Consider the following 55,717-nt stretch of genomic DNA (forward strand, 5'->3'; position numbering starts at 1 on the left):
CCAACACCGACAAGGACGGCAAGACCGCCAAGGACCAAGCCGGTCAGCAGCCGCTAATCGTGCTATCGGCCCCGGCCGGCATCGCCAGCCTGAGCCAGCAAAGCCAGACCGTGGCGGCGGGCACCAACCTGGACTTGGTGGCACAGCGCGACAGCAACCAGACCTCCGGCCGGCGCTGGATTCACAATGTGGGCCAGCACATCAGCCTGTTCGTCGCCGGGGTCAAGGATCAGATCGCGCTGAAGCTGATCGCGGCCAAGGGCAAGGTGCAGGTTCAAGCGCAGAGAGACAGCATCGAGGTCACCGCGGACAAGGATGTGACCGTCACCGCTTGCAAGGAAAGAATCACGGTGGCGGCCAAGCAGGAAATCCTGCTCAACGTCAGCGGCGGCGCTTACATCCGCATCGCCGGCGGCAATATCGAACTGCATTGCCCCGGCAAGGTGTCGGTGAAGGGCGCCAGCCATCAGATGAGTGGGCCCACTAGCTTAGCAAAAGAATTAAATAAAATGCCCTCGTCTAAATTTGATGAGGAGTTCGTTATGAAGTGGCCCTACGATGGAAAGCCGGTTAAGGGGCGAGCATTTAAGCTAATCAGGGAAGATGGAACCGTGATACATGGCATTACAGATGCCGAGGGGAAAACAGGCTTGCAGAGGAGCCTGTTTACTGAAAATATCAAGTTGCACTTGTTGCCGGAGAAGTAAAGTGACCGATGATCGAAAAATTTCTCCGCAGTATGATCGTGATGGAAAGCCCTATTGGTCTTCAATAACCAGTAAACCTAACGATTCCTTTGCAATCTGTACAATTGATCCAGATAGGGTTATTCCTGTGATCTTTGTGCCAGGAGTTATGGGCAGTAACCTCATCTGTACGCAAGGGAAAGGGAAAGGGATTAAATGGTTGCTTAATGATACTGGAAGTATGCTGCCATGGTTGGGGCGTGGGGCCCAAATAAGACGAGAGAGCCTTGACCCTGCCGTAATGCAGGTTTTTCAGGGTGGGAAAGTTTCTTCGCGTACTCCATTAAATAATAAATTGCTTAAAGAGAGAGGCTGGGGAGAGGTCGGCTATATGAGCTATGGAGAATATCTTGCCGATCTTCATTTGGCTCTGAATGATTTTCATTGTGGAGGTTGGAACTATTCCCCGCGTAAAATGCTTATTGGAAAAGATCTAAAGGCGGAGAAGGGTGAGGTATCTTTAAAAGAGGATGAAGTTGCCTTGTCTTATCGCTATGCATTTCCGATATATGCGTGTGGCTATAATTGGCTTGATGATAATGCTAGTTCGGCCAAATTGTTGAAAAATAGAATTCAAAAAGCTATTTCTGATCAGAAAAAACTTGGCCATAAGTGCGAGAAGGTAATCGTGGTAACTCACTCAATGGGGGGGTTAGTAGCACGCTATTGTTCGGAAGTGCTTGGTATGCGAGATCAGATACTTGGCGTTGTTCATGGTGTTATGCCTGCGATAGGGGCTGCTGCAGTATATCGCCGAATGAAGGCCGGTACTGAAAATGGGGGAAAAGGGCAAGGAACAACGAAGCGCATAGAAGGTGCTGTGGCTAGTGAAATTCTTGGTGGGAATGGATTGGAAATGACTTCTGTACTTTCTCAATCCCCAGGCCCATTGCAATTATTGCCAACGCCAGAGTATGGAAATAACTGGCTTAAAATAGAGGTTAACGAAGACCGTTTTTCCTTCCCAAAGTCGGGTGACCCATATCGAGAGATATACACTGTTCGTGGAAAGTGGTGGAGTCTATGCGAAGATCACTTAATTGATCCATCTAATATAAAAAATGACCCTGCAGCAAAAGAGAGGAATTGGGAGAGATTTAAAACTGTTATACAGATAGTGAAAGGTTTTCATACTTCTATCTCAAAGCAATATCATGCAAATACTCATGCATTTTATGGAAGTAGTGAAGAGCATCTTTCTTTTGGTAATGTAACATGGAATGGAGAGAGTGCATGGGGTGAAGAACTGCTTTCGGGTAAGAGAAAAGGAGATGTTCTTAATGCTCGGGCCCTAGACCCAACAGAGATTGGGGAAACTAGAACGGTTGCTACACCTGTGAGTGGTGGATGGAAGACAGGAAAGCACCAAGCATACACATTTGCAAATCAGGACGAACCTGGAGATGGCACTGTTCCTCATCGATCAGGCTATGCTCCTTATTCAAGTGCAAAAACAATGATGAGAGTTTCGACTGAGCATGAACCCGCCTATCGAGATTGTCAGCCTGCTCAGCAATTTACTTTGCGCGCCATTGTACATATCACCCAAGCAATTAAGCAGACAGCGTTGGCATATTCAGAATGAGAAAAACATTAATATTATTTGCCAATTTGACAATGGTGTGTATGTTAGCCGCTTGCAAGGATTCACCAAAAATGATGACCGCTACCGAAAAACAGCAATTAGAGCCATTTCTGTCCAATATGCAAACTTATTGCGTTGGAAGATTCTTAGTAGATTTGCCCATCTCTTTGGTTTCCGATCAATCATCATTTAGAGTAGCAAGTGTTTATACTGGGCATCTTGATACTGAAATAGTAGTCGAAGTACAGCCGATGAGCCTTGTTCAGTTCAGAATGGCTCTTGCTAAGCGTAAAAATGAGTTAGTCACAACGCTTATTGCTAATAGTAAGCAATCAATGCTTTTTGATGTGATTCCTTTGCAAGGAAAAGAAGGAATAATATTTGATAGGGTCAGAAGTGATGTTTCTGAGCTTGCCCAGCGTACATATGAGCTATGGAGTTTTGAAAATGGGTATGCCAAAAGAATGCTGGCAAATCATTGGGATGCAACTAAGCTTAAGGATAATTCGTTAGATACAAAAACAACTAGTCAGAATGTAATGCAGGAGCTACTTGGTTTCTCTAATAAAATTAGCGGTCGAAATAATACAGAAATTCCCAAAGAAGCCGGATCTTGTTTTATGAATGGTTTCATGGCTGGTCCATCCGTAGCCCACGAATCACCTGAATTGTCATTTCACTTAGGGGGGCTAGAGGATGTAACTCTGTCAATTGTTACGGATAATCGTTACAGTCCAGAGGTTACAACCTATGATGCAATCGATGAGGAAGTTAAATCGGGTGAAAGTATTGCAAAAGAGAAAAATGGAAAATTTCGCATCATTCGTGCCACTGAATTAAAAGCTAAGAGCGGTGTTGAATTGAAAGAAGTTCTAATGGAACTTCCGACGGATGAGTCTTATCTGGATGACGGAAATAATGAGCATTTTGTTCAGGGACATTCGTTTGTTGCCGAAAGTTCGCATGCCGGTCAGATTAATATGCCTTACGTCAAGCTGATTCTTTCGAATGGTCAGCGCTTATATAATCGTGATATACGAGATGGCGATCCGATTCCTCTGTTGAAAATTGTCTCAAAGATGGATTCGAAAAAGACAGGTAATGAGTTAAAAAAAGCATCTTTTAGCGAGGTGCAAACAATTGCTTTGTGGGATGCTATCTTGGCAACTTTGCGGGTACGATCTAATGAATTCTAGTTTTTGATTCGGTAGTGTTTTTCAAAGTGATGAGCGATTGTGCATGGGAGACTTTAAGTTTAGAAAATGTTTCTGTTATTTTGCTTATGGGGTCTAACCTCAATTGGGGCGTTTTAAGGAAGCCGTGGCAACCCTTCATCCACAAGAGTGTTTTTTATTAGAACGTTTTGTGTCGCTGGAATACATAGGCGAGCTTCGCGACACCTGGAGACAGGTTGTTTATTCGCATGAGCAGGCGCTGGAGCGGTATATGAATACCGCACCGGCCACTTTGCGTTCAAAACATTTATCTGAACAACCAGATGTGACCTGGGGAACTGTTCTACTGCCTAACTATCGAGCAATGTTGCAAAACTTGATAAACACCTATATTGAGCGGACCCATGATGATGCCAATGTGTTTCGTGGGGGCGGTGGTGTTCGTGGAGCTTTACGTGGTGGCAACGAGTACTGGCACGGTTGGATGGGGCAGGATGAGTTAGAGCGCATCGGCGGCTTTGAGAGTAGAGCTAGCAGGCTGGATATAAATTTCAACAGAACTTGCGAGGGCCGTTGGGAGGAGGGAGATTTGTCCTTTCGCTACGATGAGCTGAACTGGGGGCCATTGGACCTGCCTCCAGCCATTCCCGCTTATGAACTGGATGGCAGTGTGGTGGTGAGGCCTGGCGATAAGGTGGAAATCCCCGGTGTTTACCTGCCGGATGTGGATCATGCTTGCGCTCAGTTTCTGCATCCCTATCGCACCAATCAGTTGAAACTTGACTTACTGAATGTGCGGGGTATGGGGGAGATATCGGTACATCAAGGTCTGCAACGGGATCAATTCGGCGATTGGCAGCTGGAGAGGCAGGTGGTGCCGACTTGGACCTTGGTGCGGCGTGTAGAAAGCCAATTTTTCCAAGTTCCTCCTAACGGTTTTTATCCCTAACATGCTTGGCGGTAGCCTGTCTCGCAGAGGGGAATAGATTAGAATGCTTGGCTCTTCTCTGCTGCGCCTGGCTGTGTTCCGTTCTCGAGGTGTAAAGGATCTTGGTCATGCCCCCGTTGCAGCCACAGGAAGTTTATTTGCTTGAATACCTCGTTTCATTCGAGCACTTCTGCAATGCACGTGACGCAATGCGCGAGGCCGTGCGATTTGGCGAGCAATGTCTGGACGAGTTCATGCAAAATCTGCCTGCCGATTTACGGCGGCGCCATACTAGCGAGCAGCCCGATGTCGTGTGGGGAGGTCTCGTGTTACCCAACCTACGTTCCAGCCTGGATGGTCTGATCGAAGGTTGCATTTTACGAAGCCATGGCGATCCTCAAGCCTTTCGTGGCTTAGTTGGAACTCATGGTCGTAGCATCAACAAGAATATCAGTGAGTTTGATGCCAGTTGGATGCCTGAGCCACTGGGAACAATGTTTTGGGATGCTCTGTTCAAGGCGATTGCATTAGATAAGGTTATCGGTGCAACTATTGGTGGGGAATGGCAGGAAGGAAGCTTAAGCAGGCATTGTGATTTTAGTGATCCCAGTGGAGTCTTAGGTGGAACGAATATCCGCCTTCCTAAACAGATTCCAGTTTATGAATTGGACCATTCAGTCGTGATTGGTCCTGGCGATCAGGTCAAGGAGTGCGGTGTTTATTTGCCGGACTCCGAAAATACGGCTGCGCAGTTTCTGCACCCAGGGCGATGGTGGCCAGAAGAGCCGGGCATTTCGGTGCGTCAGGGCCTAAGCAAGGATGAAGAGGGCTGGTGGGATGATGAGCAGGATGTGTATCCATCCCGCTGGACGCTGGTTCGGCGTATCCCCAAGCAATTCCTTGAGGTTCCTCCTGAAGGTTTCTACCCTAAAAACCAGCCAAGCAGTGGGCGGGTTGAGGGTGGATAAGCGTGCCCTCATGCCGGTGTCTGGTGGACGCCAGCTAGGCCTGATGCGTGTCGCAGCTTTACGGCAGGTGAGGCCATGCCGGTGTTTCCTGATTCTCAATATGGGGAAACGGTCTGGTATCGGCAGGCGGAATAAATAGGACTCCATTGAGCAGTGACATGGCTATTGGCTCGGGATAGTAGAGAAATGACAAGTTGCCTATCTATTAACGGGCGTGGAGTGAAAAAATTTATTTTGGCTTCAGCGTTGATTAGCTGCACAGCGATTGCCATCTACTTCGCGATAGGCAGACAGCCTGATCAATCGACGTATCCGGATAGAGTAGTGCTTGCGCTGGGGGAAACTGGAGAGCAGTGGCAAAAGAAATACAGCGCTATTGTTCATGTTGCTGAGCAGCCTGCTGGTCTTAGGTTTTATAAAATGCAGCCCCTCAGATCCAAGGTGTCCGTTACGGTGAGATTGGAGCATCAGGGGCATAGTTTGGAAATTGCCCATGTGCTTAGTGTGACGGGCACGCAAGATAGAGGGCGAAAAGAGGGTATTGACAGCATACAGCTCAGTGCCGGTTTGTCTTCTCAGCCGCTGATAGAGCATGACGCGGCAAGGCGTTATGTATGGAGTTTGGTCAAATCAATTCGCGCCGCAGGCTGGCAGAAGTATATCGAAGAGACGGACCCACGTTTGAACGGCAAAGCGGCTTATGAGTACGCTGTACAGAAGCATGGGGCATTAGACCCTGACTATGATTTGTCATTGACGGAATGGATGGCGATGCCGGCTAGAACCCGTTGGAGCTTCTATGCAGAGGATGCTTTTCTGAGTCTGGAGTTCGATCGGAATGTGCAACGCATGGACCCTGCCAAGCCTGGCGCTTATTTGTTGAACGTCAGCATAAGCAGTGCTGAGCAGCAATTTAGCTCAAATTTTGAATTTGAAGAGCGTGATCATTGGCGTAATCTATGGGATGCGGCTGCACGGAAATGGAAGCAGGAACGCAATATAAAAGAAGCTAAATTGCGTGCGCAGGGTGTGGTTATTGATGAAGATTATCAGGGTCCACCTTTGCCAGCTGGGTCTGCTGGGAAGTAGAACTTATATCTGTTGGCTTGTTGGTTAGGTCATTGTTTAATGGTTTGCCTATGCCACCGCTATGCTTAAGTGGCGGGGTTTTGAAAGAGCCGACCACGGTGTGAGGCGCGAGTGATGCATCTCCGTGTCGCCGTCATCGTAATCTAGGCGATGGCTAGTATGGTTTGGTTGTGGCGGGTATTCCACCGAAAATATCAGGTTCATGCGCCGTCTTGGCGGGGGTGACGCCCGTCACCCCCGCCGAACCCCTGCGGCCGGGGGGACTCAGACTCTATGTGCCGGCTGTCTGGCCGGCCACATCCCTTCCCATTCCCCTCCTGGAGATTCTTCATGACGCCCATCCTGTTCAATACCTATCGCTCGGTCCAAGGCTTCAACAAACGCGTCCGTTTCCTGATCCTGCATTACACCGCGCTGGACTTCGCCGGCTCCATCAAGGCGCTGACCGGCTCCGGCCAGGTGAGCGCGCATTATCTGGCGCCGGACCCTTGCGACCCCAGCTATCAGCAGGCCGGCTTCAAGCAGATGAATCTGTTCAATCTGGTGGACGAGAACGACCGCGCCTGGCATGCCGGCGCCAGTGCCTGGGATGGCCGCAGCAATCTGAACGATTCGTCCATCGGCGTGGAAATCGTCAATCTGGCGCGGGAGGAGAAGGGCGGCATGGTGTTTCCGCCCTATCACCCGCAGCAGGTGGAGGCAGTGACGGAATTGGCGCGAAACATCCTGGCGCGCTATCCGGACATCAGTCCGGTGAACGTGCTGGGCCATTCCGACATCGCCGTGGGCCGCAAGAGCGATCCGGGGCCGATGTTCCCGTGGCGGGAACTGCACCAGGCCGGGGTGGGCGCGTGGCCGGAGGTGGAGACGCAGCGTAAATACGCGCAGCGGTTCCAGCAACAGGGCTTGCCTGGCCGGGAGAAGATGCTGGAGGCGTTCAAGCATTACGGCTACGAGGTGGCGGCGGCGGGCGGCGATGCCGGTTTCGCCACCCTGGTGCGCGCCTTCCAGATGCATTTCCGCGCTGGCGATTACAGCGGGGCGTTGGACGTGGAGACCGCTGCCATCCTGTTCGCCCTGCTGGAGCGTTATTGGCCTAAGCGTTTGGCCCTGATCAAGCTTTGACGCGTCTTGTACTCCGAGCGGCTAACAAACCCCACGCAGGATCAGGGGTTTTGTTAGCGGGTCTTATTTGGCGGCGGCCGGGATGAAGGAGAACTCCTGGATCACGATTTCCACTTCCTTGCCGTCCTTGGGCGGCCGTCCCTGGAACAGCCATAGATTGATGTGCGGCGGCAGCGGCTGCTGCGGCACCAGGCGCGTGGGGTCCGCCGGGGCGAAGTTCCAGCGCGCCATTTCGTACTGGTCGCCGTCCTGATGGCCGTGCAGCGATTGGTAGAGCACACGGCTGGCGCTCCAGTTGAAGCGGTGGGTGCTGTAGTCGCCGTTGAGGTGCGGTTCAAAGGCGTAGGAGGTGGGCTTGGGGCCGGGCACGGCCGGGTAGACGGTGTAGTTGCCCATCGGGTTTTGCCGATTGCCCCAGCGGGCGAATTCGATGTCGATTTCATTGCTGGCGTCCGGGCCCACATCCGGCGTCGGGTAGTTGAACAGGCCCAGCACGATGTTGTCGTCGAAGAGGTCCGGCCGGCCTATCAGCTTGAACTGGTAGCGGCCAAAGCCCAGCCGCTGAGGCAGGTAGACCTCGGCGCTGCTCCACTTGCCGCCGCGTTGGGCGATCTTCAGGTGGAGCCGGCCCTGGGCGTCCACCCAGGCGTTGTTCTCGTCCCAGTCATTGGGGCCGGGGCCGCTTTGGATCTGGTTGCGGACTTCCCAGGCGTAGCCGGAGAAATTCAGGGTCTTGGCCTGGGCCAGGCCGGAGGCGGCCAGGGCGGCGGCGATGAGCAGGCAGTAAAGTCGGGGCATGGTTTTCCTTTATCGGTGGCCTGGCCGTGACCAGGCGCTTGCGCTGGCGGGACAGTCTGCTTGGAATATAATGCCAAATGATTTTCCGGTGGGTAAATACAAGGAACAGGCCGCGCGCGCGTCTGAACCATTGACCCGCCGGCGCGGTCAAGCTTTAGGTAGCGTCAAGCCAAGGCTCTGCGGGGCAGGTCTTGCAGCGGCGGCGTTCATCATGCGAGGAGTGCGATTGTGTTGACCATGGGGTTTCTGAGCTGGTTGTTTGGCGATGAGAATCTGATGTCGCTGCTGGCGCAGAACTGGGTGCTGGGGGTGTGGATAGTGGCCGCCATCGTGTTTTGCGAAACCGGCCTGGTGGTATTGCCCTTCCTGCCCGGCGACGGCCTGCTGTTCGCCACCGGCGCCTTGCTGGGCGCGCAGGGGGTGTCGCCGTGGTGGCCGATGGGCGTGATCACGCTGGCGGCCATTCTGGGCGATCTGCTGAATTACAGCATAGGCCGCTCCGCGCTGGGGCAGACGCTGATCCGGCGCGGCTGGGTCAAGCCGCAGCATTTGGCCAAGACCCAGGCCTTTTTCGATCGTTACGGCGCGCCCACCATCACCATCGGCCGCTTCGTGCCCATCGTGCGCACGGTGGCGCCGTTTCTGGCCGGGCTGTCCGGCATGTGCCCGCGCCGCTTCGCCTGCTACAACGTGCTGGGCGCGGTGATCTGGTGCGGCGGGCTGGTGTCCATGGGGTATTGGCTGGGCGGCATTCCCTGGGTGCAGGACAATATGCTGTGGCTGGTGCTGGGCATGGTGGCCTTGCTATTGCTGCCACCCTTGTGGCAGTGGCGGCGCAGCCGCCGTCTGGCGGGCTGACGCTGTTTGCAAGCGGTTCAGGATCAGGCGAGCAAGAGCGGGGCGTTGTTAATGCGCTGTGTTTGGCGATCTCGCTTTTGCTCGCGAGACTTGGACAGGCTCTTAGATGAGCGATGCGCGCGGTGCAACACGCCTTGCCGCCTGCTCCAGGCTAGCCCGCGCGATCACGCGGTGGAACGGTGTGATGGCCGCGAGGTATGTCCGTCCCAGTAAGTTATGGCAATGCACGACGGATACCACGACGAGTTCCCTGCTGCCTGCCGCGCCAGCGCGCTGCTGGATCGCGAGCCGGAAGTCGAGATGACGATCATCCGCGCCCATTACCAGTTCCTCCAAACTCTTGGACTGCAGTGGAAAGAAGCCGATCACCGTCCCCTGCGCCGCCGCGGCAATACCCACCGCACGAGACGATTTGACGCCGACTGGCGCCATGATCATGTCGCGCGCCCGCGTCAGCGCGCGAATCCACCACGCCTGCTGCTCGAAGCCCGCGCGGGCCAATACTTCGATATCGTCGCTGGCCCCCGCCGGTAACTGAATCGCATACGCGTCTACCAGATCCGCGCCCTTGTAAAGCGGCGCCAGGGTACTGTCGGATGGCACGGGTATCGCATGCGCCTTATGGATATGGTTCATCAACTCATCTCCCTACGGTTTGGGTTTGGCGTGAGTCTGCGCTAGACCTTGCTTTTCCGCGCCATCAACACGCCGCGAGCCGTCCGCCCCGGGAACGATGGATGCGTCTGCCACGCAGTCGCAATCGACAGGACGTCGCGGTCTAGCCTGAAGAACCTCCGTTGCTCGGTGCCGACCCAGGCGGGATGCCAAGCGGTGTCGACCTGGATGATGAGTTTGTCCTCACCCTCAACACGGCACAGACCGGAATAAGCGATCATCGCCTCGAAAAGGGCTGCCGGATCATGATTCGGACGTTCTTGGGAGGTGAGTATCGACATGATCCTGTCGCGTTCTATGACGATATGGCCGAGCGGCGCGCGGCCGTAAGTGTCCACGCACTCGCCTGTGTCCTGGAACTCAAGCTGAAAAGACACAATCCGCCACCATCCGGACAAGGGCTGGGCTTGGATATCAGGCATGGCATCTCCTTTCTCGCTCTTGCTCGCGAGACTTTGGACAGGCTGTTAGTGCGTCAGCATCACCGCCACATACACGCCGATGGCCAGCAGGCTGACGCAGGTGCCGCAGGCGATGGGCCCGGCCGAGCGGCCGCTTTTCAGGTAATGGGTTTCCAGCACGATGATGTTGGCCGCCGGCGGCAGCAGGCACAGCAGATAGAGGGTGGGCCGGTTTTCCGTCACCAGCGCGATGTCGAAGCGGCCGCACAGCAGGATGAACAGGCTGAGCAGCAGGGCCAGCGCCACGGCGCGCGCGGCGAAGTTGCGCAGCGCCAGTTTGAAGTCCGCCAGCCGGAGCCGGGCGCCGGAGAGCCAGATGCCCAGAATCGCCATTCCCAGGAAACTCATCAGCCATTTCAGCGCTTCGTAGCCAGGCCGCGCGTAGTGTTCCAGCGCCGGCCCCAAGGGCAGGCAGGCGAGGCCGACCAGCAGCGCCCACACCGGCGGCGCCTGCAGCGTCTGGCGCAGCCGCGCGCGCCAGTGCTGGCCCTGGGCCAGCAGGCCCACGCCGATGGCGTTGCCAAACAAGGAACTGCCGACATAGGCGGCGATGATGACCATGGCGGCGCCGTCGCCAAACAGCGCGCTGGCCACCGGCAGCCCCAGCCAGCCGATATTCAGATAGCAGAAACACAGATTGTGCACCGGGTCGCGGCTGATGCGGCGTCCCAGCAGCAAGAGCAGCGCCATGATGGCGGCGATGCCGGCCATGACCGTGAACACGCCGGGGCGATGGGTGGCGATGTTGTAGATGATGACCAGCGGGATCACCCACTTGCTCAACAGCGCCGAGGCCCGCGCCTTGACGTCGAAGGGCGCGCGTCCCAGCCCCAGGCCGATCAGCAGATAGGCGAGCGGGGCGAAGATGGACAGCGGCATGGTGCATTCCTGTGACGAGCCGGACGGCGGAAGACGCACTCTAGGCCCGCTTCACTGGAAATGTCAATGGAATGAAAGTGTCAGCGCGGACCGAGCAGCCGTTGCAGCGTGGCCGCGGTGGGCACGCCCTGGACTTTCTGCAAGCGGCCCTGGGCATCGCGGTAGAAGGAGGCCGGGGTGGCGAACACGCCCAGCCGTTCCATCAATTGCTGATTGGCCGCCAATTTGGCGCTGACGGCGGCCGGCGGCTTGGCCAGCGGCTGCACCGGCGTGCCGGATTCGTGGCGCGCCAGCGCGGCGGCCGGATCCGGCGCGGCCAAGAGGGCGGCGGCCTTGGCCGGGCTGTCCGCCGCCAGCAGGCCCACCGGAATGTGGCGCAGCTGAACCTGGCCGGCATTGACCCAGGGCCGGGCGTCGCGCCAGAACTGGCGGCAGTACGGGCAGTTGGGATCGGTGAAGGTGTAAACCACCCTGGCGGCGTCGGCCTTGCCGTCGGCTATCCAGTGGCTGGCTTCCAGCTGCCGCCACAGCGCGGCGCCGAACTGCCGGTCCAGCAGCTCCGGCTGCCATTTTTCGCCGTGGGCGTCGGTGATGTTGCCGACGATGGCTTGCTGGCCGTCCGGCGTCAGGTAAAGGGTTTGCGGCCGGCCCAGATAGAGCGCGGCGTAGCCGGTCAGCCCGGCGGGGCCGGGAAAGCTGCTCAGGACTTCATAGCCCTGGGCCTCCAGCGCCTGGATGGGCGCCGGCCAGGCCTGGGGCGCAGCGGCGTGGGCGTTCAGGCTCAGCCATAGCGCCAGCGGCGCCAGGCCGCGGATCAGCGATGCGGTCATGGTCATTCCTTGGAGGCGCTGTCCAACTGTTGCAGTTTGCTGGCCAGGGTGGCCTCGGACAGTTCGCCCAGGTGTACGGTTTGCAAGCGGCCGCGGGCGTCGAAGAACAGCGTGGTGGGCAGCGCCACCGAGCCATATTCGCGGCCCAGCGCGCCGCCAGGGTCCAGCAACACGTGTTGCAGCCGCAGCGGTTGGCTACGGAAAAACTGGCGCACCAGCACTTCGTCCTCGCCCTGGTTGGCGAACAGGAAGCGCACGCCGGCGTATTGTTGCTGCGCTTGTTGCAGCAGCGGCATTTCCCGCAGGCAGGGCGGGCACCAGCTGGCCCACAGATTGAGCACCACGGGCTTGCCGGCGGCCAGCGCCGGCAAGGCGGCCGGTGCGCCGTCCAATTGCGGCAGCACGCGCGCGGACAAGGCGGCCTTGGTCTGCTCCTGTTGCAGCGCCTGGCCTGCGGCCCAGGCCAGCGCGCCGCTCAGGATAGCGATGGCCAGCGGTCGGCGCAAGGCGGCGCGGCGCCAACCGCGCCATAGCGCCAGGGCCAGCGCGGCGGCGATGCCGGCCCAGGGCAGGAAGCCGCCGTCGCGCAGGTCCAGCATCGCCAGCGGCCGGTGGGCGTACAGCGAGAACCAGTAGAGCACGAAGGCCGCCCGCGAGGCGACGAAGCCCCACAGCAGCATGTCGTTGAGGTCAGACGCCACGCTGACGCGCCAGCGGCGCGCGGCGAGAAAGCCGGCGGCGTGTGCGGCCAGCCAGGCGGCGGCCGTGATGGCGAAGCTGACGGGAATGGCCAGCGGGCCAAGGTTGAAAGCAAGCATGGTTTAGTCCTGTGCCGCGCGGACGGCGCGCGGCGGGGAGGCCGTCCGTGGCCCGGGCGCCCGGTGGGCGCTGGCAGGGGGCGGCTGTCTGGCGGTGCCCGCGGCATGGCCGCGGGGTTCTGCCGCGCAAGCGGCTGGAACTGGCGTTTTAAACGTCAGAATAGACTGGGCTTTCTCAAAAAGATTCACCGCTTGCGCTGGGAGGGGGGCGGCGACGGCAGGGGGGAGTATAGACGACAAACGGCCCGCCTCAGCGCGGGCGCCGGGCGGGCCGTGGTTCGGAGCGCGGTTCAGCTGGCCTGGTGCACGCGCATGAATGGCGGCGCGGCCACCACGTCCGGCGTGCTGGTGCCAACGGGGTGCTGCATCACTTTCTGCGCCACCAGCTTCAGCTCGTACATGATGCCGATGGCGGCGTCCAGCTGCTGTGGCTGGCCGTTGAAGGTGCGGTCCAGCGCGGCCAGCAGGTTTTGATAAGACTGGTAGAACTGGGCGCCGCTGACCGCCGCGCCGCTGCCGGCCGGATAATCGGAGAGCGCGGCATTGGGCAGCAGATTGAACACGCCGGTTTCGTCCAGCGGCACCGGCTCGCCGGTGTAGGACCAGCCGGAGGGGCTGCAGTCGTCACGCACCAGGCGCTTGCCGTAGTAGATTTCGCCAAACTTGAAATAGTGGGCGTAGCCGCCGCCGGCGTCTTCCTTGGGGTTGATCCAGTCGTCTTCCACCTGCACGCCTTCGCCCTGGCGCACGATGGTGTTTATCACCGCGCGGGCGCTGGCCATGTCGTGCACCTTGCCGTCCGGACAGCCTTCCACCTCGTGCGGAAACCACTGGCTGACATCCACCTGTTCGTCCAAGCGCGGCTGGGCGAAGCAGTCATGGCCGTGGTTTTCCAGGTGCTGCAGCCGCTCCAGTATTGCTTGGTAGAAGCGGCCGATGGAGTCGAAGCCGGGCTGGTTGTCGACATAGGCCTGGGTTTCGCCGGGCAGGATGGCCTGGGTGTCCGGGCGCTCTATCTCCATGAACACCTCCTGCGCCTGTTGCCGGCTCAGCGCCTTGAGCGTGACGGTGAGGCTGGTGTCCACGCACATCGGCAGCGGCCCGGGATAGTTGAGCGCTTGGCCATCCTCGATGATGCGCGGATTGCCGCCGATGGCGATCAGGGTGTTGGCGGCCAGCGTCATGTGCAGCATTTCCTCCACCACCACCGACTGCACCAGCGCGCGCGCCTCCTGGTTCTGGCCGGGCTTGATGGAGAACAGCGCGGTCAGATAAGTGGGGATGGTGGACAGCTCCAGCCGCACCGCGCCGGCCAGCATGGTTCGCACATGATGGATGTGCTCGGCCTGGCGCAGCTCGGTCATGAGTTCTTGACGTATCTTCAGCATGGCTTGGTTTCCTTGGAAGGTCGAATGACGGGGCCGGGGTCAGCCGCGGGGCTTGCGCAGCTTGCTGGCGGATGGGGAGGCGAGCGTGGCGGCGATGTCGGCTTCGCTGGGCGGCGCGCTTTGACGCAGCGGGCAGCGCTTGCCGTACATCAACTGGCGGTCGAAGGTCTTGCCGGTGCGGTCTATCACGTTTTGGAAGTAGTTGATCAGCATGCGCCGCTTGCTGGCGGACAGATCGCGCGTCACCGGCATCTGGTCCGGGTCTTCCATCGGTTTGTCGAAGACGAAGCGCATGATGAAGGCGCTGGCGTCGGCCACCGCCTGCTTGGAAAAGTCGAACAGGCCCTGGCTCATCACCGGGTAGAGGTTGGCGTATTGCTGCAGGATGGGTTGCACGTCTTCCCAGCTCGGATTGTCCAGATCGATGTTCTGGCCCGGCTGCGGGAAGCTGCTGAAAACCACCACCGCCAGGTTGTCGTAATGCTGCTGCAGCGCCGGGTCGGGGCCGGCCAGATTGTAGGAAATGGTGAATAGCTGGCCGTCCATGTATTCGCGCGGGGTGCCGAAGGTTTCCGGCCCGTGCAGGGTGATGGCGGCCCGGCCGGCCTGGTCGGTGACCGGTTCCGCCGGGCTGATGCGGATGGCGGCGTTGGGCACGTTGTTGACCGGCAGCAGCGCGCGCGGCGTGGTGCCCACGGTGGCGTCGGCGGGGGTATTGCCGTAGTCCAGCATCGGCGCGCCGGCCCAGAAGGCCAGCGCAGCGCCGGCCAGCGGCTGGCCATAGCGCGCGGCGTAGACATGGGTGTGCAGATGGTTCTTGTCCGGGTGGTTGGGGTCCAGGCGGATGGCGAAATCCTCGGCGCGCACCTCGTTGCCCAGCAGCACTTCGCGCACGCAGACGGTGGCGCGGCCTTGCGCGTCCACCGGCTGGACGATGGCCAGCGGCAGGGGCCGGGTGGCCAGCCGCAGCTGTTCCTCGGTCAGCGGCACCGACTGGATGCCGGCCTGCTGGTCTTGCAGCGTTTGCGAGGTGTCCACGCTAGCGATGACGGTGTAGTCGCCCGGGCCGATCTCCGTGTCCTGGGCGGTCAATTCCTGATGCAGGATCGCGTATTGCAGCGGCGGCAGCGCGACGACCTGGTTATTGCCATCCACGGGCAACGCATTGCTCAGGTCCACTTGCAGGCTGGCGGTTTCCTGGTCCAGCCAGGAAGAGAAACAGCCGATGCCATTGCCGGACACCGAGTCCTGCAGGCTGTTCTGAGTGGTGGGCATGAAGCGGCGGCCCAGGATGAAAGAGCGCGGCTGGTCGGCATAGGCCGGGCCGATGGCGCCGAGCACGGTGCCGTAGCCGAACAAGGGCGAGCCGGCGTTCATATCGTAGCCGTAGGTGGATAGCCGGATGGACAGCCGGTCCTGCTCGCTCAGCTCGATCAGGCGCGCCAGCAGCGGGCTGTCGAAGCCGTCCAGATGCCAATGGATATTGGTGAGCACGGATTGGAAGATCGCCGAGGCGCCCATATCGCTGCCATTGCCCTGACCGCGGCCAAACCACAGATCGCGGAAGGGGTTGCTCTGGTAATCCGCGGTCATCAGCGGCGTGCCGTCCGGCTTGAGCAGCGACACCGCCAGGCCGTAGACATTGGAGGCCAGCTGCCAGTCCGGGTCCAGGTCCACCATCTTGGCGGACGGCTTGCCAATGGCGTTGCCCACGCTACAGGACAGCAGCGGGTCCTGCGCCGGATTGGTGATCTGGATGCCGCTGGGCCCGCGCAAGCTGGTCACCTGGCAGTTGGCGAAGCGCATGATGGCGGTGCCGGTTGGGTGCCACCAGCCGTTGTAAGTCTTGGTGTTGCCGGCGGCGTCCGCTTGCTGGAACTCCTGGAAGTGGGCCTCGAAGGTGGCGTTGTCGAAGTGGCGCGGGTCGTTGTTGACGGTGGAGACGTCGGCCTGGAACTGGCCGGCAAAGGCCAGCCGGGGAAACTGCAAATAGCTCATATGGGCTCCTAGCGGTGAGGAAAATCCGCGGACGACTATGCTTGGCGTTTTAATTCCATACGCATAGCGCGGGTATAGGCAGCGCTGACCATTAGGGCAATGTTCTTTAGGTCAGGTGGATAGGCGGGGCAGGTGGAGAAAGGCCGGCGCCTTGCGCGCGCCGGCCAGGGGCGGGCGCTTACTCCGCGCCCAGCGACATCGCGTGCTTGAACACATTGCCCGGGTCGTACTTGCGCTTGATCGCCACCAGTTCCGGGTACAGCGCGCCGTAATACAGCTCGCCCCAGCTATAACCGGGCGTGCCCGGCCGCGCGCCATTCAGCATGTCCACGTCCGGGTAGTTGATGTAGCAGCCTTCGTAGGGCGAGTCCGGCAAGACCGCCGAGGCCGGGTAGGGCGTGCCGTTGAAGCCGTCGGCGGCGTAGACGGCGTCGAAGAACTCGCGCATCCAGTTCAAGTGCTTGGCGTCGTTGGCCGGGTCGGTCCAGTAGCTCTGGTATTGCAGCTTCATCACCGAGGCGCGCTGCGGCACCGCGGTCTGGTTGTCGGCGGGATCGAAACCGTTGTTGCCGGTGCCGCGGCGGTTGATCGCGCCGCCGTAGGAGTCCACTTGCAGCAGCGATTGGGCAAAGTCCTGGTCGTGGGGATGGGTGTTCAGATGCTGGTGGATCGCCTTGCACTCGGCTTGGCTGAAGTTCTGTTTCATATAGGCGGATTTGTACTTGCCGCGCTGATTGTTGCCGGAGCCGTTCAGCGTCTGGGTGGCGTACAGCCAGTCCATCGCCTGCGCGTGTTCCGGCAAGGGCGCGCTGTTCCTGGGCGGCGAGCGGTGCGGGATGTGGGGCAGATGGCCGCCGCCGGGCAGATAGGTGTTCAGCAATTGCGGCGAGGCCACTTGCGCGATGCGCCGATAGAAGTCGTTGAACGGCGTGGTATCGTTCAGCTTGCCGTCCCGGTCGGTGTACTGCACCACCAGCCCCAGTTTTTTGGCGCTGACATGGGTGAGCTTGAGCAGGCTGAACAGGCCGTAGCCATCGGGCTCGCTGTCCGCCTCCCGCCAGTATTGGCCGTAGGTTTGCAACAAGGCGGTGAAGCGGCCCAGATCCTTGAAATCGTTCCAGTCGAATTGCAGGAATTGCACGCCCACCTGCTGTGGCGCCAGCGGCAAATCGTCGAAGTAATAGCTGGTGATCAGGCCAACATTGCCGCCGCCGGCGCCCTTGCACAGCTTGAGCAGATCGGAGAATTCATTGTCGGCGCGAGCGTGGACCTTGCGCGCCTTGCCGCCGTCCGCCAGCAGAATATCCACCGCGCTCAGCCAATCCACGGTCAGGCCTTGTAGCCGCGACAGCAGGCCGTAGCCGCCGCCGCTGATATGGCCGCCGGCGCCCACCGAGTAGCAAGAGCCGCCCGGCACCGTCTTGCCGGTGAGCTTGTACAGGCCGACATAGCCGTCCCAGTTCTGATTGCCGGCCAGGAGTTGGAAGCCGTAGCTGTGGCCGTCCGCCACAACGTCGCGGTGCAAACCGGAAAGCTGGCCGATGTCTATGATCAGGCCGCCGGGATTGTTGCTGACGAAGCCCTCGTAGCAATGGCCGCCGCTGCGGATGGTGGGCTTGAGCTTATGATCCAGCGCGTATTGCAGCGCGGAGACGACTTCGGCCTCATCGCTGCAGATGACAATGCCGCTGGCGGCCTGGCCGGCTTCCGGCCAGCGCAGGTTGAAGCCTTTTTTCAGTGTCTCGTAACGATGATCGTCCGGGGTGATGGCATTCAAGCCCATGTGCTCTTCTCCTTGTGAGGCCGCGACGGCGGCTGTGCGTTTTGAATGACATTGTTTTATAGACGAGGGGTGAGAGGGCGAGGCTGGCAAATGCTGAGCTTGGTGGCATTGCTTGTTTTAACGTTTCATTTCTCGGGGACCAAGCTTGAATCCGCTGGATTTTGTTCTGGCATGAAATGACATTTGGATGTTGTTTTGCTACGCTCCCTGCCAAAATCAGGAGCGAGCGGACATGATCAAGCAATGGATGGGCCTGGCCCTGCTGCTGGGCGGCCTGGGCGGCGCGGCGCAGGCCGGCGAGGCGTTTGGCGCGCCGGGACTGACGGCGGTGCGCGGCCCGGCGGCCAAGTCTTTCGTCGGCGTGGCAACGGAGGGGTCGTCGCGGGTGTATTTCACCGGCTATCGCGGCGTGGTGTCCGAGGTGTTCTACCCGGCGGTGGACAGCCAGGCGGCGGTGGATCTGCAATTCCTGGTGGGCGACGCCGGCCGCGGTTTCGTCGACGAGGAAAAGCAGCAGGACTACCACGTGCAGCGGCTGCATCCGCGCAGCATGAGTTGGCAGGCGCAGACCGGCAACGCGGCCCATCACTGGCGCATCAGCAAGCGCATCTTCACCGATCCGGCGCGCGACGCGCTGATCCAGCGCGTCACCTTCAGCGCGCTGGACGGCCGCCGCGTCGGCGATTTCCGGCTTTATCTGCTGTTCAAGCCCTATCTGGACAATGCCGGCGCCGGCAATAGCGCCGCCACCCTGGCGCGCGCCGGCGGCGGCGCGGCCTTGGCCGCCAGCCGCAATCAGCGCGCCTCGGCGCTGCTGAGCAGCCTGCCGTGGAAGACGCAGAACGGCCGCCGCATGCTGTCCAACGGCTTTGTCGGCCTCAGCGACGGCTGGACCGATCTGCTGGGGGGCGGCGCCGACAAGCGCATGGATTGGACTTTCGATTCCGCCGGCAACGGCAATGTGGCGCAGATGGGCTGGCTGGAGCTGGGCGACCCGCGCGCCACCAGCGTGTCCTTCGACGTGGTGCTGGGCTTCGGCGCCAGCCAGGGGCAGGCGCTGGACGCGGCCGAGGCGGCGCTGGGCGGCGATCTGGACGCGGCGCAGCGGCGCTACGACGTCGGCTGGCAGGCTTACGCCGCCGGTCTGTCCGATCAGGGCGGCAGCGCCGACGACGGCTACTACCTGGCGGCGATGACGCTGAAAACCATGCAGGACAAGGCCAGCGGCGCGATGGTGGCCGGCCTGGGCACGCCGTGGGGCGCCAGCCAGGGCGACGCCAACGCCGGCGGCTATCACCTGGTGTGGCCGCGCGATCTGTTCAAGTTCGCCAACGCCCTGCTCACCGCCGGCGACCGCGCCACCGCCGCGCGGGTGACGGATTATCTGTTCAACACCCTGCAGCAGCGCCGCGACTGCGGCGTGGCGGAATACGACGCCGCCGGCTGCCCGGACGGCTTCAGCCGCAACGGCCGCTTTCCGCAAAACGCCTGGGTCAGCGGCGCGCAGTATTGGCAGGGCACCCAGATGGACGAGCAGGCCATGCCCATCCTGCTGGCCTGGCGCCAGGGGCCGGCGGTGTATTCGCCGCTGTGGCCGCGCATCAAGCTGGCCGCCGACTACATCCTGAGCGCCGGGCCGTGGACCTATCAGGAGCGCTGGGAGGAAAACAGCGGCTATTCGCCGTCCACGCTGGCGGCGCAGATCGCCGGCCTGGCCGCCGCCGCCGACATCGCCCGCGCCAACGGCGACGATGCCAGCGCCGCGCGCTATCTGTCCGCCGCCGATTACTGGCAGCAAAACGTGGACGCCTGGACCTTCACCCGCAGCGGCGGCTTTGGCGACGGCCGTTATTATCTGCGCCTCAATCCGTCCGCGCGCGCCGGCGGGGCCAGCCGCGCCGGCCAGGCGCCGGCGCTGGGCCCGGACACGCCGCAGACGCTGGAAGTGAAGAACGGCGGCGGCGGCCGCGATGCTCGCCGGGTGGTGGACGGCGGCTTCCTGGAATTGGTGCGCATGGGCGTGAAGCGCGCCGATGATCCGGCGGTGCGCGCCACCTTGGGCATTTACGACGCGGTGCTGGGCCAGCGGCTGGAGCTGCCCGGCGTGCCGGCGCTGCCGGTCAACGCCTGGTTCCGCTACAACTTCGACGGCTACGGCGAACGCAATGACGGCGGCGATTTCGCCGGCAGCGGCGTGGGCCGGTTGTGGCCCATCTTCACCGCCGAGCGCGGCATCTACGAGATTGCGCGCCAGGGCGGCGGCGCGGCCGGCCAGCCCTATCTGGCCGCCTTGAAGCAGCTGGCCACGCCGGAGGGCATGCTGCCGGAACAGGTGTGGCCGCACAGCGCGGTACTGCCGGACGGCTGGGCGGTGGAGACGCCGGCCGGCAACCGCGCCGGCACGCCCACCCGCTCGATCGCGCCGCTGAGCTGGGCGATGGGCGAGTACATCAGCCTGTTGGCCTCCATCCGCGCCGGCCGCGTCGTCGATCTGCCGGAAGCCGCCTGCGCGCGTTATTACGCCTGCCGGGTGGAACCCAAGGCCGGGGAGGCGACGGTGGAGATCCAGGCCGCCGCCACGACCAGCTGGGGGCAGCAGCTGTATGTGACCGGCGCGGCGCGTGCCTTGGGCAACTGGAACACCGATCTGGGCCTGCCGGCGGACGCGGCGGCCTACCCGCTGTGGAAGACTCGGGTCAATCTGCCGGCCGGCCAGCGCATCGAGTACAAGTACTACCGCAAGAACGCCGATGGCAGCGTGAGCTGGGAGCAGCGCGCCGGCAACCGGGTGCTGCAGGCGCCGGCCGGCGGGCTGACGTTGAATGATCAGGTGAACTGGTAAGAGCCTGTTCAAAGCCCGCTGCGCTTCGTGAAGCCTTGCACGGTGAGTACAAGCTCAAAATGCTCATGTACCACTTGTACATTCCGCTTTTTCGCTCGCTCTTGCTCGCGAGACTTTGGACAGGCTCCAATACGCTATTGATTTATTTGGAATATTGAAAGCAAATTTAATTACTTTTTGATATTAAACATGGCTTTTATAGTGTGCTGAGTCCCCCTTGTTCAGGAACTCGCCATGTCCATGTTCATCTCCCGCCGTTCCCTGCTGGCGCTCAGCCTCGCCAGCCTGTCCTTCTTCGCCTTGGCGGCACACGCCGCCGAGGCGCCCATCGTCATCGGCTACCAGACCGGGGTCGATCCCTCCAAAGTGGCCCAGGCCGACGGCTTGTATGAAAAAGCCATCGGCCGGCCGCTGCAATGGCGCAAGTTCGAGAGCGGCGCGGAAGTGCTGGCCGCGCTGGCTTCCGGCGACGTGCATATCGCCGATCTGGGCTCCAGCCCGCTCAGCGCCGCCGCCACCCGCCAACTGCCGATCCAGACCTTTCTGATCGTCGCCGAGATCGGCAACTCCGAGGCCTTGGTGGCGCGCAAGGGTAGCGGCATCAAGACCCCGCGGGACCTGATCGGCAAAAAGGTGGCGGTGCCCTATGTCTCCACCACCCATTACAGCCTGCTGGCCGCGCTCAAGCACTGGAAGCTGGACCCGGCCAAGCTGTCCATCGTCAATCTGCGCCCGTCCGAGATCAGCGCCGCCTGGCAGCGCGGCGACATCGACGCCGCCTATGTCTGGGACCCGGCCTTGAGCCAGGCGCTGAAAACCGGTTCGGTGCTGGTCAATTCCGAACAAGTGGGGCAGTGGGGCGCGCCCACTTTCGAAGCCTGGGTGGCGCGCAAGGATTTCGCCGCGGCCCAGCCGCAGGCGTTGGCAGCCTTCGCCAAGGTGACCTTGCAGGCCTTCGCCGGTTACCGCGCCAAGCCGGCGGCCTGGAGCGCCGGCTCGCCGCAGGTGGCCAAGATCGCGCGGCTGACCGGGGCCGATCCGGCGCAGATTCCCGGCCTGCTGGCCGGCAGCCGCTTCCCGCTGGCGCAGGAGCAGCTGTCGCCGCGCTTGCTGGGCGGCGGCACCGCCAAGGCGCTGCGCGACACCGCCTTGTTCCTGAAGGAACAGAAGAAGGTGGAAGCGGTGCTGCCGGATTATCAAGCCTATGTCGAGCCGCGCTTCGTGCGGCTGGCGCAGCCGCGCTGAGCGCGAGGAGGCCGCGATGGCGAGCTTGATCGTGGAAAACGCCGGCGTCAGCTACGCCGGCCCGTCCGGCCCGGTGCAGGCGCTGGACCGGGTGTCGCTGGAGCTGCGTTCCGGCGAGATCGTGGTGGCCCTGGGGCCGTCCGGCTGCGGCAAGTCCACCTTGCTGGGGCTGATGGCCGGCTTCCAGACGCCCAGCCAGGGCCGGGTGCTGGCCAATGGCGGGCCGGTGCGCGGGCCGGGCGCGGATCGCGGCGTGGTGTTCCAGGACGACGCGCTGATGCCCTGGCTCAACGCCGAGGACAATGTCGCCTTCGGCCTGCGCCTGCGCGGGATGCCGCGCGAGCAGCGGCGAAGCGAGGCGCGCCGCATGCTGGGCTGGGTGGGGCTGGAAGCCTTCGCCGGCCACGCGCTCAGCCAGATGTCCGGCGGCATGCGCCAGCGCCTGGGCCTGGCGCGCGCGCTGGCGGCCGATCCCGACTTCCTGCTGCTGGACGAGCCCTTGGGCGCGCTGGACGCGCTGACCCGGGAAAAGATGCAGTCGCTGATCCTCAGCCTGTGGCAGCGCAGCGGCAAGGGCATCTTCCTGATCACCCACAGCATCGAGGAAGCGCTGTTCCTCGGCACCGAGCTCTTGGTGCTGACGCCGCGCCCCGGCCGCATCGCGCTGCGGCAGAAACTGGGCTTCGCCCACCGCTACGCCGCCGGCGAATCGGCGCGCTCGATCAAGGCCGATCCCGCCTTCATCGCCATGCGCGAGCATTTGCTGGACTGGATTTTCCGCGCCGAGGAGGCCGACCATGCCGCCGCTTGAACTGACTGAATTGGGCCCGGCCGCGCAGGCCGAGCTGAGCGCGCCGGCGCCGGTCCATCCTTCTAGCCCTAATCCTGGTCGCTTCGCCGCCTGGCGCCGGCGCTGGCCCAGCGCGCTGTCGGTGGGCGGCCTGCTGCTGCTGTGGTGGGCGGCCAGCGCCGGCGGGCTGGTGTCGCCGCTATTCCTGCCCGGCCCGGCCCAGGTGGCGGCGCGGCTGGCGGACCTGGCCGTCAACGGCTTCATGGACGCCAGCCTGTGGCGTCACGCCGCCGCCAGTCTGGGCCGGGTGGGCCTGGCGCTATTGCTGGCCGCGGCGACCGCGGTGCCGCTGGGCATGCTGATGGGCCTGAGCCGGCGCGCGCACGCGGCGCTGGACCCGCTGATCGAGTTCTACCGGCCGGTGCCGCCCTTGGCCTATCTGCCCTTGATCGTGATCTGGTTCGGCATTGGCGAGGCCAGCAAGGTGCTGCTGATCTATCTCGCCATCTTCGCGCCGCTGGCCATCGCCACCGCCGCCGGCGTGCGCCGCGCGGACCCGGCGCGGCTGCAGGCGGCGCGCTCGCTGGGCGCCAGCCGCGGCCAGCTGCTGCGGCTGGTGGTGCTGCCCAGCGCGCTGCCGGAGATCCTGACCGGGCTGCGCATCGGCCTGGGCGTGGGCTGGTCCACCCTGGTGGCGGCGGAGCTGGTGGCCGCCACCCGAGGCCTGGGTTTCATGGTGCAGTCCGCCGCCCAGTTCCTGGTCACCGACGCGGTGATCGCCGGCATCCTGATCATCGCCTGGATCGCGCTGGCGCTGGAATTGGGGCTGCGCTGGATGGAGCGGCGCTTCGCCGGCTGGGCCGCGCCGGAACGTTTTTGAGCGAGTTTTCGATTTCTTGGATTTGGTTTCCGCCGCGCGGATAAGGAGCACATTCATGAGCCTGCAACTGCAAGCCATCAGCCCGGCCCTGGGGGCCATTGTTTCCGGCGTCGATCTGAGCGCGCCGCTGTCCGGCGCCGAGCGCGACGCGATCGAGGCGGCGCTGCTGCGCCACCAGGTATTGTTCTTCGAGAACCAGCCGCTGACGCCGCGCCAGCAGCGCGATTTCGCCGCCCGCTTTGGCGATCTGCACCTGCATCCGGTCTACCCGACGGTGGCGGAGCAGCCGGAAATCATCGTGCTGGACACCCATGTCGACAATCTGCCGGACAACGACAACTGGCATACCGACGTCACCTTCATCGCCACCCCGCCGCTGGGCGCGGTGCTATCGGCGCGGCAGTTGCCGGAGGTGGGCGGCGACACGCTGTGGAGCAGCAACAGCGCCGCTTACGACGCCTTGTCGCCGGCCTTGCGCTCGCTGCTGGACGGACTCAGCGCCGAGCATAGCTTTGTCCACTCCTTCCCGGAAAGCCGCTTCAAGGACACGCCGCAATACGCGCGCTGGCAACAGGCCAGCCGCGACCATCCGCCGGTGGTGCACCCGGTGGTGCGCACTCACCCGGTCACCGGCCGCAAGGGCCTGTTCGTCAACGAGGGCTTCACCACCCGCATCCTGGAACTGGCGCCGCGCGAGAGCGATGCCCTGCTGGCGCTGCTGTTCGCCTATGCCGCGCGGCCGGAATTCACCGTGCGCTGGCGCTGGAAGGAACACGACCTGGCGTTCTGGGACAACCGCGTGACCCAGCATTACGCGGTGGCGGACTACCTGCCGCAGCGGCGGGTGATGCACCGCGCCACCATCCTGGGGGATCGGCCTTATTGAGCCGGTATCCGCCCTCCAGCTCCACCCGGCCATGGCCGGGTTTTTTCATGCCCTTGGTCTGGCGGTGTGCCGCAGCGGCGCTGGGGGCCGCTTACAAGCACTGGCTACACTTGGCTCAGCGCACATAAGCCATTGCTGTTTTGGCATAAATTGCGTCGACCCCGAGCGAGACGATAAGTATGATATTTGACTTTCTGTGTTGGATGTATTGAGAGAATAACAATGAAGATCGCAAAGAAATGCCTGGTACTCGCCATGGCGGCGGCCGCGGGGCTGAGCGGCTGCGCGACCGAAAGCTCGCGCGCGCTGACGGTGGCCCAAGTGGAAACCGCCGGCAAACCTTATGCCGGCCCGCGCTCCCCCATCGCGGTGGGCAAGTTCGACAACCGTTCCAGCTATATGCGCGGCATATTCTCCGACGGCGTGGATCGTCTGGGCGGCCAAGCCAAGACCATTCTGATCACCCATCTGCAGCAGACCAACCGCTTCAATGTGTTGGACCGCGACAATCTGGAAGAGATGAAGCAGGAAGCCGCGTTCAGCAAGCAGGCGCAGGCGCTCAAGGGCGCCACCTATGTGGTGACCGGCGACGTGACCGAATTCGGCCGCAAGGAAGTGGGTGACCACCAGTTGTTCGGCATCCTCGGCCGCGGCAAGCAGCAGATCGCTTACGCCAAGGTCAACCTCAACATCGTCAAGGTGGCCACCTCGGAAGTGGTGTACTCCACCCAGGGCGCCGGCGAATACAGCCTGTCCAACCGCGAGATCATCGGCTTCGGCGGCACCGCCAGCTATGACTCCACGCTGAACGGCAAGGTGCTGGACCTGGCGATGCGCGAGGCGGTGAACAAGCTGACCGCGGCGATAGATTCCGGCGCCTGGCAGCCGGGCAAATAAACCCCGCTAACAAAACCCCTGATCCCGCGTTGCGCCTCCGACGGCTACCGCCTGCGTTGGCGCGTGTTGGCTCAGCATCTCCGCGAGGTTTGGTTAGCGGCGCTAAGCGTTAAGCAAGCCTCGCATGATTGCAGGACGGGCCTTGCGGCCCGTCCGCGCTAGCTATTGCAAGATTGAACATCATGACACACAAGATGGCGAAAACGCCGCTATTGGCGCTGGCCCTGCTGGGCGGCGCATTGTTGACTGGCTGCGCCAGCCAAAGCTCGCTGTACCAGTGGGAAAGCTACCAGCCCCAGGTGTACCAGCACTTCAAGGGCGCGGCGGCGGAAGAGCAAGTGACCGCGCTGGAGCGCGACCTGCAGAAGATCCGCTCCAGCGGCAAGACCCCGCCGCCGGGCTACCATGCCCACCTGGGCATGTTGTACGCCAGCCTGGGCAAGGACGATCAGATGGTCCAGCAGTTCCAGACCGAGAAGCAGCTGTTTCCTGAATCCGCCGCCTATATGGACTTCCTGCTGAAGAAGGCCAAGAAGTGAAAGACCGCACCATGATCAAACGCATTGCCCAATGGCTGGCCTGCCTGGCCATCGCGGCGCTGGCCACCGGCTGCGCCACCTCCAAGCCTTACGACTACACCGCTTACAAGCAGAGCCGCCCGCGCTCCATCCTGGTATTGCCGCCGCTGAATGAATCGCCGGAAGTGGCGGCCAGCCACAGCATGCTGTCGCAAGTGACCATGCCGCTGGCCGAAGCCGGCTACTACGTGCTGCCGGTGGCGCTGGTGGACGAAACCTTCAAGCAGAACGGCATGAGCACGGCTTCGGACATCCACGGCGTGGCACCGGCCAAGCTGAAGGAAATCTTCGGCGCCGACGCCGCGCTGTACGTGACGGTGAGCAAGTACGGCACCAGCTACAGCGTGATCAGCAGCGACACCATCGTGTCCGCCAGCGCCAAGATGGTGGACCTGAAGACCGGCGCGGTGTTGTGGACCGGCTTCGCCTCCGCTTCCAACAACGAGGGCAACAACAATAACTCCGGCGGCCTGGTCGGCATCCTGGTGACCGCGGCCCTGAAGCAGATCATCAATACCGCCACCGACGCCAGCCACGATGTGGCCGGCATCACCAGTCAGCGCCTGCTCAGCACCGGCCACGACGGCGGCCTGTTGTACGGGCCCTATTCTCCGAAGTACGGCACCGACTGATAGTCGTTTCTCCGAGACAGCAGCAAGCCCGGCAGCGCCGGGCTTTTTTTATGGGCGCGAGTTTATCTTCAGTTGAAATGATAATGGCATCTTAATTTAATGGATTTCGGGTAATATGCGTTCGCCATATCAGCGGCTGCATTCCGCCGGCCGCGGCCCATCACAATCAGAAGAGAAACCGTCATGAAGAAACTCACGCTTGCCATGCTGCTGTCCGCCTGCGCGCTGCCCAGCACCCAGGCGCTGGCCTGGGGCCAGGAAGGCCACCGCGTCACCGGCTACATCGCCCAACAACTGCTCAGCCCGCAGGCCAAGGCCGTGGTCAATCAATTGATCCCCAATGCCGATTTCGCCCAGCTGTCCCTCTACATGGACCAGCACAAGCAGGAGCTGAAGCAGCAACTGCCGGGCTCGGATAAATGGCATTACAACGATGAGCCGGTGTGCAACGGCGTGGAGGAGGACGATTGCCCCAATGGCAATTGCGCGTCCAATCAGATCGAGCGTTACAGCAAGGTGCTGGCCGACAAGAGCGCCGGCAAGGCCGCTCGCGCCCAGGCGCTGACCTTCCTGATCCACATGATCGGCGACATCCACCAGCCGCTGCACGCGGCGGACAACCATGACCGCGGCGGCAACGATGTCCGCGTGCGCCTGGCCGGCAGCAGCAAGGTCAGCAATCTGCATTCGGTATGGGACACCGCGCTGGTGCAGCAGGCCTTGAACGGCGCCAATGAGCAGAGCTGGGCGGCGCAGGACCTCAAGTACTACGCGCGCAACATTCCGGGCTGGCAGAGCGGCAAGGCGATGGACTGGATCAATGAATCCAATCAGTACGCGCGCAGCGAGGTTTACGGCCCGCTGTCCAATTTCAGCTGCGGCCAAGCGCCCAGCGATGTGGCCTATCTGGACCGTACCTACCAGACCGCCGGCGCGCAGCTGATCAAGCAGCAGCTGGCCAAGGCCGGCGCGCGCATCGCCATGGTGATCAACCAGGCGCTGCAGTAAAACGGCGCGCCCGCGCTAGAATGGCGGCTCCGTCGTCACCGGAGCCGCCATGTCCATCCACGAGCTCAGCCTCAAGGGTTTCCGTTCCATCCGCCAACTGCGGCTGGCGCTGGAGCCGCTCAATGTCGTCGTCGGGCCCAATGGCTGCGGCAAATCCAATCTCTACAAAGCGGTGCGCCTGCTGCACGAGGCCGCCTGCGGCCGCCTGTCCGCGGCATTGGCGGAAGAGGGTGGCATCCAGAAGGCGATGTGGGCCGGCGGCTTGCGCCGCGGCGACCGCAAGGGCGAGCCCAAGCGCATGGTGCTGGCGGCGCGGCTGGCCGATTACGACTACGAATTGCAACTGGGCTACCCCGAGCCCAGCCGCAGCTTGTTCTCGCTGGACCCATTGGTGAAGGAGGAAACGCTGTGGCTGGCCGGCCAGGGCCGCCGCCCTTCGGCCCTGGTGTTGGAGCGGCGCAATCAGAGCGCCTTTCTCACCAGCGTGGACGGAGTCAGGACCACCTATCCGCTGGGCTTGCAAGCCGAGGAATCGGTGTTCGGCCAATTGGCCGAGCCGCATCTCTATCCCGAGGTGTCGCAAGTGCGCGAGACGCTGCGGCGCTGGCGCTTCTATCATGAATTCGCGGTCTGGCCGGGCTCGCCGCCGCGCGCGCCGCAAGTGGGCATCCGCTCGCCGGTGCTGGCGCACGACGGCGGCAACCTGGCGGCCGCCTTTCAGACCATTGTGGAGATCGGCGACGTCGAACTGCTGCGCAGCGTGCTGGCCGACGCGTTTCCGGACAGCGGCTTCCAGGTGGAGGCGCTGCATGGTCGTTTCCAGATATTGATGCAGCGCGACGGCATCCTGCGGCCGCTGGAGGCGGCCGAATTGTCCGACGGCACCTTGCGTTTCCTGTGCCTGGCGGTGGCCTTGCTCAGCCCGCGCCCGCCAGCCTTCATGGCCTTGAACGAGCCGGAAAACAGCCTGCATCCGGACCTGTTGCCGGCGCTGGCGCGGCTGATCGCCGAGGCCGGCCGCCACAGCCAGCTGTGGGTGACCAGCCATTCGCCGCGCTTGGCGGAACTGATCGCGCGCCACCGGCCGCTGCGCCGTTTCATGCTGACGCAGCGCGATGGCGAGACGGTGCTGGCGGATGAGGATTGAGCCGGGGCCGCGAGCTTTTCCGGCTGTGCGCGGCATGCAAAAAAAAGCCCAAGCGTTCAGCTTGGGCTTTTTCCATGGCGCAGACCGCTTGTTCAGACCGGCTGCAGAAACAGCGCCTGCTCCGCCGCGCGGCGGCGGGTGAGGCCGGGCAGGACTTTGCCGCCGGCCTTGTTCCAGCGCGGAAACTGGGCGGCGGCGCCGGCGTAGTCGCGCTGATTGAGCAGGCGCAGCAGGGTGGAGTTCTGCAGCGAACCCAGGCCCAGGTTGTAGCTGAAGCTGACCAGCGCATCGAACTGGTTCTGGTTCAGCGGCACCTGGGCCAGCCGGGTGACGCCGGTTTCGAAGCGGTTCAAATCGCGCGCCAGCAGCGCGTCGGCTTGGGCCTGGGTGATGACCAGGCCCGGCGTCACGTCCGGACCGGTGTGGCCGTAGCCTATGGTCCAGACGCCCACCGCGTCCTGGTAGGCCTTGAGGCGCAGGCCTTCGAATTGCTGGATCAGTTTGATGCCGTTGGCGCTGATATTCATGTCGGGCTCCTGTGGAAAGGGCCCCCGGCGGACGCGGAGAGACGCTCGAAAGAATCTGAGGCGGGAGGAGAAGCGGGCGGGGGCGGGACCGGCCGCGCGGGGCGGTCCGGGTGCGTCGTCCCCATTATGTTCAGGGCCCGGAAGCGGGCCGAGGCGACGGGTGTCAGTGGCGGTGTGGAGCGGCGCTCATTGTGTGATGTCCTACGATCTTTTCAGACTGAGGGTATCGCTCAAGGCAAGGTGTTGAATCCGCTGTGCGGATGATGATTTTGCTTGCCGGGGCTGCCCGGCGAGCAGGGAAAGGATATTTGCTTGGCCAAATATCCTCTCCACACCTAAAGGCCACCCTGCAAGCCAGGCCTGCGGCTTCCCGCCGGGTCCCGTCAGGCCCGAGGCGCGGCTGAACTCGCGATTTGCTAGCGTCAAATCGCTCGAACAGGCAGCCGCTTAAGACCTCGGGCCTGCCACCCGTCGGCAGGCTTGAAGGGACCCGGGGCGCGTCGAATACATGGTTTCCTACGTATCTAGCAACGGTTAACCACATCTACAAAAGATCGTAAACAGGTTCTTAGTAAACAAAGCGCTCGCGCAGGTCTTCCAGGTTCAGTTCTTTCAGAATCGCCTCCTGGCGTTCGCGCGCGCTGTTTTTGCGCTGGCCGGTGTACTTGGCGATGATCAGCTCGTTTTTCATCGAGTGTTCCCAGCCCACCAGCTCGGTGACGGTGAGCTGATAGCCGCGCGCTTCCAGTTGCAGGCAGCGCAGCACATTGGTCAGATGACTGCCGAACTCGCGGGTGTGGATGGGGTGGCGCCACATCTCGGACAGCGGGGTCAGGCCGAAGCTCTGGTTTTTCTTCTGGCGCAGCACGCCGGCCACTTCCGCCTGGCAGCAGGGCACCAGCACGATGTAGCGCGCGTTCTTGGCCAGCGCGAAGCGGATGGCGTCGTCGGTGGCGGTGTTGCAGGCGTGCAGCGCGGTGATGATGTCCACCTGCTCCGGCAATTGCTCCGAGGTGATCGACTGCTCCACGCTCAGGTTCAAGAAGCCCATGCGTTCGAAGCCGAGGCGGGCGGCCAGCTCTTGCGAGCGGCTGACCAGTTCCGGCCGGGTTTCGATGCCGTAGACGCTGCCGGCGGCCTTGTCCTTCAGGAACAGGTCGTAAAGGATGAAGCCCAGATAGGATTTGCCGGCGCCGTGGTCGGCCAGGCTCATCTCGCCTTTTTCCGCCAGCACGTCGGCCATCAGCGGCTCGATGAACTGGTACAGGTGGTAAACCTGTTTCAGCTTGCGGCGGGTGTCCTGGTTGATCTTGCCGTCGCGGGTCAGGATGTGCAGCTCTTTGAGCAGTTCCAGCGATTGCTGTGGTTTGATCTCGGGAATCAGGCTCATGGCGGCCTCCTGCGAAAAACGAATCGCCGGATTTTAGTCCAATTCGCGCCGGCGCGCTTGGGCGCTGGTTTCAATGCTCCTGTCTAACTGGCCGGCTGCGCGCTGATCCGCTCCAGCCAGCGCAGCATGTCCTGCTCCACTTCCACGCGGTTGGTTTCGTTCAGCATTTCGTGGCGGCCGCCGGGGTAGACCGTGGTCTGCACATCGAGCAGGCCGGCCTCGCGGTAGCGGATTTCCAGCTGGCCCAGACCCAGCTTGCCCAGGCTGACCGGGTCGCGGCTGCCGGCCAGCAGCCAGACCGGACAGCGGCGCGGCAGGCTGTCGCCGCTCGCCTCACCGCGTTCCATGGCGATGATGCCGCCGAACAAATCTATCCACAGGCCGGGGCAGGGGTCGAAGCCGCATAGCGGGTCCGCCAGGTATTTGTCCACTTCCGCCGGGTCGCGGCTCAGCCAGTCCATGCCGGTGCGGGCGGGTAGGAAGCCCAGGTTGAAGCTGCCGAAAATCAGCCGCGCCAGCAGCCGGCTGGGACGCTCCGGGCTGCCGAAGCGGGCCACCAGCCGCGCCAGGCCGCGCAGCAGCCAGGCCAGCGGCCGCTGGCGGTAGCCGGTGGCGGACAGGACCAGGCCGGACAGCGCCGCGCCGTGGCGCAGGAAATAGGCGCGGGCGATGAAGGAGCCCATGCTGTGGCCAAACAGCGTCACCGGCAGGCCGGGATGACATTCGGCGGCGTGGCGGCGCAGGGTCTCCACGTCGGCCACCACCTTGTCCCAGCCGCCGTCGGCGGCGAAATGGCCGCGCAAGCGCGGCGCGGCGCCGTGGCCGCGGTGGTCGTGGGCATAGACGGCGTAGCCGGCGCCGGTCAGCGTTTGGGCGAAGCGGTGGTAGCGCACCGCGTATTCGCTCATGCCGTGGGAGATCAGCACCACGGCGCGCGGCGCGCCGTCCGGCAACCAGCGGGCGGCGTGCAGGATTTCCCCGTCGTCGGCGTTCAGATGGAAGGTTTGCATGGTGTTGAGCCCTTTTATGGCCTGTTTTGACTGCGCCGCGGCATCAGGGTTGCGGCGAAGCGGCGGCTTCACAGCAGAACATGGCGCAAGGATGCTGGCAAGCGCTATCCAAATGTCCTGGCGCTGGTGCCGTCAGCGGGATGGGGAGCCGGTTTTCCGAAACGCGCCCGGACCCACCGCGCTTGACCAGACCCGGTGAGGTGGGCACCATGAGCCGCATGCCGTTTCATACAGCGCGGCATCAGGAATGGAAGCCTGAATAGAATCGGGGGATATCATCCCAATGCCACGCTATAGCTACGCCCATCCGGGCAGGTTATGGCAGGGAGGCCTTTGGCCTGCTGGCTCCGATTCGCCTGCCTTCCAACCCTGTCATATGCCTGCCCATCGTGATTGGAAGCGGGATGGCAGGCTCATTTTGGATCGGAGCCCGTCATGCCACTATTGTCAGTTCTGTCCCTGCTTTCCAAACCGCCTCCGTCCAAGGAGGCCGCTGAACCCTCAGCCGCCAGCCCGGCTGTCAGCCGTCTGATCAAGACCGTCAAACATCTGCAAGACCAACGTTCGGAAAATGCCGCGCTTGCCGCCATTGACCCGGCTTTGCTTCATTTAGCCCGCTGCTGCCAGCATTACGACGATATCGCCGAAGAACTGCGCCAATGCCATGAGGCCTTGGGCGCGCTGCTGTTGATGCTGCGTCACACCGAAAACGCGCAAGTGCGCGGCAAGGCGTTGTGGGCCTTGCAGGAGCCTTTGCAGCAGCGTTTGCAGGGGGCAACGGAACATCTGGAGACGGTGACGTCCTGAATCCGTGCGCCTGGCCAGCGGCCGGATAGCGCGCGCTCAGAACCTGTTCAAAGTCTGCTGCGCTTCGTGAAGCCTTGCACGGTGAGTACAAGCTCAAAATGCTCATGTACCACTTGTACATTCCGCTTTTTCGCTCGTTTTCGCCTTGTCTCGCCCTTGCTCGCGAGACTTTGAACAGGCTCTCAGGCCAGCATGTGTTCCGGGTCGAAGTCCGGATTCAGCCGCGCGCTCAGCACATGGTCGCGCCAGCCGCCGTTCAGGTAGAGGTAGTTCTTGGCGTGGCCTTCGATCTCGAAGCCCAGGCGCTTGAGCAGGCCGGCGCTGCGCAGATTGTGCGGTTGGTAGTTGGCCTGGACCCGGTGCAGCCTGAGGGTGTCGAAGGCGCAGCGTATCACCGCTTCCAGCGCTTCGCGCATCAGGCCCTGGCCCTGGCAGTGCTGGTCCAGCCCATAGCCCAGGTGGCAGGACTGGAAGGCGCCGCGGCTGATATTGCTGAGGCCGATGCTGCCTATCACCCGTTCCGGCTCGGCGTGCAGTGCCAGCAGGAAGCGGCCGCCGCGGCCTTCTTCCCAGTCGCGCGCGCGTTGGCGCAGCTGCATGGTCCAGTACAGCTCGGTGAAGAACATGTCGCCGGGCTTGGGGTCCCAGGGTTCGAAGTGCTGGCGGTTACGGACGTGGAAATCCAGCATCGCGCGCGCCTGCGCCGGCTGGGCCGGCAACAGCAGCAGGCGCGGCGTGCTGAGGGTGGGTTGGGCGATGGGCATGCGGATCAGGTGTTGGCGGGAAAGGCGATCTCGGCCGCCGCGCGCGTCAGGATGGGCACGCCGAAGCTGCCCAGTTTGGGCAGGGTGGCGTTTTCATGGGCGCGGATCTGGGCGGCGCTGGCGTGGTCCTTGTCGTGGGTGGTGTGCGCGTCGCTGGCCAGGATGATGGCGTAGCCGTGGGCGGCCGCGCTGCGGGTGGTGGTGTCGATGCAGAATTCGCTGGCGTAGCCGGCGATGACCAGTTGGCCGACGCCCCATTGTTGCAGTTGCTGATGCAGGCCGGTGCGCAGGAAGGAGTCCGGCGTGGTCTTGCGCAGGTAGTGGTCGTCCGGCTGGGCGTCCAGGCCGCGGGCCAGCTGCCATTCCGCCGAGCCGTGGGTCAGCGGCGCGCTGGCGCGTTCGTGTTGAACCCACACCACCGGCGTTCCGGCCGCGCGCGCGGCGGCGGCCAGTTGATTGAGGCGGGCGATGACGGCGTCGGCCTGGTCGGCGCGGGGTTCGTGGTCGAACATGCCGCTTTGCACGTCGATGATCAGCAGGGCGGTTTTCATCGGGGTTTCCTGTCGCGGGATTGAGTCGCCAATGTCATATGAAACGCAGCAAAAAGCAAGCCCCGCCGGGGAGCGGGCTATGGCGTTGATTCCGATCTTTCAGGGGTTGAATCCGCTGCGCGGATGATGATTTAGGGCCGGTTCCGCCCTGACCGAGCGAGGCAAGCGTAGCGTCGCGAGGGAATAAAACGGAAAGGGGAACAACGCGGCCAAACTCCCCTATCACTGAGCGAATCAAAGATTCGCTCAGTGATGGCGCGCTAACGTCGCGCTGCTCGAACAAGCAGCCGCTTAAACCTCGGGCCTGTCACCCGTCGGCAGGCTTGAAGGGAGCTGGGGCGCGTCGGAGCGTGGGCCGCTCCATGGCCAGCCCTTATTATTAGCAAGCTACAAACCTCGTCAGGGACGATAGCGGATCAGGCGGTCAGCCTGTCCAGCGCTTCCTTATATTTGGCCGCGGTCTTCTCGCGCACCTCCAGCGGCACCGTCGGTGCCGGCGCCTGCTTGTTCCAGCCGGAGGCTTCCAGCCAGTCGCGCACGAACTGCTTGTCGAAGGACGGCGGGTTGCCGCCCGGCGCGTAGCTGTCCGCCGGCCAGAAGCGGCTGGAGTCCGGGGTCAGCGCCTCGTCCATCAGCGTCAGCACGCCGTTTTCGTCCAGGCCGAACTCGAACTTGGTGTCGCAGATGATGATGCCGCGGCTGGCGGCGAATTCGGCGGCGGCGCGGTAGAGCTTGATCGCGGTGTCGCGCACCTGGGCGGCCAGTTCGGCGCCGACGATGTCCTCGCAGCGCTGGTAGCTGATGTTTTCGTCGTGGTCGCCCACCGCCGCCTTGGTGGACGGGGTGAAGATGGGCTCGGGCAGCTTGTCGGCCTCGCGCAGGCCGGCCGGCAGCGCCAGGCCGCAGACGGTGCCGCTCTGGCGGTATTCCTTCCAGCCGGAGCCGGCCAGGTAGCCGCGCACCACGGCTTCGATCGGCACCGGTTTCAGGCGCTTGGCCACCACGGCGCGGCCGGTCACTTGCGGCAGGTCGGCGGCGGAGACCACATCTTCCGGCGCGTCGCCGGTCAGGTGGCAGGGCACCAGCTCCTTGAGCTTGTCGAACCAGAAGTTGGAGATGGCGGTGAGAATCTGGCCCTTGCCGGGAATGGGGTCGTCCAGGATCACGTCGAAGGCGGACAGCCGGTCGGTGGCGATCATCAGCATGCGCTGGTCGTCGATCTCGTACAGGTCGCGGACCTTGCCGGAGTAGATTTTCTTCAAGCTGGTCAGTTGGGTGGTGTTGAGTCCGGTCATCGGAAATCCTCGGTGGAGCGGGCAATGTGTTTCAAGGCTTCGCGCCGGCTGAGCCCGGATAGCGGCGTGGCCGCGACAAAGGCGCGCACGGCGTCGGCGTCGGTGTAAGCGTATTCGCGCAAGGCCCAGCCTATGGCCTTGCGAATGAAGAATTCGGCGTCGCCGGCATTGGCGGCGCAGTAGCGGAACAGGCGTTCGGCGTCGGTATCGGTTTTCCAGTACAGCTGGTGCAGGATGGCGACGCGGCGCAGCCAGAAGTCGGCGTCGCCGCTGAGCGCGTCCATATCGTGTTGCAAGTCCCGGTGTCGGCGTACCAGTGTGCCGACCACCCAGGCGGCCAAGCCGTCCACGCAGTCCCACCAGGGCTTGGCGGCGGCCAGCGTCAGCAGCCGCGGCAGGCTGGCGGCGGGCAGTGTCTCGGCGCGCGCGCTCAGCAGGTCCACCGCCGCGTATTGGAATTCGCGTTCCGGTTGCCGCCACAGTTGTTCGGCCAGGTCCAGGCAGTATTCCGCGGTTTGGGTCTTCAGCGCGCGGATCCAGGGCGTGGACACCTTGCGGCGCGCCGGCGTGGGCACGCCGAGAAAGTCGAACTGCCCGCGCATATAGGCGCGCATCGGCGCGGCCTGTTCCGGGGTGGCGGCGGCGCTCAGTCCGGCGCACAGCGCGGCGATGTCGGCGTTCATACGGACGCCTCGTCGAAGAAGCGCATGCCGGCGTAAGGCCGGGCGCGGCAGGCGGCCAGCCGCGAGGCCAGGCTGCCGACGTGCAGCTCGAGCTGATGGCCGTCCGGGTCCAGGAAGTAGAGCGAGTCGCCCTCGCTGTGGTTGTCCCGCCATTGACGGACGCCGGCGGCGGCCAGGCGTTCGCGCCAGGCCGGGAAGTCGGCGGCGTCCACGCCGAAGGCGTAATGGGTGTAGCCGGGGGCTGGCGCGGCGGCCGGGTCCAAGGACAGGCACAGCCACAGGCCGTCCAGGCTCAGATAGCCGCCGCCGTCCCAGCGCGCATGGGGCTGGCAGCCCAGGGTAAGGGCGTAGAAGTCCCAGGCGCGCTCCAGATCGCGCACCGCCAGGGTCAGGTGATTCAGTCCGTTCAGCTTCATGGCGAAAAAATGGCGAAGCCGGAAAGCTTCGCCATGCGCTTACAAGGTGTCCTTCAAGGCCCGGGCCTGATCCAAGGCTTCGTCGGCCGTGGCCGCCATCACATTGAAGTGGCCCATCTTGCGGCCGGGGCGCGCGCTTTTCTTGCCGTACAGATGCAGTTGGGCGTTGGGCGCTTCCGCCAGCACGTCCCAATTGGGCTGGGCGCCGTTGTCCTTCCATACATCGCCCAGCAGATTGACCATCACCACCGGGCTGAGCAGGTCGGTGCGGCCCGGCAGCAGGCCGCACATCGCGCGCACCTGTTGCTGGAACTGGTCGGTCAGACAGGCGGTGAGCGTGTAATGGCCGGAGTTGTGCGGCCGTGGCGCGATTTCGTTGACCACCAGGCTGTCGTCGGCCAGCACGAAGAATTCCACCGCCAGCACGCCAACGTAGTCCAGCGCCTCGGCCAGCCGCAGCGCCATCGCTTGCGCTTCGGCCGCCAGCGCCGGCTTGATGCGCGCCGGCACGATGGATTCGTCCAGGATGCCGTCGGCGTGGAGGTTCTCGGCCACCGGGAACACCGCGCTCTGGGTGGCGCTGACCCGGGTGACGATGGCGGATACTTCCAGTTGCAGGTCCAGCATCTTTTCCAGCACGCAGGGCTGGCCGCCCAGGTTGGCGTAGGCGGCGCGCGCCTCGGCGGCGGTGCTCACCCGCGCCTGGCCTTTGCCGTCGTAGCCCAGGCGCGCAGTTTTCAGGATGCCGGGCAGATAGGGCGCGAGTTCGACCTGGATGTCTTCCACGCTCTGGATGGCCAGATAGGGCGCGGTGGGCAGGCCGGCCTTGGCGATCCAGGCTTTTTCCACGATGCGGTCCTGGGCGATGGCGACGCAGTCGCCGGACGGGGACACGCGGGTGGTCTTGGCCAGCAGGCGCATCGCGTCGGCGTTGACGTTCTCGAACTCGGTGGTGACGGCGGCGCAGCTCTTGGCCAGGTCTTCCAGCGCGGCCGGATCGTTGAAGGGCGCGCACAGGTGGCGGTCGGCGAACTCGGCCGCCGGCGCGGCTTCGTCCGGGTCCAGCACGGTGACGCGGTAGCCCATGGTCTTGGCGGCCACGGCGAACATGCGGCCCAGTTGGCCGCCGCCCAGGATGCCCAGCATTGCCGGGGGCAGGATGGCGGCCATTATTCGATCTCCGGCAGGGTCATCGCCAGCACGGTTTCTTCTTGCTTGCGGCGGAAGGCGACCAGTTGTTCCGCCAGTTCCGGGCGGGTGGTGGCCAGCATGGCCACGGCGAACAGGGCGGCGTTGGCGGCGCCGGCCTCGCCGATGGCGAAGGTGGCCACCGGGATGCCCTTGGGCATTTGCACGATGGAGAGCAGCGAATCCTCGCCGCGCAGGTATTTGGACGGCACCGGCACGCCCAGCACCGGCACATGGGTCTTGGCGGCCAGCATGCCCGGCAGGTGGGCGGCGCCGCCGGCGCCGGCGATGATGGCCTTCAGGCCGCGCTCGGCAGCGGTTTCTGCGTATTGGAACAGCAGGTCGGGAGTACGGTGGGCGGAGACGACGCGGGTTTCACAGACGATGCCGAAGTCCTTGAGCACGCGGGCGGCGTTCTGCATGACTTCCCAATCGCTGTTGCTACCCATCACGATGCCGACTTCAATCATGGCGGAGAAGCTCGCTGGTTGAGGCTAAAGCCGGGATTTTACCCGATTGGGGCCTGCTGCCGTTATGGTTTTTTATTTTGACATCAAGGTACTTAGGGCATATCACATCAGCCGCGGATAAGTGAACAGAATCAGGTGCACAGCGTTGAAGGCGACATGGGCCAGCGTCGCCCACAAGACCTGGCGGGTGGCGGCGTAGACCAGGCCGTAACCCAGGCCGGCCAGGGTGGCGAGACCCACCCAGACCCAGCCGCCGGCGACGTGGACCAGGCCGAAGGCTACCGCGGCCGCCATCAGGGCGGGAAAGGGTTCGGTGCGCAGTTCCAGCCAGCGTTGCAGGCCGGCGCGGAAGAAGGCTTCCTCGGCCAGCGAGACCAGGAAGAAGTTGGCGAACAGCCAGGGCAGCAGCCAATGCGGCCACTTTGGCGCCCAGGCGATGACGCCGGCCACGCTGGCCAGGCCCAGCACGACCAGCAACAGCAGCGCGCCGACGCCGGCGGCGGCCACGCCCCAGCGCCGCTGCGGCTGCGGGCTGGCGGCCAGCACCATCAGCAGCAGCCAGCCGGCGGCGCCCTTGTCATAGCTCCAGTACAGCCGGTAGGGCGCGCTGTCCGGCGTGCTCAGCCCTTGCCACAGCAGCGGGTTGTTGAAGCCGGGCAGCGCGTGCAGCGCCAGCGCCAGCAGCAGCGCGATCCAGACCAGCCACAGTTCCGGCCGCCGATAGTGGCGCGCGGCCAGGCTGACGCCGAGGGCGGCGGCGAGCGCGACCGCGCCCAAGGGCTGCACCAGGCCGCTGGCGACGGCGACGCCGACGCTGGACAGCGCGGCCAGCCGCGAAGGCCAGCTCAGGCGCAGGCTTTCCGCCAGCAGCGCCAGCGCCAGCAGGGCGAAGGCGGCCAGGGTGAGGGTGTCGGGCAGGGGCATGGCGGGCTCGCGGGGGATGGGGGAAAGGCAATGATACTGAAGCGGAGCGGCGACAAAAAGGCCGCCGGGTGTCCGGCCAGGGCCGGCCACGCGACGGCAGAGCGCGCCCCTGCGCAGAGTAAGAGTGTTTTAGGTAGCCTTGGCCCCGCGCCCCGCGGCGGCGGCGTCGGTGATGCCGGCGGAGCAACCTTCGCAATCCGCCGCCGGCTGGCGCGCGGTCTTGATCAGCAGATTGCGCACCGCTTTCCAGTTGAGGCCGGGGTTGGCGGACAGCATCAGCGCCACCAGGCCGGAGACATGAGGCGTGGCCATGGAGGTGCCCTGGAAGGCGGCGTAGCTATCCGCGCCCGGCACGGTGGCGCCGCTGTTCAGCGTGGAGTAGATGCCGGGATCGCCGCTGTTGAGGTCGCCGCCCGGCGCGGTGACGGTGGTCATCGCGCCGTAGTTGGAGTAGGAGGCGATGCCGCCGGATTTGCCGTTGGCGGCGACGGTGATCACGCCGGGGCAGCTGGCCGGGTTGGTGTTGCGCGCGTTCTTCATCGCGTTGCCGGCGGCCACCACCACCACGCCGTTGCGGGCGTTGACCTGCTGGATGGCGTCGCGGTAGGTGCGGCTGCACGGCTGGGCGCCGCCCAGCGACATGCTCAGCACCCGCGCCACATTGGCGTTGACCGGCGCGCCGGGCACGGTGGCGCCCACCGCCCACAACATGGCGTCGGCGATGTCCGAGCTGGCGCCGCCGCACTGGCCCAGCACCCGCAGCGGCAGCAGCTTGGACTTGGGCGCCACGCCGGTCAGGCCGTTGCCGTCGCCGGCGGCCGCGGCGATGGTGCCGGCCACGTGAGTGCCGTGCCAGCTGCTATTGCCGGCGCGGCACAGGCTGCCGTCGCTGTAATCGCCCTGGTCCAGGCCGTTGTTGGTGCGCGCGCTTTGCACCGGCTGGCCGTTGCTGTCCAGGAGAGGGCTGCCGTCGGCATTGGTCTGCGCCACCGCCGGCAGGCGCGCGCGCTTGGCGTCGGAGATGAAGTTGTAGCCCGGCTCCAGCAGATTGGGCTTGATGTCGGCGTGCGGGCGGTAGCCGGTATCCAGCACCGCCACGATGACGCCGGCGCCCTGCGACAGGTCCCAGGCCGCCGGCAGGTTCATCGCGCCCGGTTCGGCGGCGCTGGCCTGCATATCCCATTGCTTGGCCGCGTACAGCGGGCTGCTGGGCAGGTAGTTGGGGCTCATGATGAAGTCCGGCTCGGCGTATTCCACCGCCGGGTCCTGCTGGATCTTGCGCGCCAGCGTTTGCGCCTCGGCCACGCTCAGCGCCTTGCCGCTTTGATAGACGTAGGCGCCGGTGCCCATCTGGTGATGGAACTGCAGCGGGCTGCCGCTCAGTTGCTGCACGCGTTGGGTGCGGGCGGCGAAATCCGCCGGGCGGCTGGACGGGGCGCGGCCGCCGTTGGCGATGCGCGCCTGGGTCAGTTGCACCTGAGAGACGCTGTGGTATTTGACGATGATGCCGGTGATGCCGGCGGCGGAGGGCGCCGCGGCGGCGATGTCGGCGCCGGCGCCGGCCAGCAGCGCGGCGGTCAGCAGGGACAGCGAGGTTTTGCGGTTCATGTTCTGTTGCTCCAATGCGGCAATGTCTTAGTTCTTGACGTAGGGGATGGCGGCGAGACCCGCCGGGGCGTTGCCGCCGGCGGACGGGCTGCCCCAGGCGACGAACTTGCCGTCCTTGGCCACGGCGAGGAAGCCGCCGAGCGGGGTGCTGTAGATGGCGCGGATGTTCACCAGGCGCGAGCGGACGGCGGAGCTGTCGCCGCCGTGGGTGGGCGCGCCCCAGGTGACCACGCTGCCGTCGGCCTTCAGCGCGGCGAAGGCGTAGTCGTTGGCGAACACGGCCACCACATCGCGCAGGCGGTGGCGCACCGCGCTGCTGTCGCCGCCGCGCAGTTCGTCGCCCCAGGTCACCACGCTGCCATCTTGGCGCAGCGCGGCGAAGGCCAGTTCGGTGGCGGCGATGGAGCGCACGCGGTTGAGCTGGTGTTGCACGCCGCTGGCGTCGTTGCGGGCGCCGTCGCCCCAGGTGACCACGCTGCCGTCCTTGCGCAAGGCGGCGAAGGCGGTCTTGCTGGCGTAGAGCTTGCGGACGCCGGTCAGATTGGCGGCCACCGGGCCGGTGTCGGCGCCGCGGTCGAAGTAGGCGCTGCCTATGGTGGCGACGCTGCCGTCCTGCTTCAGCGCGGCGAAGACGTTGAGGTTGGTCTGCACCGTGCTGACGCCGGCCGGCATCGGCTCGCTGCCGTCGTAGTAGTCGCTGGTCTGGCCGTCCCAGTTCAGGCCCCACACCACCACGCTGCCGTCTTTCTTCAGCGCGGCGAAGTTGTAGTCGGTGGCGGCGATGCTGGCCACATTATTGAGCTTGGCCGCCAGCGGCGAGGCGTCGCCGCCGGAGTTGGGGTCGCCGAAGGCGAGCACGCTGCCGTCCTTCTTCAGCAGCGCCACCGCGCCCAGATTGTGGCTGACGCTGGCGACATCCTTAAACGCGGCCAGGCGCGCGGCGTCGAAGTAGGAGGAGATGGACTTGGAACCGCCGTTGCCGTCGAAGGTGGTTTCGATATTGCCCCAGCTGCTGGCGCTGCCGTCGCTGTTGAGCGCGACGAAGCCGCGCTTGGTGGGCCACAGCTTGGCGACCTTGCCCAGCGGCGCCACCGGCGAGGTGGCATCGGCGCTGCCTATGCCCACCGGGCCGGCGAAGCTGGCGCCGGAGCCGGCGCGGCCCCAGCCGATGACGGTGCCGTCGGCTTGCAGCGCGGCCATCGCGCGTTCATTGCCGGCCACCGCCACCACGTTTTGCGGTTGGGCGGGCAGGGCCGAGGTATCGCCGCCCAGGCGACGGCTGCCCCAGACCGCCAGCGTGCGGTCCGGCTTGAGCACGGCGAACACCGACGGCGCGCTGAACACGTTCTGCGGCACCAGGGTCTGGCTGGCGCTGACCCAGCCGCAGCTGACCGAGGCGGTCAGCGGCTGATCCGGCGCGCTGTCATCGGTGCTGAAACCGCGGACGCCATTGCTCCACAGCACTCGGGCTTCGCCCAGGCACAGGCCGCTGGGCACCGCGGTCAGCACGCCGCCGCGGTTGCCGAAGATATCCACCGCCAGGCGGCCGCTGCCGCCATGGTGGCTGGAACCGTCGCCGGGCTGGCTGCCGCTGCCGTCGTCTTCGCAGCCGGACAGGCCGCCAATCAGCCCGATACTGATTGCCATCACGCCTAGCCGGAACCAGCGGGTTCCGGCATGTTGTGTGTTTCTCATCACAGATAACTCCTTGATAGACATTATTTATTTATGTTTTTCGCCGAGCGGTATAACCCGGACGGAATATATTGTCATGCAATAAGCATGTTTTGAAGAAAAAACACATGTGGAAGGCGATGCGGCGCGCGATGGAAATCAGAAATGACGACGTAGTATTGCGCCGTTTTGGTGCATGAGAGCGCTAACTATATGGTTATAATTATTGGTGTTTAAATTTTATACTTGAAAATCAGCGGCTTGGGCAGGGCGGGAAATGGCGGGGACGATAAAGCCGGCCACACGGGCCGGCGTCAAAATGGGGCATGGCGGCCGGAGGGAGACCGGCCGGAGTGTTACATTTTTGCCAGTTGCTGGCGGGCTTTCTGCGCGGAGTCGCTCTTGGGATAGAGCTTGATCAGGCGTTTATAGGTGGTCTTGGCCTGATCCATTTGCCCCAGGTCGCGCTGGCAGTTGCCGATATTGCGCAGGGCTTCCGGCGCGAAGTGATGATCGGGGAATTGCTCGACAAAGCGGCGGTGGATGTCGATGGCGGCGTCGTACTGGCGCAGCGCGGTATGGGACACGCCCAGCCAGTAAGTGGCTTCCGCCACTTGCGGCGCTTGGGGATTCTGCTCGATGAAGCTGCGCAGCGCGTCGGCGGCCTTGGCGAAATCGCGGGCGCGCAGCAGGTTCAGCGCCTTGTCGTAATCCGGGCTGGTGGCCGCGCCGCCGTCCGCGGAAGCCGAGGCGTCGCCGTGCGGAGCCGCAGCCGGCTTGGCGCCGCTGTTCTCCAGATGGCCGAGCCGGCCATCCAGGTCGTTGTACAGATCGTTCTGGCGTTTCTGCGTGGTTTGCAGATTGTAGTTCAGCACTTCCACATCGCCGCGCAGCTTGGCCACTTCGGCCTTCATCGCTTCCAGCTGGCTGACCATTTCCAGCAGCTTTTCATTGGAAAGCTTGCTTTCCACTTCATTGAGCCGGGTGGACGCCTGGCGGTTGACTTGGTCCAGCTGGCGGCGGGTTTCTTCCAGATCGCCGGTGGTGGCGCAGCCGGTAAGAACCAGCAGCAGCGCGCTGCAAAGGGTGAGCCGTTTCATGGTTGTCCCGGGATGTCCCGCCGTCCGGCCCGGAGGCGACGACGCGATGATGGGTGGAAAAGCATTCAGCCGGATATCTTAACGGCAAGCGCGATAAAGCGCATCCGCCCGATGTCCGGCTGTAAAAGCCTGTTCAAAGTCTGCTGTGCGTCGGCGATACGGCGTTGAAAACCGCTTCGAATGCTCATGTACCAGGTGTACATTCCGCTTTCTCAGCCGTTTTCGCCTTGTCTCGCTCTAGCTCGCGAGATTTTGAACAGGCTCTAAAAGCCGGCCCAGAGGGCCGGCGTCGTAAAACAGACCCAGTGCTTTTAGTGGCCTTGGTACACGATGTCGGCGCGACGGTTCTCGGCGAAGTCGGCGTCGGTGTTGCCGGTGGCGCGCGGTTTTTCCTTGCCGAAGCTGACCGCTTCCAGCTGGCTTTCCTTGGCGCCCAGCACTTCCATCGCCTTCTTCACGCTCTCGGCGCGGCGCTGGCCCAGCGCCAGGTTGTATTCGCGGCTGCCGCGGGCGTCGGTGTTGCCCTGGATGATGACTTTCTTGTCCGCGTTCTGCTTCAGGTAGGCGGAGTGGGTTTCCACTACCGGCTTGCCGTTGGCGTCGACGGAGGAGGAGTCGAAGGCGAAGTAGACGCTGCGCTTGGCCAGCGGGCTGTTGGGATCGTTCAGCGGGTCCACCGCAACCTGGTTCTGGTTGCTGCTGCCGGTGTCCACCGGCGCGGTGGTCTGCGGCGTGGTCGGCTGCTGGGTGCCGGCGGTGGTGTCGGCCGGCTTGGTGCTGGCGCAGGCGGCCAGCAGGGTTACGGTGGCGGTGCCGAGGACGAGTTGTTTCCAGTTCATAGCAATAGCTCCAATTAAGGATGATTAAATGGGCCCCAAGCCGGGTCCTGTACATCGCCGTTGATCACGGCCAATTTCACTTTGCTGCCGCCATCGGTGGTGGCGGCGTACAACACGCTCTTGCCGCCGGCGTCGCTGGCGTATAGCACCATGCGGCCGTTGGGGGCGAAGCTCGGGCGTTCGTTATAGCCGCCGTCCGACAGCGCGCGGCTGTCGTTGGTGGCCAGGTCCTGCGCCATCACGCGGAAGTTGCCTCCCTCGCGACGGATGAAACTCAGCGTCTTGCCGTCCGGCGACACCTTGGGCGACACATTGTAGCGGCCTTCCCAGGTGACGCGCTGGGCGTTGCCGCCATCGGCGGACACGCGGTAGATCTGCGGGCCGCCGGCGCGGTCGGACACGAAATACAGGCTGCCGCCGTCCGGGCTCCAGGTGGGCTCGGTGTCGATGCCGCCGTTGTACATCAGCCGGCGCGCGCCGCCGCCGTTGGCGTTGATCACGTAGATCTGCGAGTTGCCGCTGGTGGTCAGCACCACCGCCAGCTTGCTGCCGTCCGGGCTCCAGGCCGGGGCGGAGTTGCTGCCCTTGAAGTTGGCCGCGGCGAAACGCTGGCCGGTGGCCAGGCTCTGCACCCAGACCACCGGTTTCTTGCTTTCAAACGACACATAGGCGATGCGTCCGCCATCCGGGCTCCAGCTTGGGGAGATGATGGGCTCCCTGGAGCGCAGAATGGTCTGGGCGCGGCCGCCGTCCACATCGGCCACTTGCAACAGATAGCTGCCGCCGGTTTTCAACACATAGACGATGCGGGTGTTGAAGAAGCCTTTCTGGCCGGTGATCGCCTCGTAAATCATGTCGGCGATCGCGTGCGCCACCTGGCGGGCACGGTCCGGGGTGACGGTGAATTCGCCGCCGGTCAGCTGTTTCTTCTGCGCGGCGTCCATCAGCCGGAAACTGATCTTCAGTTGGCCGCCGCCGGCCGCTTCCACCTTGCCGATGGCGACGGACTGCGCGCCGGCCGCCTGCCACAGCGGGTAGCGGATGTCGGCGGGCTCGAACGGCACATTGGCCACGCCGGCGGTGTCCACCATGCGGAAGGCGCCGGAAATCGTCAGGTCATTCTTGATTACCGGGCTCAGGCCGCCCTGGGCATTGGCTTCATCCTTGAACGGCACCACCGCGATGGCGTGGCGGTTGGCGCCGCCGCCGACGATCTCGATGGTCATTTCCGCCTGCGCGCCGCCGGCGGCCAACAGGCCCAGCGTGACGAGCAGCATATTCAACAGAGTTTTGAAGCTGGACATTAGTTCCCTCAAGTCAATCAAGTGGCATGCTAAGCCGCGGTGCGCGGCGGCAAGGCCCGTCCCGGCTCCGCCCGCGCTCCGCGCGCGCCCGATCATGCGTTTGTCTTATGATTTGGGACGGAATTCCATCTTGAATTGCCGATAGCCGTCGTTGAAGCTGGCGCCGGGCGGCAAGGCCGGGAAGGTCTTGGCCTCCCAGATCGCCCTTTGCACCGCGTCGTCATAAGCCTTGCTGCCGCTGCTTTGCAGCAACTGTACCCGGTTTACCTCCAGAGAGGGCAGCAGCGAGACCTGCAGCACCACTTTGGGATTGCCGGACAAGTCCGGCGGCACTTGCACCAGCGGGGTGATCTTGGCCTTGACCCGGCTGATCCAGCCGGCCTTGGCAACGGAGGAGCCGTTGGCGGCGCCGCCGGCCACGCCATTGGGCGAGCCGGCCTGGTCGCTGCGCGCATTGGCCTTGCCGCTGGTGCGCGGGCTGTCCAGGCTGGCCAGCAGATCGTCGGCTTCCGGGTTGTAGGTCTTGGACGGCTTGGGCTTGGCCTGTGGCTTGGCGGCCGGCGCGGGCGGCGTCTTGGCTTCCGGCTTTTTCTCGGCCGGCTTGTCCGCTTTTTTCGCTTCGGGCTTTTTCACCGGCTCCGGCTTGGGTTCCGGCTTAGGCTCGGGTTTTGGTTCAGGCTTGAGCTTGGGCGGCTCCGGCGGTTTCTTGTTGCGGCCCAGGTTGACGTCGGCCGGCGGCTCCGCCACGGCGGGGCGCGGCGGTTCCACCACTGGTGCGGGCTTGGGCTCGGCCACGACGCTGGGCGCGGGCGCGGGCGCGGGCGGCGGCGGCGGCGCGGTGGTCCACAGCTCCAGCGCCACCGGCGCCTGTTCCTGCAAGGTCTGGGAATGGAAACCGCCCCACAGCAGCAGGCCGACCACGGCGACGTGTAGCAGCACCGATACGATCAGCGACCAGGGGCGCGGCGAGGTGGACACTGCGGCCATCATCCCTGCTTCTGCTGCTTGACCGTCAGCGCCACGCGCTTGACGCCGGCCTGGTGGAGCTTGTCGGCGATTTGCACCACTTCGGCGTACTTGAGGTTGGCGTCGGCGGAGATCGCCACCGGGCGCTCGGCCGCGCCCAAGGCCTGGATTTGCACCGCAAGGTCGGCGACGGAGGCGACGTCGGTCTTGCGGTCGTTGTCTATTAGTTGAATCTTGCCCTGGGCGTCCACGGTCACTTCCAGCGGACGGGTGTCGATGCTGGTGGCCTGGGACACGCTGGGCACTTCGATCACGCCGGGCGTGAACATCGGCGCGGTCACCATGAAGATGACCAGCAGCACCAGCATCACGTCGATGTAAGGCACGACGTTCATCTGGTTCATCTGGCGGCGGGGACGGCGATTGAGCATGGAGCGTCTGTTAGCGTTGGCAAGCGGTCATGATACACCGGGCTCCGGCCGGGTGTCCGGGGTAAGCGGGTCAGACCGCGGCGGATCATGAAAAGTTCATGGCCGCGCCGGCCTGGGGGCGCTTAGAACGTGTTTACGATCTAGCGAGCTAAGGCGAGACAAGGCGAAAACAAGCGAAAAAGCGGAATGTACTCGTGGTACATGAGCACTGAGCTTGGTTTCAACGCCCATTTCTATCCAACCCGCCGACGCGCAGCAGATCGTGAACAGGTTCTTAGGCCAGCCGTGTGCACAGGGTCAGCCCATCCCCCACCGGCAGCACGCACATGCGGATGCGCGGGTCGTGCTTCAGGCTGGCGTTGAATTCGTGCATCAGGTGCACGCCGGGCGGGTCCTCCGGCTTGGGCTCCACCACTCGGCCGGACAGGAAGATATTGTCGATGGCGATCACGCCGCCGGGGCGCACCAGCTGCAGGCAGGCCTCGTAATAGTCGCGGTAGGCGGGTTTGTCCGCGTCGATGAAGGCCAGGTCGTACTGGCCGGCCTGGCCCGCGTCCAACTGCTGGCGCAGGGTGGCGAGCGCCGGCTGCAGCACCAGTTCGATGCGCTCGGCGACGCCGGCGCGCGCCCAGTAGTCGCGGGCGACGGCGGTGAAGGTCTCGCTGACGTCGCAGGCCAGCGTGCGGCCGTCTTCCGGCATCGCCAGCGTCACCGCTAGCGCGCTGTAGCCGGTGAACACGCCGATTTCCAGGTAGCGGCGCGCGCCTATCAGCTGCGCCAGCCAGGCCATGAACTGGCCCTGTTCCGGCGCGATCTGCATCTTGGCCATGCGATGGGTGGCGGTGAATTCGCGCAAGTCGCGCATCACTGGGTGTTCGCTGAGGCTGATGCTCAGCAGGTAGTCGTGCAAGGCGCCGTCAAGCGCCACGGTGCGGCTGGTCATGTGTGCTGCAATCCGATGCGGTGCAATCAGAAACGCCCGCGGCGCGGGCGTCGGGTCAGGCGGGAGCCGGGCTTATTCCGGCTGGTAAACGTAGGGCTTCTGCGGCACGCGGGATTCATCCCAGCGGCGGCGGTCATCCAGGTTTGGCTGGCGGTCCCACAGCGTCAGGCGCAGTTCGCGGCGCTCGCTGTCCACTTCCGGGTGCTGATCCAGGAAACCGTTGATGAACTTGGTGAAATCGGACTGATACATCACATCGTTCCCTCTATGGCTGATGCCGTGATTTTAAACGATAAATCGCGGCTTCGTCAGCCTGCCTCGCGTTTTTCGCAACACCTTGCCCGTTTCGGGGCGTCATCGATCAAGTCCTGTTTGCAAGCAGGGTCATTTTGACGCATATTGCACGTATTGTTTAAAGACATTAAACATAAATTATAAATTGATCTCAGTTAATTGTTTAATAAAATTAAACTAAACGGTTTTTAATCATGCTTATTCGCAATGTCGACAGCTTGGTGCAGGCGCGGGCCGAAACCTTGACCTATATGCGCTTGCTGGTGCGCTTGCTGCACCTGGCGCTGGTATTGGCGCCCGGCGGCGTCTGGCTGGCGCAGTCGGGCGCGCCGCTGCACGGCCTGCTGGCGGCAACACTGTCCTTCGCCGGCGTGCTGACCTTGCTGGCCTTCCAGGCGCTGGGCCTGTACGGCTCCGGCCTGTTCGGCCGGCAATTGCAACTGCGCAGGCAGGCGACGGCATGGTCGCTGGCCTTTATCGCGCTGATGCTGGTGGGCGGCCAACTGCCCCTGCTGGCGGCGGCTTCGATCGAGGCGCTGCTGGGCTGGTACGCGTCGACGCTGGCCTTGCTGCTGCTGGCGCGGCTGGCGCTGCATGGCTGGTGCCGGCGGCTGGCGCGTCGCGGCGTCGGCCTGCTGCCGACGGTGATCCTGGGCTGCACCGCCAGCGGCAACCGGCTGGCCGCTTATTTGACCGAGAACGCCGATATTCGCGCCAGGCTGGTCGGCTATGTCGACGACCGCACCGACAGGCAGGCATTTGGCATGGCCGGCTTGCCTTATCTGGGCGATATGCCGCAGCTGGAGCGCATGGTGCGCGCCGGCCAGGCGCAGCTGGTGCTGGTGGCGCTGCCGTGGTCGGCGGTGGAGCGGATGGGCGATCTGGTCAGCCTACTGCGGCGCTTGCCGGTGACGGTGCTGCTGGCGCCGGACATGGCCGGCCTGCAGCACGCGCATCACCGGGTGACCGCGGTGGCTGGGTTGCCGATGTTCAATATCTCGGAGCTGCCGCTCAAGGGCTGGTCGCCGCTGCTCAAGCGCTGCGAGGACGTGTTGCTCGCCGCCGTCGCGCTGGCGCTGGCCGCGCCGCTGATGCTGCTGCTGGCCTTGCTGATCAAGCTGGATTCACCGGGACCGGTGCTGTTCCGGCAAAAGCGCTACGGCTACAACAACCGCCTGATCGAGGTCTACAAATTCCGTTCCATGTACGTGGAGCAGGCCGATGCCGACGCCGAGGCGCAAACCACGCGCAGCGATCCGCGCGTCACCCGCGTCGGCCGCTTCATCCGCAAGACCAGCCTAGACGAATTGCCGCAGCTGCTGAATGTGCTGGGCGGCAGCATGTCCATGGTCGGCCCGCGGCCGCACGCCACCGCCACCAAGGCCGCCGGCGTGCTGTTCGAGGACGCGGTGAGCGAATACACCGCCCGCCACCGGGTCAAGCCGGGCATCACCGGCTGGGCCCAGGTCAACGGCTACCGCGGCGAAACCGACACCCTGGCCAAGATAGAACGACGGGTGGAATACGACCTGGAGTACATCGAGAACTGGTCGCTGTGGTTCGACTTTTACATCCTGATCCGCACCCTTCCGGCGGTGCTGTCGGCCGACGCGGCTTATTGAGGCAAACATGCAAAATCCCGTTCCCGAGCTCATTCCCTGCATCGTCTGCGGCGGCGCCGGCTCGCGGCTGTGGCCGGTGTCGCGCCAGGCCTTTCCCAAGCCCTTCATCCGCCTGGCCGACGACCAGAGCTTGTTGCAAAAGACCTTTCTGCGCGCGGCGAGCCTGCCCGGCGTCCGCCGGGTGCTGATCGTCGCCAATGAGGAAACCCGCTTCCGCACGCTGGACGAATGCCAGGCGGTCAACGCCGGCGGCCTGGCGCTGGAACTGCTGCTGGAGCCGGAAGGGCGCAATACCGCGCCGGCGTTGGCCGCCGCCGCCGCGGACCTGCTGGCGCGCGATCCGGCGGCCGATCCGCTGCTGCTGGCGCTGCCGGCGGATCACCTTATCCGCGACGAAGCCGCCTTCGCCGCCGCGGTTGAGCAGGCCGCGCGCCTGGCCGCCGCCGGCCGCGTCGTCGCCTTCGGTCTTAAACCCAGCCGGCCGGAAACCGGCTTCGGCTATATCGAAACCGGCGCCGCCATCGGCGCGGATGGTCTGGAAGTGGCGCGCTTCGTGGAAAAGCCGGACCTCGCCGCCGCCGAGCGCTATCTGGCCGATGGCCGCCATCTGTGGAACAGCGGCATGTTCTGCTTCGCCGCCGCCAGCCTGCGCGCGGCGCTGGCCGAGCATGCGCCGCAAGTGTTGGCCGGCGTGGAAGCCAGCCTGGCGGCAAGCCGGGCCGTGGAGGACGGCGGCGTTCGCCAGCGCGAGCTGGACCGCGCCGGCTTTGCCCGTTGTCCGGATATTTCCATCGATTACGCGGTGATGGAGCGCATCGCGACGGCGGCGGTGGTGCCGTGCGAGCTGGGCTGGAGCGATATCGGCGCCTGGGACAGCCTGGCCGCGCAGTTTCCCGCCGACGCCGACGGCAACCGCGTCAGCGGCGAAGCGCTGCTGCAAGGCAGCCGCGATTGCTTCATCCAGAGCCGCGGCCGGCTGATCGCCGCGCTGGGCGTGGACAATCTGGTGGTGGTCGACACCCCGGACGCGCTGCTGGTGGCGGACCGCTCGCGTTGTCAGGAGGTGCGCGAACTCAGCGGCCGGCTGCGGCGGCAAGGCCACCCCAGCTGGCGAGAGCATTTGAGTTCGCAGCGGCCCTGGGGCCATTACACCGTGCTGGCCGACAGCGAGCGCTACAAGATCAAGCGCATCGTGGTGAAGCCGGGCGCGTCCCTGTCCCTGCAGATGCATCACCACCGCAGCGAGCACTGGATCGTGGTCAGCGGCACCGCGCGGGTGACGCATGGCGACACGGAACGGCTGGTGTACACCAATGAATCCACCTTCATCCCGGCCGGGGAAAAACATAGGCTGAGCAATCCCGGCTTGATCGACCTGGTGTTGATCGAAGTGCAGAGCGGCGAATACCTGGGCGAGGACGACATCGTGCGCTTCGCCGACGACTACGGCCGCACGGAGACACGGCCGTGAGCCGCACCGCGCTGATCCTGCCGGTGCGCAACGCCGGCCGCCATCTGGACCGGCTGCTGCCGGCGCTGGCGGCGCAAAGCCTGCGCCCGGACGAATGGCTGGTGTTGGACAGCGAGTCCAGCGACGACAGCAAGGCGCGCCTGCTCGCCGCCGGCGCCAGCGTGGTGTCGGTGCGCGCGGCGGACTTCAACCACGGCGGCACCCGCCGGCTGGCCAGCGAGTTGTGCCGCGCCGAGGTGCTGATCTACCTGACCCAGGACGCGATACCGGCGGACCCGGACGCGCTGCGCCGGCTGCGCGACGCGGTGCTGGCGGAAGACGATATCGGCGTCGCCTACGGCCGCCAGCTGCCGCAGCCGGACGCCGGCCTGCTCGGCGCGCACGCGCGCCGCTTCAACTATCCGCCGCTCAGCCGCACCAAGCGGCTGGCCGATGCCGCCGAGCTGGGCATCAAGACCTGTTTCAGTTCCGATTCCTTCGCCGCTTACCGCCACGCGGCACTCAAGGCCGTCGGCGGTTTTCCCGCCGACGTGATCGGCACCGAGGACGCCCATGTCGCCGGCCGGCTGCTGCTGGCCGGCTGGGCGGTGCGCTACGAGGCAGACGCCCGCGTCCATCACTCCCACGACTACGGCCTGCTGGAAGAAATGCGCCGTTATTTCGACATCGGCGTGTTCTACAGCCGCGAGCGCTGGATCGCCGAACACTTCGGCCGCGCCGGCGGCGAAGGACGGCGCTTCCTGCGCTCGGAACTGGCCGCGGTGCGCGGCGCCGGCCAGCCGTGGCGGCAGCCGGAAGTGCTGCTGCGCAGCGCGCTCAAGCTGACCGGCTACCGGCTGGGCCACGCCGAACGCTGGCTGCCGCCCGCGCTCAAGCGCCGGCTCAGCCTGTTTCCCGGCTATTGGAAATGAATCTGGACCCGCGATGAAGACACACCGCCTCCCTCTATTCAGCTTGCTCGCCCTGTGCGGCGGGCTGGCCGCCTGTTCCACCCCCAGCACCATCGCCTTGCCGGACGGCAAGACCGTGGAGGCGCGGCAGTTGGCGCTGCGCGACATCAGCCAGCTGCCGCCGCCGGTGACGCGGGTGATGAACGGCGACACCCTGCGCATCGTCCGCGACGCGCAATCGCCGGCGGAAAAGGACGAAATGAGCTTGTTCTTCGTGCGTCCGGACGGCAGCTTCGCCTACCCGCACGCCGGCACCGTGCGCGGCGGCGGCCGCACGCCGGAGGAAATTGGCGCGGAGATCACCGAGCGGCTGTCCACGCTGTACCGCCAGCCGCAAGTCACCGTCAACATCGCCATCGCGCCGGGCAACCGCGTCTTCGTCGGCGGCGCGGTGCGCAATCCCTCGGCTTTCGAACTGAGCGCCGCCGCCAGCATCGAGCAGGCGGTGATAGGCGCCGGCGGCGTGCTGCCGTCGGCGGACAGCGAACACGTGGCGCTGCTGCGCATGGACGAGGCCGGCTTGTACCAGATCTATTTCAGCGATCTGGCGCGCATGCTGGACCCGGCCGCCGGACGGCGCGGCGTGATGCTGCAGCGCGGCGACATCGTGTTCGTGCCCAAGTCCACCATCGGCAAGGCGGTGGAGGGCGTGGACATGTACGTCAACCAGTTGCTGCCGTTCTCCAAGGCGATAGGCATAGGCCTCAACTACGACCTGGGCGGCAAGGGCAGCAACAACGTCAACATTCAGAACAACCCCACCATCAAGGCCGGCAATTAGCGGGCGACCCAGACATGATAGAAATCCGTTCCTTCCGCGACCTGGCCCGCCTGTTTTTCATCTACCGGCGCGAATTCAAATGGGCGTTCGCCGCCACCGTGCTGGTGGCGGTGCTGGGCGCCTTCCTGCTGCCGGCGCGCTACGAATCCGAGGCGCGGCTGCTGGTCAAGCCGGGCCGCGATACCAGCACCCTGCCCATCGAATACGCCGACCGCCAGACGCTGGTGGCACCCAGCACCCAGCGCGACCCCATCGTCGACGAGGAAAAGCTGCTGACCGGCCGCCCCATCATCCATCAGGTGGCCGAATACTATTTGAGCGAGATGCGCGCGCCGCCGCCGCAGGGCGGCTGGCAAACCCTGAAATTCCATTTGAAGCAGGCGGCGTCCGCGGTGCTGGACTGGGCGCGCGACGCGCTGGCGCTGCTTGGGCTGGTGGAGGCGCAGACCCCGGCGGAACGGCTGGCGGCCAAGCTGGAGAAACAATTCAGCGTCAGCCACCAGAGCGGCTCGGCGGTGATGGAAATCGCCTTCAGCTGGGACGACCCGGAGGTGGCGCGGCAAGTGCTGGCCAAATGGCTGGCGCTGTACATCGATGAGCGCAGCCGCGCGCTGGGCCGCAAGAGCCTGTATCAGTTCTACGACGCGGAAAGCGGCAAGCTGGCCGCGCAGATCGCCGGCTACAAGGCGCAGATCGGCCAGCAACTGCGCCAGATCGACGGCATCAGCTCCAAGGAGCGGCTGGACAGCCTCACCGACCAGCTCAACAAGCTGGAAGCGGCGCGCAGCGCCGATCAGGCGGAATGGATGGCGGTGCAGGGCGGCATCGCCAATGCCCAGGCCAGCGGCGGCAAGCTGCCGCGTGAAATCACCAAGGAGCGCGAGCTGAGCCTGAATCCGGCACAGCAGGATCTCAAGCTCAAGCTCAACGGCCTGGAGCTGGAGCGGCTGGACAAGCTCAAGACCTATCTGCCGGACGCGCCGCCCATCCGCGAACTGGATGAGAGCATCGCCGCGATCAAGGCCTTGATCGCGCGGCAGAAGGACACCGTGCAGCGCTCGGAAAACCGCGCGCCCAATGACCTCGTCAACCTGCTGGAACGCGGCAAGCTGGAACGCGGCATGCGCGCCGGCGAGCTCAAGGCCAAGGTGGCGGCTTACGACAAGACCATCGCCGCGCTGAAGGACGAACGCGCGCGCATCCTCGGCGTGGAGCCGGAACTGTCGCGGCTGGAGCGCAATCTGGCGGTGGCGGAAAAGAACTACCTGCTCTACCGCGACAGCCTGGAAAAGGCGCGCATAGACCGCGAACTGGACAACAGCCGCATCAGCAATATCGCGGTGATAGAACAAGCCACCTTCAGCCCGGCGCGGGTGTTTCCCAAGAGCCTGGCCATCCTGCTGGCGGCGCTGCCGGCCGGCGCGGCGGTGGGCTTGTTCGCGCTCTATCTGTGCTACTTGCTGGACCAGCGCATCCACGACGGCGGCGGCGTCGAGCGCCGCTTCCAGGCGCCGTTGTGGAGCACCTTGCCGGAGCTGGAACCGGGGGTGGAGCCGCCGCCCGCCTTCGAGGCCGGCGTCTACCGCCTCTACGGCCAACTGCCGGCCGACAAGCTGGCGCGCGACGGCCTGGTCATCGGCCTGGTGTCGTCGCGGCGCGGCGAGGGCGTCAGCTTCGTCGCCCGCCACTTCCTGCGCGTGCTGGCCGAACGCGGCGTGCCGGCGCGGCTGGCGGCCGACGACGCAGGCGCCGCGCCAGGCAGCGTGACGCTGATCGAGGCGCCGGCGCTGCTCAGCAATCAGCGCGCCTTCGTGCAGCTGAAGCGGGCCGACCTGATTCTGCTGGTGATAGAGGCGCGCGCCACCACCGTGCCGATGGTGGACAACGCCCTGTCCATCCTGCGCACCGCCTTCCGCCAGGTGGACGGCATCATCGTCAACCGCCGCCGCTTTGAGATTCCGTCCGCCTGGCTGCGGCGGATGGCGCGGCTGAAGGGAGAGCGGACATGAGAATCGCATTATTGTCGCCGCTGCCGCCGGAACAGACCGGCATCGCCGATTACGCCGCCGTCTGGCGGCGGGCGCTGGAGGAGCAGGGCGTCAGCGTCGCCGCTCCGCTCAGCGGCCAGCCGCCGGCGGCGAGCGCGCTGGAACTGGGCTGGCAGCTGCAGCGCGTGGACTGGAGCCGTTTCGAACTGGCGCACGCCGAACTGGGCGGCGGCCGCGAGCGCGAATTCATGGCGCTGGAGTGGCTGGCGCGCCATCAGCCGTGGCTCAAGCTCACCGCCACCGTCCACGATCCGGAACGGCTGATCTGGCGGCCGCCCGGACTGCCGCGGCAATGGCCGCGCTGGCTGAGCCAGGGCGCGGCGTTGCTGATGGACCCGCTGACGCTGGCGCGCGAGCGCCGGCTGGCCGGGCGCCTGGCGCGGCTGGTGACGTTGACCGATACCGGCGCCGATTGCCTGGCCCGGCGCATGCGGCTGCCGGCCGAACGCGTCGCCCGCATTCCGCACGGCAACCAGGCGCTGCCGGCCGCGCCGCTGCCGCCCTTGCCGCCGGAGGGTCCGCTGCGGCTGCTCTACTTCGGCTTCATCTATCGCGGCAAGGGCATAGAAGACCTGCTCGACGCGCTGGCGCTATTGCAGGAAGAGCCGGATACCCGCGACCGGGTGCGGCTGACCCTGGCCGGCGGCGCGGC

The 55,717-nt window shown here is 64.3% G+C and carries 55 protein-coding genes (1 of these 55 cut by a window edge); 25 read left to right on the forward strand and 30 right to left on the reverse strand.

Features of this window, described 5'->3' with window-relative positions; all coding sequences use genetic code 11:
- The 7 genes from ACE3QM_RS15710 to ACE3QM_RS15740 form a co-directional block, all read left to right on the forward strand.
- On the forward strand, positions 1–707 hold a 707-nt coding region (locus ACE3QM_RS15710; protein WP_374423168.1), incomplete at its 5' end, for a DUF2345 domain-containing protein.
- Position 708: 1 nt separating this feature from the next.
- A complete protein-coding gene (locus tag ACE3QM_RS15715; RefSeq protein ID WP_374423170.1) occupies positions 709–2,331 on the forward strand; it encodes an esterase/lipase family protein in 1,623 nt (540 codons plus the stop codon).
- Positions 2,332–2,402: 71 nt separating this feature from the next.
- Positions 2,403–3,527, forward strand: a complete 1,125-nt coding sequence (locus tag ACE3QM_RS15720; protein WP_374423172.1) for a T6SS immunity protein Tli4 family protein — start codon at positions 2,403–2,405, stop codon at positions 3,525–3,527.
- Between the two features lie 124 nt (positions 3,528–3,651).
- A complete protein-coding gene (locus tag ACE3QM_RS15725) occupies positions 3,652–4,455 on the forward strand; it encodes a hypothetical protein (protein ID WP_374423174.1) in 804 nt (267 codons plus the stop codon).
- Between the two features lie 107 nt (positions 4,456–4,562).
- Positions 4,563–5,402, forward strand: coding sequence for a hypothetical protein (locus ACE3QM_RS15730; protein ID WP_374423176.1), 840 nt, complete (start codon positions 4,563–4,565; stop codon positions 5,400–5,402).
- Between the two features lie 219 nt (positions 5,403–5,621).
- Positions 5,622–6,491: a hypothetical protein gene (locus ACE3QM_RS15735; RefSeq protein WP_374423179.1), complete on the forward strand. Its 870-nt coding sequence runs from the start codon at positions 5,622–5,624 to the stop codon at positions 6,489–6,491.
- A gap of 330 nt (positions 6,492–6,821) precedes the next feature.
- Positions 6,822–7,616 carry an N-acetylmuramoyl-L-alanine amidase gene (locus ACE3QM_RS15740; protein WP_374423181.1) on the forward strand — a complete coding sequence of 265 codons (795 nt, stop codon included), beginning with the start codon at positions 6,822–6,824 and terminating at the stop codon, positions 7,614–7,616.
- 63 nt (positions 7,617–7,679) lie between these two features.
- Here the strand turns inward: ACE3QM_RS15740 and ACE3QM_RS15745 are convergent, their stop codons facing one another.
- On the reverse strand, positions 7,680–8,414 hold the full coding sequence (locus ACE3QM_RS15745; protein ID WP_374423184.1) for a glycoside hydrolase family 16 protein: 735 nt from the start codon (positions 8,412–8,414) through the stop codon (positions 7,680–7,682).
- Positions 8,415–8,651: 237 nt separating this feature from the next.
- Here ACE3QM_RS15745 and ACE3QM_RS15750 point away from each other — a divergent pair, with 237 nt between their 5' ends.
- Entirely contained in the window at positions 8,652–9,272 is a 621-nt protein-coding gene (locus tag ACE3QM_RS15750; protein ID WP_374423263.1) for a VTT domain-containing protein, read from the forward strand.
- A 102-nt stretch (positions 9,273–9,374) separates the two neighbouring features.
- Here ACE3QM_RS15750 and ACE3QM_RS15755 read toward each other — a convergent pair whose 3' ends face one another.
- The 8 genes from ACE3QM_RS15755 to ACE3QM_RS15790 form a co-directional block, all read right to left on the reverse strand.
- Complete coding sequence (locus ACE3QM_RS15755; protein ID WP_374423186.1) at positions 9,375–9,908, reverse strand: DUF2867 domain-containing protein; 534 nt, start codon at positions 9,906–9,908, stop codon at positions 9,375–9,377.
- A gap of 41 nt (positions 9,909–9,949) precedes the next feature.
- Positions 9,950–10,369 (reverse strand): lipocalin-like domain-containing protein, encoded by a 420-nt coding sequence (locus ACE3QM_RS15760; RefSeq protein WP_231460685.1) that lies wholly within the window; start codon positions 10,367–10,369, stop codon positions 9,950–9,952.
- 45 nt (positions 10,370–10,414) lie between these two features.
- On the reverse strand, positions 10,415–11,287 hold the full coding sequence (locus ACE3QM_RS15765; protein ID WP_374423188.1) for a permease: 873 nt from the start codon (positions 11,285–11,287) through the stop codon (positions 10,415–10,417).
- Positions 11,288–11,367: 80 nt separating this feature from the next.
- Positions 11,368–12,117, reverse strand: a complete 750-nt coding sequence (dsbG, locus tag ACE3QM_RS15770) for a thiol:disulfide interchange protein DsbG (protein ID WP_374423190.1) — start codon at positions 12,115–12,117, stop codon at positions 11,368–11,370.
- 2 nt (positions 12,118–12,119) lie between these two features.
- Positions 12,120–12,935, reverse strand: coding sequence for a TlpA family protein disulfide reductase (locus tag ACE3QM_RS15775; RefSeq protein ID WP_374423192.1), 816 nt, complete (start codon positions 12,933–12,935; stop codon positions 12,120–12,122).
- A gap of 290 nt (positions 12,936–13,225) precedes the next feature.
- A complete protein-coding gene (locus ACE3QM_RS15780) occupies positions 13,226–14,323 on the reverse strand; it encodes a ferritin-like protein (protein WP_053074186.1) in 1,098 nt (365 codons plus the stop codon).
- 39 nt (positions 14,324–14,362) lie between these two features.
- Entirely contained in the window at positions 14,363–16,321 is a 1,959-nt protein-coding gene (locus tag ACE3QM_RS15785; protein ID WP_048408138.1) for a hypothetical protein, read from the reverse strand.
- 178 nt (positions 16,322–16,499) lie between these two features.
- Positions 16,500–18,104, reverse strand: a complete 1,605-nt coding sequence (locus ACE3QM_RS15790) for an FAD-dependent oxidoreductase (RefSeq protein ID WP_374423195.1) — start codon at positions 18,102–18,104, stop codon at positions 16,500–16,502.
- Between the two features lie 232 nt (positions 18,105–18,336).
- Here ACE3QM_RS15790 and ACE3QM_RS15795 point away from each other — a divergent pair, with 232 nt between their 5' ends.
- The 10 genes from ACE3QM_RS15795 (at position 18,337) to ACE3QM_RS15840 (ending at position 29,009) form a co-directional block, all read left to right on the forward strand.
- Positions 18,337–20,946 carry a glycoside hydrolase family 15 protein gene (locus ACE3QM_RS15795; RefSeq protein ID WP_374423197.1) on the forward strand — a complete coding sequence of 870 codons (2,610 nt, stop codon included), beginning with the start codon at positions 18,337–18,339 and terminating at the stop codon, positions 20,944–20,946.
- A gap of 234 nt (positions 20,947–21,180) precedes the next feature.
- Positions 21,181–22,191 (forward strand): taurine ABC transporter substrate-binding protein, encoded by a 1,011-nt coding sequence (tauA, locus tag ACE3QM_RS15800; RefSeq protein ID WP_374423199.1) that lies wholly within the window; start codon positions 21,181–21,183, stop codon positions 22,189–22,191.
- Between the two features lie 16 nt (positions 22,192–22,207).
- The gene (locus tag ACE3QM_RS15805) at positions 22,208–23,002 is read left to right on the forward strand and encodes a taurine ABC transporter ATP-binding protein (protein ID WP_374423201.1); all 795 of its coding nucleotides are present in this window, start codon (positions 22,208–22,210) and stop codon (positions 23,000–23,002) included.
- Positions 22,989–23,861, forward strand: a complete 873-nt coding sequence (gene tauC / locus ACE3QM_RS15810; RefSeq protein WP_374423203.1) for a taurine ABC transporter permease TauC — start codon at positions 22,989–22,991, stop codon at positions 23,859–23,861. The genes ACE3QM_RS15805 and tauC overlap by 14 nt, the downstream gene beginning before the upstream one ends.
- Positions 23,862–23,916: 55 nt before the next feature.
- On the forward strand, positions 23,917–24,747 hold the full coding sequence (gene tauD / locus ACE3QM_RS15815) for a taurine dioxygenase (protein ID WP_374423205.1): 831 nt from the start codon (positions 23,917–23,919) through the stop codon (positions 24,745–24,747).
- A gap of 222 nt (positions 24,748–24,969) precedes the next feature.
- Positions 24,970–25,644: a CsgG/HfaB family protein gene (locus ACE3QM_RS15820; RefSeq protein ID WP_048408146.1), complete on the forward strand. Its 675-nt coding sequence runs from the start codon at positions 24,970–24,972 to the stop codon at positions 25,642–25,644.
- A 182-nt stretch (positions 25,645–25,826) separates the two neighbouring features.
- Positions 25,827–26,183: a DUF4810 domain-containing protein gene (locus ACE3QM_RS15825; RefSeq protein ID WP_048408147.1), complete on the forward strand. Its 357-nt coding sequence runs from the start codon at positions 25,827–25,829 to the stop codon at positions 26,181–26,183.
- A gap of 11 nt (positions 26,184–26,194) precedes the next feature.
- On the forward strand, positions 26,195–26,854 hold the full coding sequence (locus tag ACE3QM_RS15830) for a DUF799 domain-containing protein (protein WP_048408214.1): 660 nt from the start codon (positions 26,195–26,197) through the stop codon (positions 26,852–26,854).
- 183 nt (positions 26,855–27,037) lie between these two features.
- Positions 27,038–27,862, forward strand: coding sequence for a S1/P1 nuclease (locus tag ACE3QM_RS15835; protein WP_374423209.1), 825 nt, complete (start codon positions 27,038–27,040; stop codon positions 27,860–27,862).
- A gap of 49 nt (positions 27,863–27,911) precedes the next feature.
- Positions 27,912–29,009, forward strand: a complete 1,098-nt coding sequence (locus ACE3QM_RS15840; protein WP_374423211.1) for an AAA family ATPase — start codon at positions 27,912–27,914, stop codon at positions 29,007–29,009.
- 92 nt (positions 29,010–29,101) lie between these two features.
- Here the strand turns inward: ACE3QM_RS15840 and ACE3QM_RS15845 are convergent, their stop codons facing one another.
- The 3 genes from ACE3QM_RS15845 to ACE3QM_RS15855 form a co-directional block, all read right to left on the reverse strand.
- Positions 29,102–29,536 carry a lysozyme gene (locus ACE3QM_RS15845; RefSeq protein WP_048408150.1) on the reverse strand — a complete coding sequence of 145 codons (435 nt, stop codon included), beginning with the start codon at positions 29,534–29,536 and terminating at the stop codon, positions 29,102–29,104.
- A gap of 568 nt (positions 29,537–30,104) precedes the next feature.
- Positions 30,105–30,926: an SAM-dependent methyltransferase gene (locus ACE3QM_RS15850; protein ID WP_107801461.1), complete on the reverse strand. Its 822-nt coding sequence runs from the start codon at positions 30,924–30,926 to the stop codon at positions 30,105–30,107.
- Between the two features lie 83 nt (positions 30,927–31,009).
- Entirely contained in the window at positions 31,010–31,936 is a 927-nt protein-coding gene (locus ACE3QM_RS15855; protein WP_374423214.1) for a lysophospholipase, read from the reverse strand.
- A gap of 435 nt (positions 31,937–32,371) precedes the next feature.
- On the opposite strand from ACE3QM_RS15855, the gene ACE3QM_RS15860 reads away from it, so the two are divergent.
- Positions 32,372–32,743 (forward strand): hypothetical protein, encoded by a 372-nt coding sequence (locus ACE3QM_RS15860; RefSeq protein WP_374423216.1) that lies wholly within the window; start codon positions 32,372–32,374, stop codon positions 32,741–32,743.
- A 182-nt stretch (positions 32,744–32,925) separates the two neighbouring features.
- On the opposite strand, the gene ACE3QM_RS15865 is transcribed toward ACE3QM_RS15860, so the two are convergent.
- The 18 genes from ACE3QM_RS15865 to ACE3QM_RS15950 all read right to left on the reverse strand — a co-directional run bounded on the left by ACE3QM_RS15865 (position 32,926) and on the right by ACE3QM_RS15950 (position 48,151).
- Positions 32,926–33,507, reverse strand: a complete 582-nt coding sequence (locus tag ACE3QM_RS15865) for a GNAT family N-acetyltransferase (protein WP_048408154.1) — start codon at positions 33,505–33,507, stop codon at positions 32,926–32,928.
- A gap of 5 nt (positions 33,508–33,512) precedes the next feature.
- A complete protein-coding gene (locus ACE3QM_RS15870; RefSeq protein ID WP_231463629.1) occupies positions 33,513–34,058 on the reverse strand; it encodes a cysteine hydrolase family protein in 546 nt (181 codons plus the stop codon).
- Between the two features lie 416 nt (positions 34,059–34,474).
- On the reverse strand, positions 34,475–35,353 hold the full coding sequence (locus ACE3QM_RS15875) for a phosphoribosylaminoimidazolesuccinocarboxamide synthase (RefSeq protein ID WP_231463632.1): 879 nt from the start codon (positions 35,351–35,353) through the stop codon (positions 34,475–34,477).
- The gene (locus tag ACE3QM_RS15880; protein ID WP_374423219.1) at positions 35,350–36,036 is read right to left on the reverse strand and encodes a DNA alkylation repair protein; all 687 of its coding nucleotides are present in this window, start codon (positions 36,034–36,036) and stop codon (positions 35,350–35,352) included. Before ACE3QM_RS15880 ends, ACE3QM_RS15875 begins: the two co-directional genes overlap by 4 nt.
- Entirely contained in the window at positions 36,033–36,452 is a 420-nt protein-coding gene (locus ACE3QM_RS15885; protein ID WP_374423221.1) for a fosfomycin resistance glutathione transferase, read from the reverse strand. The genes ACE3QM_RS15880 and ACE3QM_RS15885 overlap by 4 nt, the downstream gene beginning before the upstream one ends.
- 39 nt (positions 36,453–36,491) lie before the next feature.
- The gene (locus tag ACE3QM_RS15890; protein ID WP_048408159.1) at positions 36,492–37,622 is read right to left on the reverse strand and encodes a 5-(carboxyamino)imidazole ribonucleotide synthase; all 1,131 of its coding nucleotides are present in this window, start codon (positions 37,620–37,622) and stop codon (positions 36,492–36,494) included.
- Positions 37,622–38,110 carry a 5-(carboxyamino)imidazole ribonucleotide mutase gene (gene purE, locus ACE3QM_RS15895; RefSeq protein ID WP_048408160.1) on the reverse strand — a complete coding sequence of 163 codons (489 nt, stop codon included), beginning with the start codon at positions 38,108–38,110 and terminating at the stop codon, positions 37,622–37,624. The genes ACE3QM_RS15890 and purE overlap by 1 nt, the downstream gene beginning before the upstream one ends.
- A gap of 102 nt (positions 38,111–38,212) precedes the next feature.
- Positions 38,213–39,034, reverse strand: coding sequence for a CPBP family intramembrane glutamic endopeptidase (locus ACE3QM_RS15900; protein ID WP_053074188.1), 822 nt, complete (start codon positions 39,032–39,034; stop codon positions 38,213–38,215).
- 129 nt (positions 39,035–39,163) lie between these two features.
- Complete coding sequence (locus tag ACE3QM_RS15905) at positions 39,164–40,642, reverse strand: S8 family peptidase (RefSeq protein ID WP_374423224.1); 1,479 nt, start codon at positions 40,640–40,642, stop codon at positions 39,164–39,166.
- A gap of 27 nt (positions 40,643–40,669) precedes the next feature.
- Complete coding sequence (locus ACE3QM_RS15910; RefSeq protein ID WP_374423226.1) at positions 40,670–42,337, reverse strand: hypothetical protein; 1,668 nt, start codon at positions 42,335–42,337, stop codon at positions 40,670–40,672.
- A 335-nt stretch (positions 42,338–42,672) separates the two neighbouring features.
- Positions 42,673–43,416 carry a tol-pal system protein YbgF gene (ybgF, locus tag ACE3QM_RS15915; protein ID WP_374423228.1) on the reverse strand — a complete coding sequence of 248 codons (744 nt, stop codon included), beginning with the start codon at positions 43,414–43,416 and terminating at the stop codon, positions 42,673–42,675.
- Positions 43,417–43,481: 65 nt separating this feature from the next.
- Positions 43,482–43,619: a hypothetical protein gene (locus ACE3QM_RS15920; RefSeq protein ID WP_374423230.1), complete on the reverse strand. Its 138-nt coding sequence runs from the start codon at positions 43,617–43,619 to the stop codon at positions 43,482–43,484.
- Between the two features lie 108 nt (positions 43,620–43,727).
- On the reverse strand, positions 43,728–44,255 hold the full coding sequence (gene pal, locus ACE3QM_RS15925) for a peptidoglycan-associated lipoprotein Pal (protein ID WP_231465051.1): 528 nt from the start codon (positions 44,253–44,255) through the stop codon (positions 43,728–43,730).
- Positions 44,256–44,269: 14 nt separating this feature from the next.
- Positions 44,270–45,559 carry a Tol-Pal system beta propeller repeat protein TolB gene (tolB, locus tag ACE3QM_RS15930; protein ID WP_374423232.1) on the reverse strand — a complete coding sequence of 430 codons (1,290 nt, stop codon included), beginning with the start codon at positions 45,557–45,559 and terminating at the stop codon, positions 44,270–44,272.
- 105 nt (positions 45,560–45,664) lie between these two features.
- Complete coding sequence (locus tag ACE3QM_RS15935) at positions 45,665–46,549, reverse strand: energy transducer TonB (RefSeq protein ID WP_374423235.1); 885 nt, start codon at positions 46,547–46,549, stop codon at positions 45,665–45,667.
- A complete protein-coding gene (locus ACE3QM_RS15940; protein WP_048408166.1) occupies positions 46,546–46,956 on the reverse strand; it encodes a biopolymer transporter ExbD in 411 nt (136 codons plus the stop codon). The genes ACE3QM_RS15935 and ACE3QM_RS15940 overlap by 4 nt, the downstream gene beginning before the upstream one ends.
- Before the next feature lie 274 nt (positions 46,957–47,230).
- Positions 47,231–47,899: a class I SAM-dependent methyltransferase gene (locus ACE3QM_RS15945; RefSeq protein WP_231465057.1), complete on the reverse strand. Its 669-nt coding sequence runs from the start codon at positions 47,897–47,899 to the stop codon at positions 47,231–47,233.
- A 72-nt stretch (positions 47,900–47,971) separates the two neighbouring features.
- The gene (locus ACE3QM_RS15950; protein WP_048408168.1) at positions 47,972–48,151 is read right to left on the reverse strand and encodes a DUF3460 family protein; all 180 of its coding nucleotides are present in this window, start codon (positions 48,149–48,151) and stop codon (positions 47,972–47,974) included.
- A 236-nt stretch (positions 48,152–48,387) separates the two neighbouring features.
- On the opposite strand from ACE3QM_RS15950, the gene ACE3QM_RS15955 reads away from it, so the two are divergent.
- The 6 genes in view from ACE3QM_RS15955 to ACE3QM_RS15980 are tightly spaced (at most 14 nt apart) and all read left to right on the forward strand, a layout consistent with a single transcriptional unit that may run on beyond the window.
- Positions 48,388–49,815, forward strand: a complete 1,428-nt coding sequence (locus ACE3QM_RS15955; protein WP_374423238.1) for an undecaprenyl-phosphate glucose phosphotransferase — start codon at positions 48,388–48,390, stop codon at positions 49,813–49,815.
- Positions 49,816–49,822: 7 nt separating this feature from the next.
- On the forward strand, positions 49,823–51,286 hold the full coding sequence (locus tag ACE3QM_RS15960) for a mannose-1-phosphate guanylyltransferase/mannose-6-phosphate isomerase (protein WP_374423240.1): 1,464 nt from the start codon (positions 49,823–49,825) through the stop codon (positions 51,284–51,286).
- Positions 51,283–52,197: a glycosyltransferase family 2 protein gene (locus ACE3QM_RS15965; RefSeq protein WP_374423242.1), complete on the forward strand. Its 915-nt coding sequence runs from the start codon at positions 51,283–51,285 to the stop codon at positions 52,195–52,197. Before ACE3QM_RS15960 ends, ACE3QM_RS15965 begins: the two co-directional genes overlap by 4 nt.
- 13 nt (positions 52,198–52,210) lie before the next feature.
- On the forward strand, positions 52,211–53,017 hold the full coding sequence (locus ACE3QM_RS15970; RefSeq protein ID WP_374423244.1) for a polysaccharide biosynthesis/export family protein: 807 nt from the start codon (positions 52,211–52,213) through the stop codon (positions 53,015–53,017).
- A gap of 14 nt (positions 53,018–53,031) precedes the next feature.
- Entirely contained in the window at positions 53,032–55,026 is a 1,995-nt protein-coding gene (locus ACE3QM_RS15975; RefSeq protein ID WP_374423246.1) for an exopolysaccharide transport family protein, read from the forward strand.
- On the forward strand, positions 55,023–55,717 hold the 5' portion of the coding sequence (locus ACE3QM_RS15980; RefSeq protein ID WP_048408174.1) for a glycosyltransferase. The gene runs 490 nt beyond the window's last position; the window shows 695 of its 1,185 coding nt (coding positions 1–695); the start codon lies at positions 55,023–55,025; its stop codon lies off the right edge, out of view. The genes ACE3QM_RS15975 and ACE3QM_RS15980 overlap by 4 nt, the downstream gene beginning before the upstream one ends.

The sequence above is a fragment of the Chromobacterium sp. genome (assembly GCF_041912965.1).
GTDB classification, from domain to species: Bacteria; Pseudomonadota; Gammaproteobacteria; order Burkholderiales; family Chromobacteriaceae; genus Chromobacterium; species Chromobacterium aquaticum.

Coding starts and splice junctions, on each gene's coding strand:
- ACE3QM_RS15720 (WP_374423172.1), top strand. CDS start 2,403: ATGATGACCGCTACCGAAAAACAGCAATTAGAGCCATTTCTGTCCAAT.
- ACE3QM_RS15730 (WP_374423176.1), top strand. CDS start 4,563: ATGCCCCCGTTGCAGCCACAGGAAGTTTATTTGCTTGAATACCTCGTT.
- ACE3QM_RS15740 (WP_374423181.1), top strand. CDS start 6,822: ATGACGCCCATCCTGTTCAATACCTATCGCTCGGTCCAAGGCTTCAAC.
- ACE3QM_RS15745 (WP_374423184.1), bottom strand. CDS start 8,414: ATGCCCCGACTTTACTGCCTGCTCATCGCCGCCGCCCTGGCCGCCTCC.
- ACE3QM_RS15750 (WP_374423263.1), top strand. CDS start 8,652: ATGGGGTTTCTGAGCTGGTTGTTTGGCGATGAGAATCTGATGTCGCTG.
- ACE3QM_RS15755 (WP_374423186.1), bottom strand. CDS start 9,908: ATGAACCATATCCATAAGGCGCATGCGATACCCGTGCCATCCGACAGT.
- ACE3QM_RS15760 (WP_231460685.1), bottom strand. CDS start 10,369: ATGCCTGATATCCAAGCCCAGCCCTTGTCCGGATGGTGGCGGATTGTG.
- ACE3QM_RS15765 (WP_374423188.1), bottom strand. CDS start 11,287: ATGCCGCTGTCCATCTTCGCCCCGCTCGCCTATCTGCTGATCGGCCTG.
- dsbG (WP_374423190.1), bottom strand. CDS start 12,117: ATGACCGCATCGCTGATCCGCGGCCTGGCGCCGCTGGCGCTATGGCTG.
- ACE3QM_RS15775 (WP_374423192.1), bottom strand. CDS start 12,935: ATGCTTGCTTTCAACCTTGGCCCGCTGGCCATTCCCGTCAGCTTCGCC.
- ACE3QM_RS15780 (WP_053074186.1), bottom strand. CDS start 14,323: ATGCTGAAGATACGTCAAGAACTCATGACCGAGCTGCGCCAGGCCGAG.
- ACE3QM_RS15785 (WP_048408138.1), bottom strand. CDS start 16,321: ATGAGCTATTTGCAGTTTCCCCGGCTGGCCTTTGCCGGCCAGTTCCAG.
- ACE3QM_RS15790 (WP_374423195.1), bottom strand. CDS start 18,104: ATGGGCTTGAATGCCATCACCCCGGACGATCATCGTTACGAGACACTG.
- ACE3QM_RS15795 (WP_374423197.1), top strand. CDS start 18,337: ATGATCAAGCAATGGATGGGCCTGGCCCTGCTGCTGGGCGGCCTGGGC.
- tauA (WP_374423199.1), top strand. CDS start 21,181: ATGTCCATGTTCATCTCCCGCCGTTCCCTGCTGGCGCTCAGCCTCGCC.
- ACE3QM_RS15805 (WP_374423201.1), top strand. CDS start 22,208: ATGGCGAGCTTGATCGTGGAAAACGCCGGCGTCAGCTACGCCGGCCCG.
- tauC (WP_374423203.1), top strand. CDS start 22,989: ATGCCGCCGCTTGAACTGACTGAATTGGGCCCGGCCGCGCAGGCCGAG.
- tauD (WP_374423205.1), top strand. CDS start 23,917: ATGAGCCTGCAACTGCAAGCCATCAGCCCGGCCCTGGGGGCCATTGTT.
- ACE3QM_RS15820 (WP_048408146.1), top strand. CDS start 24,970: ATGAAGATCGCAAAGAAATGCCTGGTACTCGCCATGGCGGCGGCCGCG.
- ACE3QM_RS15825 (WP_048408147.1), top strand. CDS start 25,827: ATGACACACAAGATGGCGAAAACGCCGCTATTGGCGCTGGCCCTGCTG.
- ACE3QM_RS15830 (WP_048408214.1), top strand. CDS start 26,195: ATGATCAAACGCATTGCCCAATGGCTGGCCTGCCTGGCCATCGCGGCG.
- ACE3QM_RS15835 (WP_374423209.1), top strand. CDS start 27,038: ATGAAGAAACTCACGCTTGCCATGCTGCTGTCCGCCTGCGCGCTGCCC.
- ACE3QM_RS15840 (WP_374423211.1), top strand. CDS start 27,912: ATGTCCATCCACGAGCTCAGCCTCAAGGGTTTCCGTTCCATCCGCCAA.
- ACE3QM_RS15845 (WP_048408150.1), bottom strand. CDS start 29,536: ATGAATATCAGCGCCAACGGCATCAAACTGATCCAGCAATTCGAAGGC.
- ACE3QM_RS15850 (WP_107801461.1), bottom strand. CDS start 30,926: ATGAGCCTGATTCCCGAGATCAAACCACAGCAATCGCTGGAACTGCTC.
- ACE3QM_RS15855 (WP_374423214.1), bottom strand. CDS start 31,936: ATGCAAACCTTCCATCTGAACGCCGACGACGGGGAAATCCTGCACGCC.
- ACE3QM_RS15860 (WP_374423216.1), top strand. CDS start 32,372: ATGCCACTATTGTCAGTTCTGTCCCTGCTTTCCAAACCGCCTCCGTCC.
- ACE3QM_RS15865 (WP_048408154.1), bottom strand. CDS start 33,507: ATGCCCATCGCCCAACCCACCCTCAGCACGCCGCGCCTGCTGCTGTTG.
- ACE3QM_RS15870 (WP_231463629.1), bottom strand. CDS start 34,058: ATGAAAACCGCCCTGCTGATCATCGACGTGCAAAGCGGCATGTTCGAC.
- ACE3QM_RS15875 (WP_231463632.1), bottom strand. CDS start 35,353: ATGACCGGACTCAACACCACCCAACTGACCAGCTTGAAGAAAATCTAC.
- ACE3QM_RS15880 (WP_374423219.1), bottom strand. CDS start 36,036: ATGAACGCCGACATCGCCGCGCTGTGCGCCGGACTGAGCGCCGCCGCC.
- ACE3QM_RS15885 (WP_374423221.1), bottom strand. CDS start 36,452: ATGAAGCTGAACGGACTGAATCACCTGACCCTGGCGGTGCGCGATCTG.
- ACE3QM_RS15890 (WP_048408159.1), bottom strand. CDS start 37,622: ATGGCCGCCATCCTGCCCCCGGCAATGCTGGGCATCCTGGGCGGCGGC.
- purE (WP_048408160.1), bottom strand. CDS start 38,110: ATGATTGAAGTCGGCATCGTGATGGGTAGCAACAGCGATTGGGAAGTC.
- ACE3QM_RS15900 (WP_053074188.1), bottom strand. CDS start 39,034: ATGCCCCTGCCCGACACCCTCACCCTGGCCGCCTTCGCCCTGCTGGCG.
- ACE3QM_RS15905 (WP_374423224.1), bottom strand. CDS start 40,642: ATGAACCGCAAAACCTCGCTGTCCCTGCTGACCGCCGCGCTGCTGGCC.
- ACE3QM_RS15910 (WP_374423226.1), bottom strand. CDS start 42,337: ATGAGAAACACACAACATGCCGGAACCCGCTGGTTCCGGCTAGGCGTG.
- ybgF (WP_374423228.1), bottom strand. CDS start 43,416: ATGAAACGGCTCACCCTTTGCAGCGCGCTGCTGCTGGTTCTTACCGGC.
- ACE3QM_RS15920 (WP_374423230.1), bottom strand. CDS start 43,619: ATGTACACCTGGTACATGAGCATTCGAAGCGGTTTTCAACGCCGTATC.
- pal (WP_231465051.1), bottom strand. CDS start 44,255: ATGAACTGGAAACAACTCGTCCTCGGCACCGCCACCGTAACCCTGCTG.
- tolB (WP_374423232.1), bottom strand. CDS start 45,559: ATGTCCAGCTTCAAAACTCTGTTGAATATGCTGCTCGTCACGCTGGGC.
- ACE3QM_RS15935 (WP_374423235.1), bottom strand. CDS start 46,549: ATGATGGCCGCAGTGTCCACCTCGCCGCGCCCCTGGTCGCTGATCGTA.
- ACE3QM_RS15940 (WP_048408166.1), bottom strand. CDS start 46,956: ATGCTCAATCGCCGTCCCCGCCGCCAGATGAACCAGATGAACGTCGTG.
- ACE3QM_RS15945 (WP_231465057.1), bottom strand. CDS start 47,899: ATGACCAGCCGCACCGTGGCGCTTGACGGCGCCTTGCACGACTACCTG.
- ACE3QM_RS15950 (WP_048408168.1), bottom strand. CDS start 48,151: ATGTATCAGTCCGATTTCACCAAGTTCATCAACGGTTTCCTGGATCAG.
- ACE3QM_RS15955 (WP_374423238.1), top strand. CDS start 48,388: ATGCTTATTCGCAATGTCGACAGCTTGGTGCAGGCGCGGGCCGAAACC.
- ACE3QM_RS15960 (WP_374423240.1), top strand. CDS start 49,823: ATGCAAAATCCCGTTCCCGAGCTCATTCCCTGCATCGTCTGCGGCGGC.
- ACE3QM_RS15970 (WP_374423244.1), top strand. CDS start 52,211: ATGAAGACACACCGCCTCCCTCTATTCAGCTTGCTCGCCCTGTGCGGC.
- ACE3QM_RS15975 (WP_374423246.1), top strand. CDS start 53,032: ATGATAGAAATCCGTTCCTTCCGCGACCTGGCCCGCCTGTTTTTCATC.